The 57,671-nt window shown below is 37.5% G+C and carries 49 protein-coding genes (1 of these 49 running past the window's edge); 16 read left to right on the top strand and 33 right to left on the bottom strand.

Translation table 11 applies throughout. The annotated features are described in order from the left end of the window. The 7 genes from A3EM_RS0139685 to A3EM_RS0139655 form a co-directional block, all read right to left on the bottom strand. A protein-coding gene (locus A3EM_RS0139685) for a LytR/AlgR family response regulator transcription factor (RefSeq protein WP_020533803.1) crosses the window boundary here: on the bottom strand, positions 1–160 show its 5' portion. Its footprint begins 536 nt before the window's first position; 160 of the gene's 696 nt are visible here — the first part of the coding sequence; the start codon lies at positions 158–160; its stop codon lies off the left edge, out of view. Further along, positions 150–1,196 (bottom strand): sensor histidine kinase, encoded by a 1,047-nt coding sequence (locus A3EM_RS0139680; RefSeq protein WP_020533802.1) that lies wholly within the window; start codon positions 1,194–1,196, stop codon positions 150–152. The genes A3EM_RS0139685 and A3EM_RS0139680 overlap by 11 nt, the downstream gene beginning before the upstream one ends. Position 1,197: 1 nt before the next feature. Next, on the bottom strand, positions 1,198–1,836 hold the full coding sequence (locus A3EM_RS0139675; RefSeq protein ID WP_026210882.1) for a hypothetical protein: 639 nt from the start codon (positions 1,834–1,836) through the stop codon (positions 1,198–1,200). 116 nt (positions 1,837–1,952) lie between these two features. Beyond that, entirely contained in the window at positions 1,953–2,396 is a 444-nt protein-coding gene (gene msrB, locus A3EM_RS0139670; protein WP_026210881.1) for a peptide-methionine (R)-S-oxide reductase MsrB, read from the bottom strand. A 38-nt stretch (positions 2,397–2,434) separates the two neighbouring features. Further along, entirely contained in the window at positions 2,435–2,824 is a 390-nt protein-coding gene (locus tag A3EM_RS0139665; RefSeq protein WP_020533799.1) for a ribosomal maturation YjgA family protein, read from the bottom strand. A 12-nt stretch (positions 2,825–2,836) separates the two neighbouring features. After that, a complete protein-coding gene (locus A3EM_RS0139660) occupies positions 2,837–4,024 on the bottom strand; it encodes an amidohydrolase family protein (RefSeq protein WP_157638310.1) in 1,188 nt (395 codons plus the stop codon). Between the two features lie 57 nt (positions 4,025–4,081). Next, positions 4,082–4,837, bottom strand: a complete 756-nt coding sequence (locus A3EM_RS0139655) for an LOG family protein (protein WP_020533797.1) — start codon at positions 4,835–4,837, stop codon at positions 4,082–4,084. 187 nt (positions 4,838–5,024) lie between these two features. Here A3EM_RS0139655 and A3EM_RS0139650 point away from each other — a divergent pair, with 187 nt between their 5' ends. After that, a complete protein-coding gene (locus A3EM_RS0139650; protein ID WP_026210879.1) occupies positions 5,025–6,428 on the top strand; it encodes an MBL fold metallo-hydrolase RNA specificity domain-containing protein in 1,404 nt (467 codons plus the stop codon). 4 nt (positions 6,429–6,432) lie between these two features. On the opposite strand, the gene A3EM_RS0139645 is transcribed toward A3EM_RS0139650, so the two are convergent. The 3 genes from A3EM_RS0139645 to A3EM_RS0139630 all read right to left on the bottom strand — a co-directional run bounded on the left by A3EM_RS0139645 (position 6,433) and on the right by A3EM_RS0139630 (position 9,049). Continuing rightward, positions 6,433–7,101 carry a haloacid dehalogenase type II gene (locus A3EM_RS0139645; RefSeq protein WP_026210878.1) on the bottom strand — a complete coding sequence of 223 codons (669 nt, stop codon included), beginning with the start codon at positions 7,099–7,101 and terminating at the stop codon, positions 6,433–6,435. Positions 7,102–7,602: 501 nt separating this feature from the next. Continuing rightward, positions 7,603–8,013: a hypothetical protein gene (locus A3EM_RS0139640; RefSeq protein ID WP_020533794.1), complete on the bottom strand. Its 411-nt coding sequence runs from the start codon at positions 8,011–8,013 to the stop codon at positions 7,603–7,605. A 211-nt stretch (positions 8,014–8,224) separates the two neighbouring features. Further along, positions 8,225–9,049, bottom strand: a complete 825-nt coding sequence (locus A3EM_RS0139630; RefSeq protein WP_211212048.1) for a DUF2490 domain-containing protein — start codon at positions 9,047–9,049, stop codon at positions 8,225–8,227. Between the two features lie 62 nt (positions 9,050–9,111). Here A3EM_RS0139630 and menD point away from each other — a divergent pair, with 62 nt between their 5' ends. Continuing rightward, positions 9,112–10,812, top strand: coding sequence for a 2-succinyl-5-enolpyruvyl-6-hydroxy-3-cyclohexene-1-carboxylic-acid synthase (gene menD, locus A3EM_RS0139625; protein ID WP_020533791.1), 1,701 nt, complete (start codon positions 9,112–9,114; stop codon positions 10,810–10,812). A gap of 93 nt (positions 10,813–10,905) precedes the next feature. Beyond that, complete coding sequence (locus A3EM_RS0139620; RefSeq protein ID WP_020533790.1) at positions 10,906–11,499, top strand: DinB family protein; 594 nt, start codon at positions 10,906–10,908, stop codon at positions 11,497–11,499. A gap of 433 nt (positions 11,500–11,932) precedes the next feature. On the opposite strand, the gene A3EM_RS0139615 is transcribed toward A3EM_RS0139620, so the two are convergent. From A3EM_RS0139615 to A3EM_RS0139595, 4 genes are all read right to left on the bottom strand, one after another. Further along, the gene (locus tag A3EM_RS0139615) at positions 11,933–13,093 is read right to left on the bottom strand and encodes a glycoside hydrolase family 5 protein (RefSeq protein WP_020533789.1); all 1,161 of its coding nucleotides are present in this window, start codon (positions 13,091–13,093) and stop codon (positions 11,933–11,935) included. Between the two features lie 161 nt (positions 13,094–13,254). Continuing rightward, entirely contained in the window at positions 13,255–14,067 is an 813-nt protein-coding gene (gene murQ, locus A3EM_RS0139605; RefSeq protein ID WP_020533787.1) for an N-acetylmuramic acid 6-phosphate etherase, read from the bottom strand. Between the two features lie 74 nt (positions 14,068–14,141). Then, on the bottom strand, positions 14,142–14,981 hold the full coding sequence (locus A3EM_RS0139600) for a hypothetical protein (RefSeq protein ID WP_020533786.1): 840 nt from the start codon (positions 14,979–14,981) through the stop codon (positions 14,142–14,144). Between the two features lie 122 nt (positions 14,982–15,103). After that, positions 15,104–16,015, bottom strand: a complete 912-nt coding sequence (locus tag A3EM_RS0139595; protein ID WP_020533785.1) for an ROK family protein — start codon at positions 16,013–16,015, stop codon at positions 15,104–15,106. A gap of 297 nt (positions 16,016–16,312) precedes the next feature. Between A3EM_RS0139595 and A3EM_RS0139590 the strand changes: the two genes are divergently transcribed. After that, positions 16,313–17,074 (top strand): hypothetical protein, encoded by a 762-nt coding sequence (locus A3EM_RS0139590; protein WP_020533784.1) that lies wholly within the window; start codon positions 16,313–16,315, stop codon positions 17,072–17,074. A gap of 100 nt (positions 17,075–17,174) precedes the next feature. Here A3EM_RS0139590 and A3EM_RS0139585 read toward each other — a convergent pair whose 3' ends face one another. Beyond that, positions 17,175–17,747 (bottom strand): Maf family nucleotide pyrophosphatase, encoded by a 573-nt coding sequence (locus A3EM_RS0139585; RefSeq protein WP_020533783.1) that lies wholly within the window; start codon positions 17,745–17,747, stop codon positions 17,175–17,177. 12 nt (positions 17,748–17,759) lie between these two features. Beyond that, complete coding sequence (locus A3EM_RS0139580) at positions 17,760–19,094, bottom strand: MFS transporter (protein WP_020533782.1); 1,335 nt, start codon at positions 19,092–19,094, stop codon at positions 17,760–17,762. A gap of 349 nt (positions 19,095–19,443) precedes the next feature. On the opposite strand from A3EM_RS0139580, the gene sufB reads away from it, so the two are divergent. Further along, positions 19,444–20,895, top strand: a complete 1,452-nt coding sequence (gene sufB, locus A3EM_RS0139575) for a Fe-S cluster assembly protein SufB (protein ID WP_020533781.1) — start codon at positions 19,444–19,446, stop codon at positions 20,893–20,895. Positions 20,896–21,154: 259 nt separating this feature from the next. On the opposite strand, the gene A3EM_RS0139570 is transcribed toward sufB, so the two are convergent. Next, positions 21,155–21,742, bottom strand: a complete 588-nt coding sequence (locus A3EM_RS0139570) for a hypothetical protein (RefSeq protein ID WP_157638309.1) — start codon at positions 21,740–21,742, stop codon at positions 21,155–21,157. A gap of 37 nt (positions 21,743–21,779) precedes the next feature. Further along, complete coding sequence (locus A3EM_RS0139565; protein ID WP_020533779.1) at positions 21,780–22,685, bottom strand: DUF6588 family protein; 906 nt, start codon at positions 22,683–22,685, stop codon at positions 21,780–21,782. A 322-nt stretch (positions 22,686–23,007) separates the two neighbouring features. On the opposite strand from A3EM_RS0139565, the gene A3EM_RS47930 reads away from it, so the two are divergent. The 4 genes from A3EM_RS47930 to A3EM_RS0139545 all read left to right on the top strand — a co-directional run bounded on the left by A3EM_RS47930 (position 23,008) and on the right by A3EM_RS0139545 (position 28,728). Then, positions 23,008–23,244: a hypothetical protein gene (locus A3EM_RS47930; RefSeq protein WP_157638308.1), complete on the top strand. Its 237-nt coding sequence runs from the start codon at positions 23,008–23,010 to the stop codon at positions 23,242–23,244. A 69-nt stretch (positions 23,245–23,313) separates the two neighbouring features. Beyond that, positions 23,314–24,087: a porin family protein gene (locus A3EM_RS0139555; RefSeq protein ID WP_020533776.1), complete on the top strand. Its 774-nt coding sequence runs from the start codon at positions 23,314–23,316 to the stop codon at positions 24,085–24,087. A 295-nt stretch (positions 24,088–24,382) separates the two neighbouring features. After that, on the top strand, positions 24,383–27,628 hold the full coding sequence (locus A3EM_RS0139550) for a CHAT domain-containing protein (RefSeq protein ID WP_211212047.1): 3,246 nt from the start codon (positions 24,383–24,385) through the stop codon (positions 27,626–27,628). Positions 27,629–27,747: 119 nt separating this feature from the next. After that, positions 27,748–28,728, top strand: a complete 981-nt coding sequence (locus A3EM_RS0139545; RefSeq protein WP_020533774.1) for an isopenicillin N synthase family dioxygenase — start codon at positions 27,748–27,750, stop codon at positions 28,726–28,728. 94 nt (positions 28,729–28,822) lie between these two features. On the opposite strand, the gene A3EM_RS45175 is transcribed toward A3EM_RS0139545, so the two are convergent. Next, positions 28,823–29,326 carry a DinB family protein gene (locus tag A3EM_RS45175; RefSeq protein ID WP_020533773.1) on the bottom strand — a complete coding sequence of 168 codons (504 nt, stop codon included), beginning with the start codon at positions 29,324–29,326 and terminating at the stop codon, positions 28,823–28,825. Between the two features lie 233 nt (positions 29,327–29,559). Between A3EM_RS45175 and A3EM_RS0139530 the strand changes: the two genes are divergently transcribed. Further along, complete coding sequence (locus A3EM_RS0139530; protein ID WP_020533771.1) at positions 29,560–31,014, top strand: arylsulfatase; 1,455 nt, start codon at positions 29,560–29,562, stop codon at positions 31,012–31,014. A 75-nt stretch (positions 31,015–31,089) separates the two neighbouring features. Here A3EM_RS0139530 and A3EM_RS47925 read toward each other — a convergent pair whose 3' ends face one another. Then, positions 31,090–31,266, bottom strand: a complete 177-nt coding sequence (locus A3EM_RS47925; RefSeq protein ID WP_020533770.1) for a hypothetical protein — start codon at positions 31,264–31,266, stop codon at positions 31,090–31,092. Positions 31,267–31,812: 546 nt separating this feature from the next. On the opposite strand from A3EM_RS47925, the gene A3EM_RS45170 reads away from it, so the two are divergent. Further along, on the top strand, positions 31,813–33,192 hold the full coding sequence (locus tag A3EM_RS45170) for an ammonium transporter (RefSeq protein WP_020533769.1): 1,380 nt from the start codon (positions 31,813–31,815) through the stop codon (positions 33,190–33,192). A gap of 123 nt (positions 33,193–33,315) precedes the next feature. Beyond that, a complete protein-coding gene (locus A3EM_RS0139515) occupies positions 33,316–33,603 on the top strand; it encodes a hypothetical protein (RefSeq protein WP_020533768.1) in 288 nt (95 codons plus the stop codon). A gap of 64 nt (positions 33,604–33,667) precedes the next feature. Here A3EM_RS0139515 and A3EM_RS0139510 read toward each other — a convergent pair whose 3' ends face one another. The 3 genes from A3EM_RS0139510 to A3EM_RS0139500 all read right to left on the bottom strand — a co-directional run bounded on the left by A3EM_RS0139510 (position 33,668) and on the right by A3EM_RS0139500 (position 36,837). Then, positions 33,668–35,056, bottom strand: a complete 1,389-nt coding sequence (locus A3EM_RS0139510; protein ID WP_026210876.1) for an NAD(P)(+) transhydrogenase (Re/Si-specific) subunit beta — start codon at positions 35,054–35,056, stop codon at positions 33,668–33,670. A gap of 178 nt (positions 35,057–35,234) precedes the next feature. Beyond that, positions 35,235–35,537, bottom strand: a complete 303-nt coding sequence (locus tag A3EM_RS0139505; protein WP_020533766.1) for a proton-translocating transhydrogenase family protein — start codon at positions 35,535–35,537, stop codon at positions 35,235–35,237. 172 nt (positions 35,538–35,709) lie between these two features. Next, complete coding sequence (locus tag A3EM_RS0139500) at positions 35,710–36,837, bottom strand: Re/Si-specific NAD(P)(+) transhydrogenase subunit alpha (protein ID WP_020533765.1); 1,128 nt, start codon at positions 36,835–36,837, stop codon at positions 35,710–35,712. A 466-nt stretch (positions 36,838–37,303) separates the two neighbouring features. Here A3EM_RS0139500 and A3EM_RS0139495 point away from each other — a divergent pair, with 466 nt between their 5' ends. Further along, the gene (locus A3EM_RS0139495; RefSeq protein WP_020533764.1) at positions 37,304–37,918 is read left to right on the top strand and encodes an HAD family hydrolase; all 615 of its coding nucleotides are present in this window, start codon (positions 37,304–37,306) and stop codon (positions 37,916–37,918) included. 92 nt (positions 37,919–38,010) lie between these two features. Here A3EM_RS0139495 and A3EM_RS0139490 read toward each other — a convergent pair whose 3' ends face one another. From A3EM_RS0139490 to A3EM_RS0139475, 3 genes are all read right to left on the bottom strand, one after another. Further along, positions 38,011–39,753, bottom strand: a complete 1,743-nt coding sequence (locus A3EM_RS0139490) for an OmpL47-type beta-barrel domain-containing protein (RefSeq protein WP_157638306.1) — start codon at positions 39,751–39,753, stop codon at positions 38,011–38,013. A gap of 177 nt (positions 39,754–39,930) precedes the next feature. Continuing rightward, a complete protein-coding gene (locus A3EM_RS0139485) occupies positions 39,931–41,229 on the bottom strand; it encodes an MATE family efflux transporter (protein ID WP_020533762.1) in 1,299 nt (432 codons plus the stop codon). 126 nt (positions 41,230–41,355) lie between these two features. Then, positions 41,356–42,570 (bottom strand): nucleoside permease, encoded by a 1,215-nt coding sequence (locus A3EM_RS0139475; protein ID WP_026210875.1) that lies wholly within the window; start codon positions 42,568–42,570, stop codon positions 41,356–41,358. 325 nt (positions 42,571–42,895) lie between these two features. Between A3EM_RS0139475 and A3EM_RS0139470 the strand changes: the two genes are divergently transcribed. Both A3EM_RS0139470 and A3EM_RS0139465 read left to right on the top strand, forming a co-directional pair. Beyond that, positions 42,896–43,624 (top strand): DUF547 domain-containing protein, encoded by a 729-nt coding sequence (locus A3EM_RS0139470; protein WP_020533759.1) that lies wholly within the window; start codon positions 42,896–42,898, stop codon positions 43,622–43,624. A gap of 117 nt (positions 43,625–43,741) precedes the next feature. Further along, positions 43,742–45,061, top strand: a complete 1,320-nt coding sequence (locus A3EM_RS0139465; RefSeq protein WP_020533758.1) for an acetylxylan esterase — start codon at positions 43,742–43,744, stop codon at positions 45,059–45,061. Positions 45,062–45,154: 93 nt separating this feature from the next. Here A3EM_RS0139465 and rpsP read toward each other — a convergent pair whose 3' ends face one another. From rpsP to A3EM_RS0139445, 4 genes are all read right to left on the bottom strand, one after another. Next, positions 45,155–45,811, bottom strand: a complete 657-nt coding sequence (gene rpsP / locus A3EM_RS0139460) for a 30S ribosomal protein S16 (RefSeq protein ID WP_020533757.1) — start codon at positions 45,809–45,811, stop codon at positions 45,155–45,157. A gap of 147 nt (positions 45,812–45,958) precedes the next feature. Beyond that, a complete protein-coding gene (locus A3EM_RS46795) occupies positions 45,959–47,158 on the bottom strand; it encodes a WG repeat-containing protein (RefSeq protein WP_020533756.1) in 1,200 nt (399 codons plus the stop codon). A 38-nt stretch (positions 47,159–47,196) separates the two neighbouring features. Beyond that, positions 47,197–48,546: an NAD(P)/FAD-dependent oxidoreductase gene (locus A3EM_RS0139450; protein ID WP_020533755.1), complete on the bottom strand. Its 1,350-nt coding sequence runs from the start codon at positions 48,544–48,546 to the stop codon at positions 47,197–47,199. A 99-nt stretch (positions 48,547–48,645) separates the two neighbouring features. Further along, positions 48,646–49,827, bottom strand: coding sequence for a THUMP domain-containing class I SAM-dependent RNA methyltransferase (locus A3EM_RS0139445; RefSeq protein ID WP_020533754.1), 1,182 nt, complete (start codon positions 49,825–49,827; stop codon positions 48,646–48,648). Positions 49,828–50,020: 193 nt separating this feature from the next. Here A3EM_RS0139445 and A3EM_RS45160 point away from each other — a divergent pair, with 193 nt between their 5' ends. Next, positions 50,021–51,439 (top strand): putative collagen-binding domain-containing protein, encoded by a 1,419-nt coding sequence (locus tag A3EM_RS45160; protein WP_157638305.1) that lies wholly within the window; start codon positions 50,021–50,023, stop codon positions 51,437–51,439. Between the two features lie 60 nt (positions 51,440–51,499). Here the strand turns inward: A3EM_RS45160 and A3EM_RS0139435 are convergent, their stop codons facing one another. The 3 genes from A3EM_RS0139435 to A3EM_RS0139425 all read right to left on the bottom strand — a co-directional run. Then, a complete protein-coding gene (locus A3EM_RS0139435; RefSeq protein WP_020533752.1) occupies positions 51,500–55,021 on the bottom strand; it encodes an efflux RND transporter permease subunit in 3,522 nt (1,173 codons plus the stop codon). 153 nt (positions 55,022–55,174) lie between these two features. Further along, a complete protein-coding gene (locus tag A3EM_RS0139430; RefSeq protein ID WP_020533751.1) occupies positions 55,175–56,338 on the bottom strand; it encodes an efflux RND transporter periplasmic adaptor subunit in 1,164 nt (387 codons plus the stop codon). 66 nt (positions 56,339–56,404) lie between these two features. Then, a partial coding sequence (locus A3EM_RS0139425) for a TolC family protein (protein WP_020533750.1) occupies positions 56,405–57,671 on the bottom strand: 1,267 nt, incomplete at its 5' end.

Below are 57,671 nucleotides of genomic sequence, written 5' to 3'. Positions count from 1 at the left end.
GAAAAATCAAATGCACCTCCTTTGTATTGAGTACCATGGAGGCTTCTATGGCATTTTTGCAAACCTCCACCAAATGAAGCGAAGGGCAATTGGAAATGTATTGATGAAGGGTATCCCTTGACACAGGTTCGTCATCTACTACAATACAATTAATTTTCATGGTCTATAAATAGTTGCACTTTAAAAACTTCCGCTGTCTCATTCACTTCAAATCTATGCTTTCCTGGATAGATAAGCTTCAATCTCGCTCTAATATTCTGAATACCTATTCCCTTGTTTTCTGTATCATTTATTTCTTCGGCTTTGCCTTTATTATTTTCGATTTCAAATGAGGTACAAGTGCCATCCGATTTCAAATTAATTTTCACATAAGTCTGGTTCAAATCTCCTTTAATGCCATGCTTAAAACTATTTTCAATAAGGGGCAAAAAGAGCATAGGAGCTAATTCATTATCTTTTTCAACCTTTTCAGTAAATTCTATCCTGGAAGATTCCTCTATACGGTATTTTTGAAGACTAATATAGTCTTCGATTAATTTTACTTCCTGACTAACTTTTATTTTACTTCTATTTGAATCATAAATAACGTAGCGTAAAATATCCGCTAAATCAATTACAGCATCTGCAGATTTTTCTGATTTTTTCAATGCCAGCGAATGAAGTACATTCAGACTGTTAAAAAGGAAATGAGGATTAATCTGAGTCCTCAGTGCATCTAACTGGATCTGATACTTTTCTTTTTCGGCCCTTACCAACTGATGCTTTATTTCCTGCAACTTAAACCAGCCTCTTGAAATTTTTAAAAGTGAGGAAGTTAATAAATAGGCAGTTATGAAAATTAAGATATCAATTTGGTCAAAAAATGATATGATAAAATACCCGGGAAGAAGCCTGTCAATCAGTGAATTAAAAACATAATAATGAAGGAGGTTCATCCCAATGATGGTGAAAATAATAAAAACACCATACGCCAGATACTTCCCTTTCTGGAATATTTTCGGAATCAGAAATAAAAGATTGATATAGACTCCTAAGATTAAACTCACATGAAAAAATCCTGCAAAAATATAATCAATTTTTTGTACTGTGTCCCCAATTTTGAATAAGTGCGCAAATCCCAAAAAGGAGGTCATCCAAAACAAAATGTGCTGGCTTACCCTATAAACAAATGGCAAAACATTTCTTCCTAAAATCATCTTAATACCTGCTTAAATTGTAAGTCAAATCCTCACTGTAGGCATTTTTATCATTCCCATATTTGAGGATAAACTTTTGTAATTCTTCAGGTTTTGCCGTTAAAAGGATATTGGCTCCATTATTTTCATGACGAATTCTTACCCTGTTATTTGCAAATAACCCTTCCAACCATTCAGAATCAAACCATTTTATTTCCATGCCATTTTCATGAAATTCAACTTTGGAAAAGGTATGGACCCGCATCAGGTGGAAGGCAAGAATAGTGTTTTGCATAGCCCAATTTACCGGATAAAAATCCAAAAAAGTTTGATCGCCCAATTTCACTAAATGCACATGGAATTCAGCCTTTGCCTCTTCAGGAGCACCCTTCAGATATAAATTTAAAGTGTAAGTAAATCTGTTGGGAATCTCTTTACTGCCTAAATCAAAAGGGCTATTCATTTTTTCCATCCAAATGCTATCCTTAAAACTGATTTCCCAAATTACGGTATCGCCATTTATACTTTGCCATTTCCCTAACAGCTGATCATTTTTGACCAATTCATTTTCTGTGAATAAGGGATAAAATGAAAGTACGGTACAACCTGAAAAGATACAAAGACCAAGGAGTGTAATAAAAAAGGCTCTTTTTTTCATCATTAAATTTTTTATTTATTGTAAATAAAAGAGCCTTAGGAAGGCAAAGCAAATTATTTCGTTGAACTGGATTTACCTCATGCCAAACAAAAAAGTTGATTAGTTTTAACGGGTAAATCCTATTCCTCCACCAATTGAATAGAAGCAGAATTGATACAAAACCGCAAACCTGTTGGCGGTGGACCATCGGGGAATATGTGGCCTAAATGGGCATCGCAAACATTACACATGACCTCCACCCTTACCATGCCATGGCTGGTGTCTTTTTCGTATTTTATGGCGTTATCCTTTGCGGGTTCCGTAAAACTCGGCCAGCCACTTCCAGATTCAAATTTAAGGTCAGCATCGAATAATAAATTATCACAACAGATACAACTGTATTTTCCAGGATCGTGGGCTTCACAATAGGCCCCTGTAAAAGCCCTTTCAGTACCTTTTTGCCGGGTGATATAATATTGCTCGGCAGTGAGTTGTGCTTTCCATTCTGCTTCAGTTTTCTCCACTCTTCTATCAGGCTCAGGCGAACCATTATTGGCATACCTTATGACATCGTTCCAATTCATTTTTTTTATTTTATTTGTTTTCCTAACAACCCAAGCCACTAAATGGTTAGTTCCTTTTTTCTTGCAGTAATTTTTTCTACGATTACCACAAACAAAATCCCCAGAGTATATGCTAAAATATCACCCCACTGAAAAGTAGTTCCAATTACTACTCTGGCAATTGTATTGCCTTCCAAACCAAGTATTTCCACAATTTTTAAATATTGCAGAAATTCAATTAAGTAAGAAAACAGCAAAACGGCTATCCCCAATGGAATTACTTTAATTTTCATAAAAGATTTCCCAAAACAATACAGTAAAATCACCACCAGAAAGTCACCAAAAAAGGGACGAATAAACTGATCTCTCACATAAATCGCAATATAAACTTCCACTAAAAACAGAATTACTGTCAGAATGAAGTACTTAAGATTGAAGGTTAGTTTCAAAATAATTAAGATTTACTCCGGGAAAAGACTTGTGTCAATCCCCGGGATGATTTTAATTGCATTTTTATAATATAATTTCTTCAGGATCTCGTCTGGTAAACCCAGTCCGTACATCCTCCAAAAGGCATGGTATTTTTTGTAGTAGGGAAAGTACTCGTCCTCTGTTTCCAACACCCGGAAATAAGTAGGAAATTCCCCAGGCTGCCAACTGTCTTTGGCAAACAATACCCTGTCCTGATACTTTTGAAAGAATAAATTGGCATTTTTAGGCTGCCTGCCCAGTTCTGCAATCACTGCTCCTATTCCCACATACATGTTTGGCATTTCATCCAACAACTCTCCAAGTTTACCCAGATTGTTGGCAAACCAACCCATATGTGCATTGATAAATGTAGTTTTAGGATGTTTCATGAACACATGATGCTGTTCGGCAATTATCTGCTCCCAGGGAACAGGATTATCAGCCCCCCTTTTCCTTCCCGGTTTCAATTTTAGCTCCAGCCACCTTTCATTTTTTTCATCCTGAGGATCCCAGAAGGATTTCGGATCGGCCGAGTGGATAATTACCGGAATTCCCAGCTCAGCACATTTCGCCCAAATAGGATCAAGTCTTTCATCATCCACCGCAACACGGTTCCCTTCAATATCTTTCACATTAAACCCAAGACTTTTATAAATTTTCAAACCACTTGCTCCATTTTTTACATCCTCCTCCAATTCCAGGCAAGCTTTTTCTGCCCAGCCTTCCTTGCCCACCCCCGTGAATGATACATTGGTAAACACAATGAAGCGATTGGGATAGTTTTTCTTCACATTTGCCATTGCTTTTGCCAGATAGTCGGTTCCGTTTACATCAAATAAATCTCCTACCCTGTGGAATCCTCTTCCACTTAAATTCACCAACACCGCCAGGTTCAAAGAATCCATGGAATCAACCAATTTAGATAAATCCTGAGTAGGCATATTAAACTGGTGGGAATGCACATCTATAAATGGAAATTTGGCCTGGCTCACCGGATTTTCAGGAACTACCAGAGTGGAAGTGGGATTGTACTCCTCAAAACTCATGACCAATTCTTTCTCCTTTTTTTCCTCCATTTCCTTTTTCACCTTCACTTCCTTAGCGGATTGTGCTGACTGGCACATCACTAAATTTACAGATAAACTGGTTAAAAAAAGTGCTAATAATAAATGCTTCATTTCGATTTAATTAATTTTTGTTTTTTTATCCTGAAGTATTTTTTCAATTCAGGAAGCTTACTTACAAAGCTTCTGTTTCCAGTCTGCTCCATATCTGCTTACCATAGTTTCACAAATATAAGCATTGGCCTCTTCTGGAGAATCGGTGATATAAACCAGATCCAGATCTGACTCAGAAATGGTTTTATTTCCTAATAAACTCTTTTTATTAAATTCTCTCAAATGTTTCCAAAACTCTGTTCCCATAGCAACTACAGGGAATTCCTTAATTTTCTTAGTCTGAATTAAAGTGAGTGTTTCGAACACTTCATCCAAAGTACCAAATCCTCCCGGGCAAACCACAAAGGCATAAGAATACTTCATTAACATAAACTTTCTCACAAAAAAGTAATTGAAGTCAATCCATTTATCCAGATAGGGATTAGGCTCCTGTTCGTGAGGCAGCAAAATATTACAACCAATACTCAAACCACCTACATCCTTGGCGCCTCTGTTGGCGGCTTCCATAATTCCCGGCCCGCCTCCTGTCATGATATTAAATCCTGATTTAGACAACTCAGCCCCAACAGCCCTGGCCATTTGATAATATTCATTGTCTTCCTTAAACCGGGCCGAACCAAAAACAGTAGCACAGGCCCCCACATTGCGAAGCTTCCTGTAACCCATTATGACTTCCTTAAAAATCTTAAAAGCACTTAGGAATTCGTTATAAGAACGGTGCGGTCCTTCCAAAAACCTTCGTTCATCTTTCTTGGTTGAAATTTTCTTTTTAAGTTCTTCTCTATCCAAAGTTTCTGTTCTTCCTTCCGACATACTTTCTTATATTTAGGTTATCATTCCCGTTCAAAAATTTTAGGGTAAAGCGGGACATTTTAATTTTTTGAATTTTAGATTTTGATCAGGTATAAATATTTTTTTGCCGCAACTAATTGAAATTGAGAAGAAATTGCTCAACCTTATTCAGTGCCGGCAATTGAAAATCCTAAAATATAAATTTTTTATGGATATAAGAGTAAAATTCCTTGGAGGGGCAAAAACCGTTACAGGCTCAAAATATTTACTGGAAATAGACGACTACAAATTATTAATTGACTGTGGACTATTTCAGGGATTAAAAGAATTAAGAAAGCGAAACTGGGATAATTTTCCCATCGATCCGGCTGAGGTTGACGCGATTATCCTCACCCATGCCCACCTGGATCATAGCGGCTATTTACCCAAGCTTTTTAAAGAAGGCTATGACGGCCCTGTTTTTTGTACAACCGCTTCGGGTGAATTACTGGAAATATTGCTTAAAGATTCCGCAAAATTGCAGGAAGAAGAAGCAAACTATGCCAAGAAAAAGGGCTATTCCAAACACAAAGATCCTAAGCCGCTTTACGATACAAAAGATGTTTTAAAAGTGCTTCCGAAAGTAAAAGGACTTGATTTTAAAGAGGAGGTAAAAATTAATGAATTGATCACTTTTCGCTTCCAGAATGCCGGGCATATTTTGGGAGCAGCCATTGTAGAAGTATTTATTCAGGGAGAAAACCAGCGGAAAAAGATTGTGTTTTCAGGAGACCTTGGCAGGTTTAATGATCCGATTCTTTATGCTCCGGAAATTATTGAAGAAGCAGATATCCTTTTTGTGGAATCTACTTATGGAAACAGAAATAATCCGATGGTTAATCCCAAACAAAATCTGGCTGATGCCATCAATGCAGCTTGTGAAAGAAATGGATGTGTACTGATACCCGCATTTGCTATTGGCAGAACCCAAACTTTGCTCATGTACATAAAAGACTTGTATGCCAGTGGGGAAATTCCCGAAATTCCGGTTTTTATGGATAGTCCAATGGCCATAACCGCCACCAGTATTTACAGCCACCATACCAAATACCACAAAATTGAGGATGATGCCCTTGAAAATAATGAATCGTTCATAAAGCTTTCCAAACACCTGAATATAGTGCAATCCCATGAGGGCTCGGTGGCTTTAAATTATATTCAGAAAAATGCCATCATCATTTCTGCCAGTGGTATGATGACTGGTGGAAGAGTTTTACATCACCTTTACAATAGATTGCCCAGAAAAAATGACTCTTTGCTCTTAGTTGGTTACCAGGCAGAAGGTACCCGGGGAAGACGCATTGTGGATGGAGAGGAAGAGATTAAAATATTTGGGCAAATGGTGAAAGTAAATTGCAAAATAGAATTTATTGACGGTCTTTCTGCCCATGCCGATCAGGAAGAATTACTGCAATGGCTGAAAGGATTTAAAAAACATCCGAAACTGACTTTTGTAATCCATGGAGAGGAAAAAAGTGCCCAGACACTGGCCACCATTCTTCATCAGGAGTTTAACTGGAATACAAAAGTCCCTGATTATATGGAATCAGTGGTTTTGTTTAAGGGAATTTGATTAACTAGTCCAAAGCATTTTTCAACTCAGCAATTGAACTTATAATTTTTGTAGGTTCAATACCCCATGGATCGAAAATTTGATCGGGAGAACGCTTTACCCAGGCTGCCTTCATACCATAACTCAAGGCCCCAATTACATCAAATGAATTTCCGGAAATCAACCAGGACTTTGATATTTCAGTGTGCGTAACTTTGTTGAAATGGGCGTAACCTTTCGGGTTGGGTTTAAACGTCTTCAATTCTTCCATACTCACAATTCCTTCAAAAAAGTGAAGAATATCTGCCTTTACCAATAATTCGCTTACAGCATTTCTACTTCCAATGGAATAGGCAAACAACCGATGGCCCGTTCCATTCAATTCTGCCAAAGTTGCCTTCGCATCTGGAAAAGCGGGTAAAACTTTATAAACTTCCATTAATGAAGATTTCTGCTCCTTGCTAAGGTTAATTTTAAAAGCGAGACAACAATAGTCTAAAGCCTGGGCAGTGCAAACAGAAAAATCTATATAATGATTCATTAATCCCCGCCTGAAGGAATACTCCAACTGCTTATTTCGCCACATTTCCATAAATGCCTTAGCCTGCATTCCTACTCGTTTTTCCAAAGCATCGAACACCCCGGAGGTATCAATCAGGGTTCCATAAACATCAAAAGCCAGGGTGTATTTCATAGCATTAGGTAGTTTTTGGTTTAACCCCAAAAAGAAAGGGAGAGTTCTTCCTTTCCCTAAAATTCAAAAAAGAAACCATGTATCAGACTACTGGACAAAAATAATCTTAGAAAGATATGTTCTTTTAGAAATTCCTTTTGTATGGTTTTTAAAGGAGAGTTAAAAACCTCCCCCTAACCCCCTCGGTGAGGGGAAAAGCCACTTTGAGTCTGTTTTTTACCTTGAAAAATAAGCTGAGTTTTTTAATTAAACATATTAAAATTTTAAGTTGTAATCATTTTCCCCTTCTGGAAGTAGTTCGGCACTCCAAGGGTAGGGAAAGTTTTTTTTAAAAAATTTTCCATCACAAAACTATTTGGTCTGACCCCCTACCCCCTCCAAAGGGGAAAATACATTTCCCCCTTTAGAGGGGGTAGGGGGAGGAAGTAAAGTTGGTAAGTTTTAATAATTCAATTTGTATAAATGTCTAGTAGTATGACCATGCATTTTAAAATATCCCAATTACAGAGGATCTGTCAACCACTTAATAGCATTTTCCTTTTCTTCAAAAAATTGAGTGATTGTAATATTGGAAGAATCAGATTCTTGCATCAGTTGCTCCGCTGCCAGTTGTTGAATTAAATCAGAATTGACTACAATGGCAATTTTTTCCAATTTCCATTTCAATTCCTGCTTTACCATATCGGTTACCCATAATTGTAAGTCAGGGTTCACCGTAAATAACATTTGGCGTTCGTCAATCAATAACTTTGCAGGAGGGTTTTGATTCAAAACCACCAAATAATCAGTGAATACTTTTTGATATTGAATTTCAGTCATCCCGGCAGTTTCAGAGAGCCAAATTGCTTCGACTAATTTTTGAGGTTTATAATAACCAAGCCTTAAAAAAGGGCTCTCATATAAAGTCTTCATTTTTAATGAATTCAATTAAAATTCCATTTATAATTAAACATACAGTACAAGTAAAAGTTTTCAAAATTTTGTTTCAAGATGGCGGGGATTTATACCTAGGAGATTTTGGCAATTATCATGAAGTCTGCCAGTATTTTAATTTTTTTGAATGAAGTTGCAAGTACATTTAGAAGCAAAAATTACAATTTAAAATTCCCTTAAAGCACTTACATTAATCTGCCAGCTTTTCCCCCTCTCGCATTTTCTTGCCTGGCTTTTTATCATCCCTATAGTTCAAAGACCTGATTAACCTTCTTACCTTAATGGAGAAGAGCAAATCTGTGGTTTCCCTTTTGCCATCTGTTCCGCTTTTGGAGCTTTGAGTGGTGAACTGAAATTCTGAACTCCAATCCGGTGTGATTTTATATTTTAAACCCACCATCCCTCTGGCCCTGTCATTATTCTTAAAAATATTGATGGATTCTGTTTGCTTAAAATCCTGGAATAATTCAATTGAAAAAAGCAAAGAAAAATATTTTTCCTGCACGTTTCTTTTAAATGGGAGAGCAGTGGAAATCCGATATCTTCCTCTGTCTGAAAAAGAAACCTCTCCATCATCCAGTGAGCGGACCCACCTTTGTTCATAACGGAATAGGTGGTTGATTTTAAACCAGGAAATTACCGGCCAGGAAAAATTAGCACCCTGCCATGTTCTGGTCTCAAAAGTATTCGAATAATCCTTGTAATTAAAATAGAAAAATCTTAGTCCGGCTCTAAGGTCTACTGGAGAATTGAAATGATACCGCACAGAGTTGCCCACATTAAAATGGTACCAGGATAATTCATCTACTGTCCTGAAACCAGCATGAGCCTGCATTTCCCACCTTTTTGCAAAATAAAACCCAGGCAGGTAATCCAGCCAAAATTGATTAGTGACAGACCTTGCGGTATCCTGACCTAAGGATTGGAAGCACACAAAAAACAAAGAGAGGAAAAAAAGTTTTTTTAAGACAGATTGAAATTGAAAAACCAAAGGATTTTCAGATTGATTATACAAAAATTTAATTTTCAATAAATAAAGTTCAATTTTGCCTGAACTACAACAGATATGCTGATAATATGGAAGATTATTCTTACCAAACCATTTTAAACATTGCTGAAATTTTTGCACAACACGAAGTAAAAAATGTGGTGCTTTCCCCAGGCTCAAGGGTTGCTCCTCTCACCATTGCATTTACCCACCATCCGGAAATTAAAGCCATTACCATAAGCGATGAAAGATCAGCTGCTTTTGTGGGACTTGGCATGGCACAACAGCTCAGAAAACCAGTGGTTATATCCTGTACTTCAGGTACAGCGGCTTTAAATTATGGCCCCGCCATAGCGGAAGCATTTTATCAAAATATTCCTTTGATAGTGCTCACAGCTGACCGCCCACCTGAGTGGATTGATCAACAGGACGGACAGACTATCCGACAGCAAAATATCTTTGAAAACCATATCAAAGCCTCCTACCAATTGCCTGCAAATTATTCCCACCCGGATGCCAAATGGCATGTGAACCGAATAATAAATGAGGCCATCAATTTGAGTAAAAACGGAGTTCCCGGACCTGTGCATGTCAACCTGCCTTTTCGTGAGCCATTTTATCCAAAAGCAGATCAGGAAATCAAATTCACTTCGGGAAGAATTATCAGGGAGGAAAAAAATTCAGGTATACTCCTGCATAAACAATGGAAAACCAAAGCGGAAGTATGGAAAAGCTACCGCAAAATATTGGTAGTAGCTGGTCAGGGAAGAAAAGATAAATCGTTGAACGAAACTCTGGGAAAGCTCCATGTTCCTGTGGTTGCCGATATTATTTCCAATGCCTTTAATGCCAAAAATGCCATCAGGCATCAGGATGCTTTTCTGGCTAATTCCAACTCTAATTTAACCCAACTTCAACCAGAATTGCTTATCACTTTTGGGAACTCTGTCATTTCTAAAAACCTGAAGTTATTTTTGCGAAAAAATCCTCCCAAATATCATTGGCACATTCAGGAAGAGGGAAATGTGGCGGATACTTTTCAATGTCTTACAGATATTATCCGGGTGCAGGCTGATTATTTTTTCAGGGAACTTTTGAATCAAAACCTGGAAAAGGAAAGCCATCATTCATTTTTAGAAACCTGGAAAAAGGAGGATGAAAAAATTGAAAAATTCCACCAAAACTATTTCCAAAACCAGACTTTTTCAGAATTTGAATCGGTGAAATCAGTATTGGAAGACCTCCCAAAAAACAGTAACCTTCATTTGGCCAACAGCATGTCGGTGCGGTATGCGAATTTTATTAATTTAAAGGAAAATCAGGAAACAGAAGTTTTTGCTAACCGTGGAACCAGTGGCATTGATGGCAGTTCCAGCACCATGATAGGGCATTCGCTTGTTTCTGATAAGGTGCAATTTTTAATTACCGGAGACCTTGCCTTTTTTTATGACAGAAATGCTTTTTGGAATAATTACCTGAAAAAGAATATCAGGATTTTACTGCTTAACAATCATGGAGGAACAATTTTCCGAATGATTGAGGGGCCAAGAAAACTTAAGGAGTTAGAAGAATATTTTGTAACCCGGCAAAATCTGGATGGGGAAAGTTTGGCCAATGAATTTAATTTCGAGTATTCTATCGCTAATTCCAGAGCAGATTTTCAAAAACAATTACCAAAATTTTTATCTGGTGAAGAAGGACCAAAAATCCTCGAAATCCAAACAGATCAGGCAACCTGCCAGGAAGTATTCTTAAACTATAAAGCCGAAGTGGGGAAAATCATTTCTTAAGTAATCCTTAATAAGGATCGTGTAAAAACTTATCCTTTTTATATCTTTAGGGCGCTAAAAGATTTACCTATACCCTAAATCAACTACTCAAAAATGAACAAGCTCGCAGCAATTGCTTTATTGCTTTTTTTATCTTTTACCACTATGGCTCAGGAAAATGATTTACCCCTTAAAGAAATCCCTCCTTATCCGGAAAGCTATTCTCCGGGAAATGTGATGGCCAGAATGGTGGAAGGACTGGGCTACCGATATTATTGGGCAACAGAAGGATTAACCGAAAAGGACCTGAACTATAAGCCGGAAGGAGAAGCCACCAGAACCAGTCAGGAAACGCTAGACCATATTCTGGGACTTTCAAATACATTGGTGAACGCCACTAAAAAGCAACCTAATATTCGATCGGGAAAGGATGAAAAACTGACTTTTGAGGAGACCCGGGCCAGGACATTACAAAATTTAAAAGAAGCATCTGAAATTCTAAGGAACTGTAAGGAAAAAGATTTTGATGAATTTTTAGTGGTATTTCAAAGAGGTGATAATAAGTCTGAGTTTCCCTTCTGGAACATGATCAACGGACCAGTTGCCGATGCCATTTACCATGTAGGTCAGGTTGTTACTTTCCGAAGAAGTTCCGGAAATCCCATGCCAAAAGGAGTAAGTGTTTTTATGGGGAAAACAAAGGAGTAGGAAGGTTTCAAATGCATTTGGTAATTTTCAGCACTACTAGATGCTTTTGAAGCCTTATTTACCATTTACCCATATTTCCCCAACATATCCCAAGGGTTTTCACCCTTCAACCCAACTTACTTTTTTTTGTCATTGACAAAAAAAAGTAAGCAAAAAAAGTCTAGTCAGAAAGATGCTTCCTCCCGCAAACCCCAACACATCTCCCCTTCTTACTATTTCAGCAAGCCTCCATAGTTTAAATAAGCTATCTGATTCAAAATCATATTCCTTAAGCAGATTGCAAATAAATTTTTGCCTTTTTTATCGACTCCAAAAATTTCCCTAAACCAATCAAAATCTTTATCCTGCCAATAGTCTGATTGATTTAATCTTTGTATCAGTGCTTGAAATTGTTTTTCAGAATTTAATTAATCAGTTTTTATGATTTAAACATCTATTTACTCATCAACATATCCAACAATTTCCGATCTAGTTTGTGACCATACCAGTCTTCGTAATCTACATCTTCTCTTCCTGAATCCAGAATTCCAAAGCTTCCTTTAAATTCCCACAGGGCAAACCCAATTCCGTTTTCCGTTAAAACATCGGTTACATCACTGAACCAGGCCAAAAATACATCATGCGGGGTTTTATTATAGGCTCCACATTCTCCGCAATGCACGCCAACTCCTTTTTGCACCAATTCTATCCAGGGTTTATACATTTCTTCCAGCATGGCTTTACTTAAATATTGATCACCCACCTGGCCAGGCCATTTTGGTTCAGGTAAATTACTGGAATCTTTATACACCCAACTGGCTTTATAATGGGAAATAATGGCCGGATTATAACCCCTGCAACTCTGGCCAATATCCAAATCCATAATTTCGGGAATTACATCACGTCCTACATTGTTACCATCCGCTATAATTAAATGATCAGGATTTGCACTTCTTATGGCTTTGGAAGCCATGAGTGCCAATTTCCTGTATTGGTCTCCGGGTATGGCCGATCTTTTGGAATGTTGATCATTCATATCTTCCCGCACACAGGGTTCATTAAGCAAATCAAAGGAAATTTTTTCTCTGGAAACATTTTTAAACCGCTTCGCCCAAAACTTCCAGTGATAAGCAAAATCCTCCATGGCTTCCTCACTGGTCCATAAATTATAAGGTTCCTGAAATCCAGCATTTACACAAAACCCGGGAGCTCTGTGCAAATTTAGGCTCACATGTAAATTGTATTTATGAGCCAGATAAACCAGTTCCTCAATCTCCTCCACTCTTTTTTTATCAAATTTTCTTATCCTGGAAGTGGTAATAGGTTTTTCACGGTCAAATTTCACATAATAAGGATATGCCATGGGCAACCTCACAAAATCAAACCCCCAATCACTCATCCATTTAAAATATTCCTCTTTTGATTTTCCTCTGCCTTTATTAGGATCCGGGGAAAAGAAATCCAGAAAGTTAAATCCTTTCCATTTAGGAAGCTTGTTGGTAAGTTTTGGCTGTGATGCAGCCAATGACAACTGAGCGCCCATTACTATGCTGCCTGCAATTGCTCCAGTTTTCTTAATAAAATCTCTTCGGTTTTGCTTTTTTTCAATTTCCATGTTTTACTTTTTTTACCTTTTCCAATAAACAAAATAATATCCTTTGAGGAAATAACATTTGACAGATTTGGCAAAATAAATGGCTGAAACCCGGGATTATTTATCTCAAATAATTCACCTGATTTCAGCCAAAATAAAAGTAAAAATCTTAAAAAAAAGTCCTAGTTAGATTCCTGCATATAGTGATCCACTGCTTCACGCACAGAACCATATTCATCCAGCAATTCTTTTGCTTTTTCTTCCGAAACCGATGTAGCTTCCATCACCATATTAATGGCCCGGTTAACGAGTTTATGATTGCTCAGCTGCATATCCACCATTTTATTTCCCCTCACTTTCCCAAGCTGAATCATTACCGAAGTAGATACCATATTGAGCACTAATTTCTGTGCAGTTCCGGACTTCATTCTGGTGCTTCCGGTTACAAACTCAGGCCCCACTACAACCTCCACAGGAAACTCCGCAGCTGCAGCCACCTTCGACCCTTCATTACAAACAATACAGCCGGTTAGCATCCCAGCCTTCCTAGCATCATTCAATCCACCTATTACGTAAGGAGTTCTCCCTGAAGCGGCAATGCCTATTACCGTATCTTTTTCATTGATGTCAAATGCTTGCAGGTCTTTCCACGCCTGCTCAAAATCATCTTCAGCATATTCCACGGCCTTCCTGATGGCTTCATCTCCACCAGCCATTAGCCCGATAACCATTCCGTGTGGCACCCCATAAGTAGGAGGGCATTCTGAGGCATCCACTATGCCAAGCCTTCCGCTTGTTCCCGCCCCAATGTAAAATAATCTTCCGCCATTTTTCATTCGCTTCACGATTTCCTCAACCAGTTTCTGAATAGAAGGGATAGCTTTTTCCACTGCCAGGGGAACTGTCTGGTCTTCCTTGTTAATGTTCTTCAGCAGGTCAAATAATGGCATTTTTTCCAAATTATCATATTTGGAAGAAGACTCTGTTGTACTCATCTTTTATGTGCTTTTAATATTACAAAATTTGATCATGATAGTAATTATTTATGTAGTTAAGGTTCTCGTAATTGTCAGGCTGGTTGATGGTAATCAGCCAGTCCTGTAATAGGACTCTCCAAAATATTTCCCAAAATTATCTTTTTTTTCTGTGATTCACGAACCAGAATGTCTTTAAAATGAAAAGCTATACTTCCAACAAAGTGCACAGGCACTGTATTACAGCTTTCATATTTCATCACATTCCTGTCGAAAAAGCCTTGGAAACCCTCCTCCAACAACTTTATGATGTAGGGATGATTTTTATATCTGTGGGCAAACCTGGAAAATCCAGCCAGGTATCTGTTGGGGTATGGTTTTCTGTATACTGCTTCCAGAACAGTGTCTTTTTTAATCTGATAGGACTCCATGAAGGAGACTTTCAACAATTCGGGAAACTCTCCTTTCAAAAAATTGCTGAGCAATTTTATTCCGATATACGCTCCACTGCCTTCATCCCCTAAAATATAGCCCAGGGGTGGCACATTTTCCTGAATAGTAATTCCATCGAAATAACAAGAATTGGCACCAGTTCCCAAAATACAGGCAATTCCCTTTTCATGGCCACAAGTTGCCCTTGCCGCAGCAAGAAGGTCATTATTTACTGCAATTTCAATATTGGGAAATATTTTTTTCAAGGCCTGTTTCACCACCTCTCCCTTTTCATCGGTACAACCAGCGCCATAAAAATAAACCTTTTGAATAGTGAACGCAGTTAATTCAGGTTTGAGGTTGATTTTCAGGGCCTTAATAATACTATCAGCACCCTGGTAATAGGGATTTATTCCAGGTGTTTTAATGGTAGTAATTTTTCCTTTTTCACTTACTACCGCCCAATCAGTTTTGGTAGATCCGCTGTCTGCTATTAATATCATGAGAATGCAAAGAATAATAGGCTGGGTGCCAGAATAATTTTACCAAAACAATTATTTCAGCATTTGGTAAAATACAATACGTTAAAGCAAAGGTAATAGGCTAATAATCAATTTAAAAACCTTTAATCTTCAATAAAACACAGAGAGGCGGCCCCGATAATTCCGGCTTCATTTCCCAATGTAGCCAGTCTGATATCCAGTTTATCCGTATAATAGGGTGTGAGATAATGATTAATGGAATCGTACATGCTATGTCTTACATACTCGAAAGTATCGGAAACTCCACCTCCAATTAAAACAGTTTTTACATCCAGCAACCTGATAGCGCTTACTATGGCTTCTCCGAGATATTTTCCTACATCAGAGAAAATTTCAAGCGCCAGACTATCCTGTCCATGAGCGGCTTTCACTACCTTTTTAGGATTTAAAACGCCCATTTCCGAAAGGACTGATCGTCCTTCATAACCCTCCAAAGTAGTAAGGGCCATGCCCAAAATCCCCTTTTTCCCAATATTTTCTTCAATAGTTTTACCATTGCTGGAAACGATATGGCCAATTTCCATTCCGTTGCCATCACCCCCTTTAAAGATTTGTCCGTCAATCACGGCTCCTCCCCCAACTCCTGTTCCCAGAGTAATAAAGATAAAATTATCAGGAACTTTATTTTCGGCAAAGTAATATTCTCCAAGAGCAGCTGCATTGGCATCATTTTCCACATGAAAAACAATGTCTTTAAAATGATCTTTCAATTCTCCTAAAAACCGCTTTTTTTCCAGACCAGGGATATTTGGTAATTCCAGTGTCCAGAGCCTGTCTTTGGAAAGTGTTCCAGGCACACCAATTCCCACCTTTTTTACACTCGGATTTTTTTCGAGTTGTTTGGTCAGAATTTTTTTAAAATTCTTAATGAATTTTCCATCCTCTCCTACCTCAGCTGTTGGGTACTTTTTCTTATAGATTAAATTTCCTGTAGTTTCTACCAGACCAAATTTTACATTTGTTCCTCCAATATCAATTCCTAAGAATTTTTCCATTTGATATGTGTTATTTCGGTATTTAAGTACTTTTACTTATTTAATATTAAGAAAAAACGCTTCCCCATTTGAAACAGAAATTTAAAGGGAAGACTTTAGCCATGCAGGAGGATACTCTTTTTTTAAAGTAGCAAACACTTCCACATTCCAATCCAATATTAAAAGAATTAATTAACAGGTCAAAAATTTAAGGATGATTATTGAAAATATTCCTAACCTTTTTCTTTGTTTTGAGTTTTAATCTTTTGCTATTATTAAAACCGAGAGGCACTAAATTAAAATAAATCAGAAATCAAGATGCTAAAAAAAATATTAAAATTCACAGGCCTTGTCGTTTTGGCTATTTTAATAATCATTTTTCTCTGGGGATTTATCAGCCATGAGAAAGAGCCCTTGGGTAAGGAAGGCCCCGAAGCTGAGCAAGTGGCTCAAAACATGCTAAAATCAATAAATGAACCTGCATGGGATTCAACTAAACTTGTAGCCTGGACATTCAAGGGAATGCATACCTATTTGTGGGATAAGGAAAGAAATTTTGTAAAAGTAAGCTGGGGGGAAAAGGAAGTATTGGTGAATATGGATAGCATAAAGGGCAAAAGTTACGAAAATAGCACAGAGATCACCGGAGGGGAAAATCAGAAACTTGTAGATAAGGCCTGGGCCTACTTTTGTAATGATAGTTTTTGGCTAAATGCAGCTGCCAAACTTTATGATCCCGGTACTGAAAGGAGTCTGGTTACTCTTGAAGATGGAAGGAAAGGGCTAAAAATCTCCTATTCATCCGGAGGAGTAACACCTGGAGATGCCTATGTCTGGTTATATGATGAGAATTTCCAGCCAACCAGCTGGAAAATGTGGGTAAGTATTATTCCCATCGGTGGCCTGGAATTCACCTGGGAAGACTGGAAAACCTTAAGCACAGGAGCCAAAGTAGCTACTTTGCATCAAAATGACCTTTTAGACATTGAAATCACTGATTTAAAAGCAGGACAAGATTTTCAGCATTTTGAATTAAACCAGGATCCCTTCATTCCACTTTTGGAAATGATTAAAAAGTAAGAAAAATATTAAATCAAAACCTTCTCCTATCCCCTATTGGAAGGATTTAGGAGAAGGTTTTTAATTATTTAATTCCATAGGAAACTAAAAAAGAGTAACTCTAAAATCCTTTCAATTCCTGATAAAGCCTGGCCACAGGCAAGCCCACTACATTGTAAAAAGAACCTGAAATTCTGGAAATGCCTGCCATACCTATCCATTCCTGGATACCATAGGCACCGGCCTTGTCAAATGGTCGAAACTTTTGAATGTAATAGTTAATTTCTTCATCGGACAATTCATTGAAATAAACCTCTGTGGTGTCACTAAAGCTAATTTCCTGATCAACCGAAAGCAAACAAACTCCGGAAATCACTTCGTGTTTTTTCCCCGATAATGCTTTTATCATATATTCGGCTTCTGCTGCATCTGCCGGTTTTTCCAGTAGTTTATTCCCCATTACCACAGTAGTATCTGCAGTAATAATTAACTCATCTGGTTTCAACTCCAGTTTGAAGGCATTGGCTTTTCGTCTGGCAAGCAACTCTGCCACTTTTTGGGGAGGATAATCTTCAGGAAAATCTTCCGGAGTAGGTTTTACTTTCACCTCAAATTCAATTCCCAAATCACTCAAAAGCTGTTTTCGCCTGGGTGAATTCGAACCCAGTATAATTTTATTTTTTGTCTTTAACATATTTATTCCAAATTAAACCACCGTTTCTTTTTCAGGCATTCTAAACCGTAAAAGAAACAATAACCCTACAATAAAAAAGGCAACCAGAGCCAAAGCGCCATCCCGCATACTTTCTGTATAATGCTCCATGGCACCATATACAAATGTGCCTACTACAATTGAAAACTTTTCTGTGACATCATAAAAACTAAAAAAAGAAGTGGTATCTACCGTTTCCTGAGGAACAAGTTTTGAATAGGTAGAGCGGGACATGGACTGAATTCCGCCCATCACCATCCCTACAAAAAAAGCAAGGATATAAAATTCTGTAGATGTTTTCAGTAAATAGGCATCAATACAAATCCCTACCCAAATTACCAGCATTATGAGGATGGACATTTTATTTCCCTTCAACTCGGATATTCGAGCAAATAAATAGGCCCCGGCAATCGCCACCAGCTGAATAATCAAAACTGTCATGATCAACTGGCCGGTATCCAGGGCAATTTCCTTTTCTCCAAAAGTAGCAGCCAACAACATCACGGTTTGCACCCCGGCATTGTAAAAAAACAAAGCGGTGAGAAACCTTTTAATGGGTTTCATTTTCAAAACCTGTTTAAAAACCCCATACAATTCTTTGTAGCCTTTTTTAAACAAATGGCCTCTTGTAGGCTTTCGGTGGTGGATATTGGAAGGAAGATAATGAAAAGCAATTTGGGCAAAGGCAATCCACCAGACTCCAACTGTTAAAAATGATAATTGAGCGGGAAATTTACTTTCAGGATCTATCCCAAATACTTCGGGATTTAAGACAATGATTAAACTGAAAATTAACTGGATTACACTGCCCACATAGCCCATGGCAAAGCCTTTAGCGCTTATTTTATCGAAGCGATTGGGTGTGGTAATTTCCGGCAGATAGGAATTGTAAAAAACCAGGGAGCCAGCCCAGCCTATGCAGGCCAGTGTGCTGGCAATTATTCCAAATTCAATATTTTTCCCATTAAAAAAGGCCAAAGCGATACAGGCACCTCCACCCAGATAAACAAAAAACTTCATCATTCTTTTCTTCCAGCCACCGTAGTCGGCAATGCCCGAAAGAATAGGGGAAATAAGTACAATTACAGAAAAAGCAAAAGATAAAGAGTAAGTGTAGAGTACGGTATTTTCAATAGAAAATCCAAAAAACTGGACCTTATCCCCATCAAAAGCAGCCCTGGTTACCTGATTATAATAAACAGGAAATATGGCAGAGGAAATGGTGAGTGCATAAACAGAATTAGCCCAATCGTAGGAACACCATGCATTAATAATTTTTGGATTATCCTTAATTATTTCCTGGGGTTCACTTTTAGCCTGCAAGTTCAATTATTATTAATTTTAGTCAGAAACAAAATAAAAATTCAAATCAACAAAAAAATTTCAACCCTAAAAACTTATTTCCATGGTAAAATATGTTGAGCTACATAGGAAAAACCAATCCGGGATAGATATATTTAATTGGCAATTTGAACAGAAAAAGAACATAATTGTTTATCTATGTAGTTAGATAAATTTTAATTCAAAACCACTTCTAATATACAATTAAAAGGGGTTAGAAAATCACCTTGTTTCTTTAATGATAAATCATTTTCAAATTAATGAAGAAAAAGGTCTAAGATTAAAATTTTATTATATTTTTGTAATTTAGTTTGAATCTAAATAAAAACAAGCATAAATGAGTGTAGATAAAGACTCTGAGATTTTAGAAGAATTTACCTCCAAGGAATATGAGCATGGTTGGACTGCCAATCTTGAAGCTGATGAAATTCCTAAAGGTTTAAGTGAGGATGTGATAAGACTTATTTCTGCCAAAAAAGAAGAGCCTGAGTGGATGTTGGAATGGAGATTAAAGGCTTTCAATACCTGGTTGAAAATGGAGGAACCGAATTGGGCAAATGTCAAATTCCCCAAAATCGATTTCCAGGATATTATATATTATTCAGCACCCAAGCAAAAAACCAAACCCAAATCACTGGATGAGGTTGATCCTGAGTTGCTGAAGACATTCGAAAAATTAGGTATTTCCCTTACTGAGCAGAAAAGGTTGACTGGTGTGGCTGTAGATGCTGTTATTGACAGTGTATCCGTAGCCACTACTTTCAAGGAAACACTTAGTGAACTTGGTATTATCTTTTGTTCATTCAGTGAAGCGATTCAGGACCATCCTGAGTTGGTGAAAAAATATATTGGTTCGGTAGTTCCTGTGGCTGACAACTATTTTTCAGCACTGAATTCTGCTGTTTTCAGTGACGGATCATTCTGTTACATTCCAAAAGGTGTGAAATGCCCTATGGAATTATCCACTTATTTCAGGATTAATGCAGCTAATACAGGACAGTTTGAGCGAACTTTAATTGTAGCAGAAGAAGGATCTTATGTGAGTTACCTGGAAGGATGTACCGCACCAATGCGGGATGAAAATCAATTGCACGCTGCGGTAGTTGAAATTTACGCGTCCAAAGATTCTGAGGTAAAATATTCTACAGTACAAAACTGGTATCCTGGTGATGAGAATGGTAAAGGAGGTATTTACAACTTCGTAACCAAAAGGGGATTGTGTTTTGGAGATAATTCCAAAATTTCATGGACTCAGGTTGAAACTGGTTCTGCCATTACCTGGAAATACCCAAGTTGTATTTTGAAAGGAGATAATTCCATTGGAGAATTTTATTCTGTAGCGGTAACAAACAATTACCAGCAGGCTGATACCGGAACCAAAATGATTCACATTGGTAAAAACACCAAAAGTAGAATTGTGTCTAAAGGGGTTTCTGCCGGAAAGAGTCAAAACAGTTACAGAGGTTTGGTGAAGGTAATGAAAAGAGCAGAAGGGGCCAGAAACTTTTCTCAGTGTGATTCTTTGCTCATGGGCGATAAATGTGGGGCACATACTTTCCCTTATATTGAAGTAGATAATAAATCCGCTATGGTAGAGCACGAAGCGACTACCTCAAAAATCGGAGAAGATCAGATATTCTATTGCGGCCAAAGGGGAATTGATCCTGAGCAGGCAGTGGCTTTAATTGTAAATGGCTATGCTAAGGAGGTGCTAAAACAGTTGCCAATGGAATTTGCCGTAGAAGCTCAAAAATTATTAGCCATCAGCCTTGAGGGCAGTGTAGGATAATTTTTGCTCAGTAAAAAATTAATCAATCGTAATTTTTTAACCCTTATATGATTTTTCATGTAAGGGTTATTTATTTTAATACCTTGGCATTTTAATACAATGCTTGTTTCAGCTGGATTGCAATTGTTCTTGTGTGGATTTAATCAGGATTAAAAATGCTAGCATAGCATTTCGGAATTACAAATTCCGAATAGCATTAGATTGAAAAGATTACAAAGGGAGAAGTTTGCCACTTCTCCATTTGTAAAAATCCCGACTCCTACTGTTTCCCCATAAAGAAAGGAACTTCTACTTCATTTTCTAAAACAATATTGCCTTTTATTCTTACACTTATTTTTGAGGAGACAAAAGCATTTCCAGGTTCAGTGGTCCCTGAAAAATATACGGTAAAATCTTCGTCATCCGTATCGGTGATGAATCCCCAGAATTTGTCTGTTAACGCATCCACTCCGGCCTGATTCAGGCAACCTGAAACTTCCACCACTTCACCAGAAGTAGCAGGAATTTCCGCTTCACAATTTTCGAAAATATTAAATTTGCCATTCGAATCATCCTCATAGACGCCTGTTGAAATAATACTGGTGGCCTCATTTTGAGCATCAGGGGTAAAAGCCAATCCAATACTTTCAATGGAAACCTTTTTTATTTCGGCATCATCCGGAAGGTCCAGGTCAATTAGAAGTAAATCAAATTCGGCTTTGGTCACTTTTTGGGATTCCTCAAAATCCCCGGTTTGTTTAATATCATATTCATAATTACTCACCAGATTGACCACAAAATTGAAAGTTTGCGTATCACATCCCATAAGCATTATAGAGGAAATTATTATTGCTATTATTCTTTTCATTATCCAGTTCTGTTTTTTGAATTTGTAGGTTGAAAGTTTATTCCTGATCTGCTCCAAATGCAAATCCTAAACCGGCAGAAAACACATTTTCTACTCCCAGGTTATAATCCGCATTTAGCCTGAATACTCCAAGATTTAACCCGAGCCCCAGGGTAAATTTAGGTTTGTTCTTTGTTTCCAAAGCCAGGCTTATAGTTTCCTCTTCTCCAGTCTGATCGGTGGTATATTCCAAATCCATCTTAGAAGAACCCAAACCAAGGCCACTATAAACGGTAAGCACTCCGGTTTCATAACTTCCCTGTAGACTAATAAAATTAGATTTGGCATCTACTATATTTCCCACTGAAAAGGAATTCCAGTAATACCCAACTGCCAGATCGATTGGAAAAGTTTCAGTTAAATACTGGGAAATACTATGTCTAGCTCCAAGCCCGAGCATATTCAATTTACCTAAATCTTCACTCACATCAAAGGCATAAAACCTTACTGTAGCCTCCGTGCCCAAAATCGAACCAATGCTCAATTGAGGAAATGCAACTGGCATAATATCCATCCCTAAGCCGCCTGGAAAATAGGTTTCGGTACCTTCATCTCCTTTAGCCACCACCACATTTGTACTTCCAAAAATGGTTGGGGCTGTTACCGTTTGTGAAGGAGTAAAACCGTCTTCAGTTTCTGCACTAAATGTTTTACTATTATTTGAAATCAGGGCAGTAGTAGTGACCAGCCCCAGGTACATTTGAAATCCGCTCTTCTTTACTTTGGCATCCCGGAATAAACCACTGTTCATGTTGGCCCCAAAAGCATCGGAAAGGGGCTGCATATATCCAGTGCCATTTTTTCCTGAATATTTGGAAACAAAATCTTCCAGGTTTTGGCTGAACCCCCATTGCAAGGAGAAAGTAAAAAAGAGTAACAAATAAATAATTTTGTTTTTTATCATAGTTTGGTTTTCCTTAAAATAGTTTTTTGATTTAAAAAATTAATTCCCTTTAAGTGACTTTTTCTCCATAAAGGTCAACAGGAAAATGTACAAAAGTTTGTTAAGAAGTGTAAACAGGTAAAATAATTTTCTAATGCTAATTTGTTGGAATAAATGGTTCCTTCAAAATCCCTTAACTTACTTTAGGAAATCAAATGAAATTCCTTCATATGTTTAGTTTTTATCATTTCATCTAATTTTTTCCTCTGTACGTTTACCTTTTCCCTGCCCGGTATACCTCCCTTTACAAATACTTTCCAATAATTTCCAAAAAACTTGTACCATGGGAAAATTACCATTTACCAAAAAACTATTCACCTTTCTTGCAGTGATTTTTATTTCTATAATGTTACAAAGTTGTATCCACTGCATTATGTGTCCTTCCTGTTGCCAGGAAGCCAATACTTCACTGCATAAGCAAAAAGCCGGGGAAAAAGTATATGCCAAAAAAATCATAAAATCCCCTTTTGCCCATCCTCAGAAATTTTCTGGTAACAAGTACAAGCCACAAAAAGACTAAGGGCCATTCTTACAGATTTAGTCCTGTGGCATTGATATTACTTTTCCAACCATTCAAAAATTTGAAACTATGAAACCAGGAATAATTCACATTTGCTCCGTGCTGTTCTCTTTGATCCTACTTGCTCATCATGCACAAGGCCAACGGGAAATTTCAGAAAAAACCCAAAAAATGTATTGCTCTGCTCGTTTACAGGCTATTCTTGGCCCAGGATTGGGCTGGACCGGTTCGGATGAAGAAAGAGATTACATGGAAAGCAAAACAAAAATGCTTCCTGTGGTAACTCTTGGTTTCCTGGTTCCTGTCCAACTTTCTGAAAATACTGCCTTTAGGCCGGGTTTAGTCTTTGAAACAAAGGGAGGAAAAAGTGAATCCACCTATCAGGTCCCTGAATATGAAATACCTGGAGAAAGAAGAGCTGCAATTAGCAGTGCAAATGGCATCAATAGCCAATCAGTGAGGAAGTACATTTCTCTTCCCCTCCTTTTCAATATTGCCCCGTTTCCAGGCCTCAAAGAATTCAGTTTTATTCCGGGATTAACCCCCGGATTTCTATTGTCCGAGAAATCTAAAACCAATGCTTTTGGCCATGAAACTCAAGAGAAAGGAACTGAAAATATGAAAAAAGTAGATCTGGATTTGGTTCTTGGGGTAGGCTATGATCTTACAAAACGCATTGGTGTAAACCTGGTTTACAACCACGGCTTATTAGATACCTATAAAGGAGATTATACTTCCAAAAACAGATCAATTAGATTATTACTCTCCTATAAATTGAAGTTTAATCCGCTATTTAAGGAATCATATTCTTCTAAAAGAAAAAACCTCAGATTCTCTGAATAAATCACAAGAACAGTTTTGATGTAAAAAACTCCACTTGCAATCCAATAAAGCTAATTATTTCATACGAATATTCTACTTAAATTTTAGGTAGAATATTTTTTTGACTTCTGGAAAAATGGTCTTAAATTAAGAAAGGAAATTATCAAACTGACTTTCTGAGTAAAACAAAATCCAATCACATTTTTCTACAATTAATCAATCAGTTATTATGCTTTTTGTATATATCTGTAGTTTGTTTCTTCATCTTAATTTCCCCTTTAACAGCTACTTTAACCTACCCCAGGATAAATTTTCGTTGCGTCTGATTACCTTTCAGGATACAACTGCTGCTAAAGGTTATTTCCAAATGGGAATAAAGTTGATGGAAAATGAAAAACCGGATAGCAGTAATTTTTATTTGAATAAAGCCAAAATAGAATTCAGTCGGTTTGGCTTTGTAAAAAGGGAGATTGATTGCCTGAACCTCATTGGCCATAATTACAGGAAACTTAGTCAGTTTAATGCGGCTCAACAAGTATTTGGAGAAGCCTATTCCTTAAGTAAAATGAAGTTTGGCCTAAAAAACCTCACCACAGCCACCTGCTTGCACAATACTGGAATGATAGCCGATATCTTAGGGGATTATTCCACTGCTTCCAAAAACCTGCATCAGGCCCTAGAAATTAGACAAGCATTGATAAAAGGCGATCATCCCACTATCGCCCGAAATCTTTCCGAGTTGGCAATGGTAAATTTTGGGGAAGGAAATTTTGATTCTGCCATGAACTTTATAGATCAATCTCTTGAAATTCAGTTGAATATTCTGGGAGAGAAACATCAAGATGTTGCCGAGGGATATAACCTGAAAGGTGTCCTTTATGATAACCTTGGTGATTTAGATCAGGCTATCACCTTTTACAATAAATCACTGGAAATCAGGAAAGAAATTTCCGGGGAAAACGCTCCGGATGTGGCGCAAAGTTATAGTAATCTGGGTGTAGTTTATGGCCATAAAAATGCTTACCATAAAGCACTGGAATTCCATGAAAAATCATTAAAAATCAGGCTGAAATTATTTGGAAAAGACCATGCAGATGTAGCTACTTCCTATAATAACCTGGCCATTATCTTCAGAACCAGGGGAGATTTTTCAAAAGCTCTGGAGTATTATCAAAGGTCATTAGACATTAGGAGGAAAATTTTTGGTAAAACTCATCCAGCCATTGCCGCTTCTTATGTGAACATGGGCATCACTTATTCTGAGTTAGAGAATTATTACGAGGCAATTAATTATTATAAAAAGGCTTTGGAAATTGACCAGAAACTTTCCGGCCCCAACCATCCATATGTGGCTGGAGACTATTACAATATGGCCATTTCTTACAAAGAGATGGGGGAATATGCGCAATCCCTTACCACCCTAAAAAAGGCTTTGACAATAGATCAATCCAACTTTGGGAATGCCCATCCAAATATTGCCGAGAATTACACTACCACCGGAATGGTTTATGAAAAAATGGGGAAATATGACCTTGCCCTAAATGAATATCAAAAAGCCATCTCCATTTATGCAAAGACAATAGGCCAGGATAATGTCCGGATGGCTGTGGTATATCAGGAAACCGGAAGGGTGCTCCTGGCCCAAAAACAGTTTGAAAAAGCGCTGGATTCGCTCGATAAATCATTAGCTATTCTCACTTTTTCAGCATCTGTAGAAGACTGGCTATCCCAACCTACAATGGAAAATATAATGGATCAGAGAGCGCTTTTAATCTCTTTGTTTTTGCGGGCTCAGGTTTTCCAAAACAAAGGATGGGCACAAATGGACAGTACTTCAAAAGTTCAGGATTTCAATCGCGCTGCCGAAACTTTTACCCTGATTAGTCAATTGAGTGATCAGTTGCGCTGGGGAATTTCGGGAATGGGCTCTAAAATGGTGTTGGGGAAAAAGAACCATAAAATACTGGAAGCTTCTATTCAAAATTCCCTTGCTCTATTTGAATTGACAAATCATGAAAGTTATCTGGAAAAAGCGCTTTTTTATGCGGAGAAAAACAAAGCTGCCATACTACAAGATGCCCTGCAGGATTTAGAAGCTAAAAAGATTGCCGGAATTGATGAGTCGTTATTGGAAAAGGAAAGAGACCTCAAACAGGAGATTGCTTACCTTCAAAATTTAATCCGGAAAGAAAAAGAGCAAGAATCTGGTAATGAAAAGATTAAAGAATTCCAGGGTAAATATTTTAACCTGATAAACGAACTGGAAACCCTGGTGGAAGATCTGGAAGCCGATTATCCCTCCTATTTTCAGTTAAAATATCAGGCTCCGAAATTTGAAGTGCTTTCCCTCCAGGAAAAACTGGAACCGAAAACTTTATTCCTTGAATTCTTTATCGGGGAAAATGAGATTTACCTTTTTTATTTGGATAAGGAGAATTTAAGATATTTTAAAACCGAAAAACCTATTGATTTTGAAAGTAGTATTCAGCTTTTGGCAAAAAGTTTAAAATCACCTGATAAAAAAATTCTTTTTGAAGAAAGCTGCTATTTATACCAATTGCTTTTAGCCGAAGTATTGGGCCAATATAAAAAGGGGGAAATCAAAAAATTAATCGTTATTCCGGACGATTTACTCAATTATATTCCATTTGAAATCCTTATTCAGGATCAACACCCCAAAAAAGACAGCTATCAGGCCTATAATTACCTCATTAGAGATTTTGAAGTAGCTTATCATTATTCAGGCAGTTCACTTTTCCATCCTTTGCCTAGAGCTGAGGAAAATGACTCATTTATAGGGTTTGCGCCAATTTATTCTGAGGCAAACAATGAAAATCTTTTAGCGCTAAATACTTCCGAAAGGTCACTACTAACATCTTCTCCTCCCCTTCCATATGCTCAGGAAGAGGTAGAATCAATAGCCAAGCTGATGGAGGGCATTGCAGTTACAGGCCCAGAGGCCACCGAATTTCAGTTTAAGCAAAAAAGTCCGGACCATGGCATTATTCATATTGCCTCCCACACACTGATAAACGATGAAAACCCCATGTATTCTAAACTAATTTTTGATGCGGAACATGATACTATTGAGAATGGTTTATTAAATACATATGAATTGTATAACATGGAATTAAATGCCGATTTAGTCGCTTTGAGTGCCTGCAACACGGGAATTGGCAAATATTACCAAGGGGAAGGAGTGATGAGTCTGGCAAGGGGGTTTCTGTATGCCGGAGTGCCCAATATCTTGATGAGTATGTGGCCTGCTTCGGATCAGTCAACCAAAGACATAATGGGGAATTTTTATAAGGAAATTAAAAAGGGTAATTCGAAATCACGAGCCCTTCGAAATGCCAAACTTAGCTATTTGAAGAAAGCAGACAATATTACTGCAGCACCATATTATTGGGCCAATTTCATTTTTATGGGTTCCCCTGAAACCATTGTGAGGGAAGGTACCTCAATGGCATTGTTGATTTCAGGAGCATTTTTGTTTTTCATTGTGGCTGTTTTTTTATACTTTATAGTGAAGCGAAAAGGGAAAAAAAGTATTCCCCATTAAACATTTGTGCTTCGGCAACTGAGGATAAAAAAACAATATGCAATTGCCTTCTAGTTGTTCAAAAATTCATTTAATTTACGTTTTTTTAATCAGGACTATTCCTGCTTTTACCAAAAAATATGGAATCAAAACTTTACGACTCAATTCCTTCTCTTGATTTAGCCGACTTCACTTCAGGAGATGAAAATAAAAAAATGGCTTTTGTGAATGCCCTGGGGGAGGCTTACCAGAATATTGGATTTGTGGCCATTAAAAACCATGGACTGACCGATGAAATGACCACTCAGCTTTATGAAACTGTGAAGAAATTTTTTGCGCTGAGTGATGAAATAAAGAAGAAATATGAAAAGCCAGAAATATTTAATCAGCGGGGCTATATTTCCAAAGGAAAAGAGCATGCAAAAGGCAGAACCACAGGGGACTTAAAAGAATTTTACCACATCGGTCAGCCAGACCTGGATCGCAAAAATCATAATTTTGATGATTACCCGGATAATATCTGGCCAGACGAAATTCCTGAATTTAAAGAAATCGGGACCAAAGTATTTACCACTTTGGAAAAAACCGGATTAGAGATGCTTCGGGCAATTGCCATTTATTTGGATTTGGAAGAAAACTATTTTGCAGAAAGAGCTTCCAAAGGAAATAGTATCCTGAGACCTATACACTATTACCCTATTGAAAATCCGGAAGAAGTACCCGAAGATGCCGTGAGAGCAGCCGAACATGGGGATATTAACCTCATCACATTGCTAATGGGAGCAAGTGCCGATGGGTTACAGGTTTTGAGGAGAGATGGAGAGTGGATTCCAATTACCGCTCTTCCCAACCAGATTGTGGTAAATGTAGGTGATATGCTGGACAGACTGACCAACCATAAGTTAAAATCAACGATTCACCGTGTGGTAAATCCTCCAAAAGATAAAATGAATACATCAAGGTATTCTATTCCTTTCTTCATGCATCCAAAATCAGAAATGGACCTTACTTGTCTGGAAAGTTGTGTTGATGCAGAAAATCCCAAACGCTACTCAGATATTACTGCTGGGAAATTTTTAGCTGAAAGATTGGCGGAGATTGGATTAGGTGCTAAAAAATAAAAATGTATTTAATTTCAAAAAATATGTTTTTTGATTTCGATTTTACTTAGCGGAATTAAAAAGGGATTTGAGATGAATTTCAAATCCCATTTTTTTACGTTGATTTCTTTTCGTAATTGGCAAATATCTGTTGGATATGATGCTCCAAATGCCGGATATAATCCTGCATAAAATATTCTAACATCGCAGGTTTTTCTTTATCAATTTTAATATAAGCCATTTCATGTAGATTATGATTTTCAAATTCCCTGTAACGAATTTCATCGGGAACAGCATCCATCACCTGGGAAAGATGCCAATTGTAATAATACCACAGATTAACCAGATCTTTCCAGGTATGGCCCTGGTAATTTTGAACAGCCACCCAGGCATCCTGATCATAACCCTGAAAAATCATATTATCCTGAAACTGCGTCCTTACAAATCGCTGATGATTATTAGCAGCTGAATCAATTAAATGCCCAATCACTTCCTTTGGGGACCATTTTTCTGGTGCAGGCTTTACCTCACTCCTACTCTCAGATACGCCCAACAACCTTTCCCTAAGTTCTGAAATAATTGTCCTTAATAATTCTCCTGTATATGATTGATCTTCCATAAGCGCAAATATGCCAATTTAAATTAATGGTAAGTTAAGTGGAATTTGAAAAATGAAAAATATTTTATTTAAAAATTTCTTTTTGTAACATTTTGCCCTGATCCTAAAAACAGATCCAGAAAAATAAATATAAGTTTCAGAATTTCCTGACTTCATTTGTCTTATCCAAAAGCCAGCCCTAGATTTAAGGTTTTGAAATCAATCTATATTTCTATTTTTACTTTCTATTGAAAATGAAAAAATCTCATTTATTAGTTTTAATGGTTATAAGCGCCATTTGGGCTTGTAATAATCAATCTCAAAAGCAGGAAGAACCACCAGCTGAAGTTACAGTACATAAACCAAATATCATTTATATGATAGTGGATGATGCCGGATATGGGGACTTTGGTTGCTACGGGCAGGAAAAGTTTGCTACGCCCAATATTGATAAACTGGCGGCCGGAGGAATGAAATTCCTTTCCCACTATGCCGGAACAACTGTTTGTGCGCCATCAAGGTCATCCCTTATGACTGGCTACCACACTGGCCATACGTACATCAGAGGAAATAAAGAACTTAAACCGGAAGGCCAGGAGCCCATTCCGGATTCAATAGTGACTGTTGCGGAAATCATGCAAAATGCCGGTTATGTAACAGGAGGCTTTGGAAAGTGGGGATTAGGCGGTCCGGGAAGCGAAGGAGTTCCGGAAAATCAGGGTTTTGATGAATGGTTTGGTTATAACTGTCAGCGTTTAGCCCATAATTTCTATCCAGGGCATTTATGGAAAAATGATCAGAAAATAATAATGGAGGGAAATGAAAATGGCAAAACCGAGCAATATAGCCATGCCGTGATCCACGAACAAGCTTTGAAATTCATTGACGATAAAAAAGATCAGCCATTTTTCTTATTCTTACCTTACACCATTCCGCATGCCGAGCTTATAGTACCAGATGATTCCATTTTTGCCCGGTTTAAAGGAAAATATCCCGAAACGCCATATAAAGGAGTAGACAGTGGAGAAAGTTACAGAAAGGGTCCCTATGGTTCTCAGGAAATGCCCCATGCCGCATTTGCTACTATGATGACACATCTGGATAATGCAGTTGGGGACATCATGGAAAAGCTGGAGAAACACGGAATTGCTGAAAATACCATTATCATGTTCACCAGTGATAATGGTCCTCACCTGGAAGGTGGTGCTGATCCCGAGTTTTTTAATAGTAATGGTGTTTTCCAGGGTTACAAAAGAGATTTGTATGAAGGAGGTATCAGAGTGCCAATGATTGCTTCATGGAAAGGGAAAATAAAGCCTGGAACTGAAACTGCACATATATCTGCCTTCTGGGATGTTTTACCAACAGTAGCGGAAATTGGAGGAACTACCGCTCCGGAAGGAATTGATGGAATTTCCTTTTTGCCGACTCTTACCGGAGAAGGAGAACAAAAAGAACACGAATTTCTGTATTGGGAATTTCATGAGCAGGGAGGCAAACAAGCTGTAAGAATCAAAAACTGGAAAGGTGTAAGATTAGGCGTACTTAAAAATCCTGAAGCCCCTATTGCTTTGTATGATTTAGATAATGATCCGGGGGAAGAAAATAACATTGCCTACCAACATCCTGAAATTGTGGAGAAAATGAGTGAAATTATGGCTCAGGAACATGTAGAGTCTGAGGTATTTCCTTTCATCGCCCAACAGTAGATATACCTCGTTTGGAAAAATAAAAAGGAATTGAACCTAATCAATTCCTTTTTTTATGTATTAAAACCAATTTCTTTATTCTTCCTTTTTCTTAACATTGAATGCCAGGAACATATTAAATACAGAACCGCTGAGCAAAATCACCCACCAGTGGCTTTTATTTATTTCGAATAGAAAATAATAAATCCCCAGCCCCATCAATAATATGGCTGCTGACAGATATAGCCAATATGCATTTTTATCTTTAATCATTTTGATTGGATTTTAAGTACCAGAATTCCATTCACGGCACATTAATTATTAAGAAAAACTATCTCCTTTTTAGATAGTTTTAGAAAAATCAAATTTTAATATTACCTACCCGTTGCTCAATTTTTTAACCGAAAAACAATTACAAAAAATAGTGTTGGTGATTGAGTTTGTCTGAAAGGGTCAAAAAATTCTGTTTAAATTTTAAACGATTTAATCTGGCTATATTTCAATTTGTGAATTTTACAGAAATAACAAACCGCAAAAACCAATTTAAAGTTTTAAATCAAAACCCGAAAATCTCTCCCTGAATTTGATTTCCTTAACTCACCTAATACAAACTACTTACTAAAACTCTAATTCCCAACTATTTTCTAAGAAAAACCTCGTAGTTTTTCCAAACACTATACACTTCAATCCTTCCTATCGTTCTCAAACAGTTTTAAATCTCAACTAACAGACCTACGTATAATTACCTATTTTTTTAGTTTAAAAAAACTAACTATTTATCCACTTAACTATTTTTTACCCTAAATTTTAAAGCACTAAATGAAAAAATTACTGGTGTTATTTTCTGTAATCCTTTTCCCTTATCTCTGTTCTGCAGAAAGCTATTCTGTTACTACAAATGAAGTCCAATCTAATTTTGATGCCCTTTGGGTATTAGTGGCAGCAGGACTTGTATTTCTGATGCAAGCCGGATTCAAATGCCTTGAAGTCGGCCTGGTCCGAAAAAAACACATCGAAACGGTAGCCATGAAAAATCTGATCGACTGGATTGTGTGTAGCCTTGTATTTTTTATGGTAGGCTTCGGATTTATGTTTGGAAACAGTTCCCAGGGGATTGTGGGTACAAATATGTTTCTCCCGGAAAGTTTTGATATTGAGGGAGGGCTCTCATTGGGAAGTATATTTTTTATTTTCCAATTAGCTTTTGTAGGAACCGCTATTACAATCGTTTCGGGAGCCATGTCGGAAAGAACTGGTTTTATCCCTTATCTCACCGCCTCCTTTTTCATTGCCTTGGTTATTTACCCGGTATTCGGGCACTGGAGCTGGGGTAATTTATTCTTTGAAAACAATTCTGCCTGGTTGGCTGATTTAGGATTTATCGATTTTGCAGGTTCAACTGTTGTTCATTCGGTTGGCGCCTGGGTTTCTCTGGCTGGTTTGTATTTACTAGGCCCAAGACTTGGCAGATTTGATAGAAAAGGGAATCCCAAACCTATCAAGGCCTATAATTTACCCTATGGAGTATTGGGGTTAATATTGCTCTGGTTAGGCTGGTGGGGATTTAATGGAGGGAGTACACTGGCTTGGGGAAATGATGTAGGATCAATTATCTTAAACACGAATCTGGCCGGAGCTGCAGGAGGTCTGATAGGTTATTTCCATTGTTTCATTTTCCAAAAGAAAGATGGCATTTTCGAAAAATTAATTGGAAGTGTGCTGGGCGGACTGGTCGCTATTACGGCCTCCCCACATATTCAGTCTCCATTTGCATCCATCATCATTGGTGGATTGGCAGGCTTGGTCCACAATTATGGCTATGATTTTCTACTGAAAAAAATGAAAATAGATGATGCTGTCGGGGCCATCCCAATTCATGGGTTTTGCGGAGCGTTTGGTACAATCGCACTGGTATTTTTCGCCCCTGAAGAGCAGTTAGCACATAGCAGATGGGTGCAGTTAGGTGTACAATGCCTTGGTGTAGTGACCTGTTTTATCTGGGCCGGAGGATTAGGTTATTTAATGTTCATCATTTTAAAGAAAACCGTGGGGTTAAGAGTTTCTCCAGATGAAGAAAGAAATGGCATTAGCATTTTTCCACCTTCAGTTATACAGACTGAATCAAAAGATAAACCAGATGCCACTGAAGAGGAGCTTTCAGAGCAGGAGTTGAGAGAATTACTTCAGGAAATGGGTTAATTAAGAAAAATGCAGATGTTATGATTTGCCAGTATTTCACTACTCAACCTAAAAAAATCATCAATCCAAAAAAAATGGAGGTCTGAAAACTCAGGTGATCCAAAAAGCTAAAATTCAAAAAACATGGAATTAAATTGCACAAAAATAGCTCATGTTTCAATCAAAAAATCCCATACGGATTATGAAATTCTGGACCTTTTCCAATTTCTAAGAATTGATCTGGCCCAAAGAACAAAAATGATTTTGCAAAGACAGGCTGAATTTATTGACTACGATGGGGAAATGATCCCTCTTGGAGTCGCCATTAAGGAAATTACCCTATTGATTTCCAAACTGAAGGAAGAAGGCAGAATCGGGGAGCTTTTGGGAGAAAAAAGACCGGAAAAAAAAGAAGAATTAGAAGTAAGTTAAAAAAATGGGAATGGATTTTAAAATCCATTCCCATTTTTTTATTCTCAGCAAATGAGCCAATGACTTATGCATTACTCACTTCATCAATCAGTTTGGAAATAGATGCTTTTGCATCACCAAAAAGCATTTTGGTTTTATCTCCGAAGAACAATTGATTTTGAATACCGGCATACCCGGCACTCATTCCTCTTTTAAGCACTGTAATATTTTTGGCTAATTCTACATCCAGAATAGGCATACCATAAATTGGACTTGAAGGATCTTCTTTTGCGGCAGGGTTTACCACATCATTCGCTCCAATTACCAGTACCATATCTACTGAAGGCATTTCTTTATTCGCCTCTTCCAGCTCCAGCAATCTTTGATAATCGACATCAGCTTCCGCCAATAACACGTTCATATGGCCCGGCATTCTACCTGCAACTGGGTGAATGGCATATTTTACTTCTACTCCTTCACTTGCCAGGTTTTTCTCAAGTTCATGAATGGTATGTTGTGCCTGAGCCACAGCCAATCCGTAACCAGGAACCACCATTATTTTTTGTGAGTATTTCAATTGGATTGCCAAATCAGCATGGCTGGCTTCTTTCACCACTTCATCTCTGGAAGAACCTGAAGCCTGACCACCTCCACCAAATCCACCAATTACTACATTTAACAGTGATCGGTTCATAGCTTTACACATTAATACGGTAAGAATTGTTCCTGAAGCACCTACCAGGATTCCACCAATCACCATCACCTGATTTCCATAGATTAATCCGGCTCCTGCCGCCCCTAATCCTGTAAATGAGTTTAATAAGGAAATTACAACCGGCATATCTCCCCCCCCAATTGGCGTAACGAAAGTTACTCCGTAAAGCAGAGAAACACCTGTTAATATTAATATCCAGGTTATGTCAATTCCGGGAAGGGTCATGGCATAACCATTCAGCCCTAAAATTACAATTAACAATCCCATATTGATGAATTGCGGTGCAGGCAAAACCAATGAATCTCTTAAAAAGCCATCTAGTTTTCCATAGGCAATTAAACTACCAGTAAAGGAAATACTGCCAATAAACAGGGCAAATAAGGTAGTTAATCCCTGTCCATCACCTAAAGACGTTCCCGGCTCCAGGTTATATAATTCAACGAAGGCGATCAACATTGAACAGGCACCTCCAAGACCATTGAAAAGGGAAACCATTTCAGGCATTTTGGTCATGAGCACTTTTTGGGCTACAAATAGCCCTATACCTCCACCCACTATCATTCCACCAGCAATCCAGGCATAGTTATTTGGAGCGCCTTCCATTGGAAAAATCAGGGTTATGAGTATACCCAGACCCATCCCTGCAGCTGCAAGTAAATTTCCATTTCTGGCAGTCTCAGGGTGACTTAATTTTTTCAATCCCATGATAAACAGGATGATACTAATTAGATATGTGTATTCTGTAATTATATTCCACACGGTAGTATATTTTTATATTTCTGATGACAGGACTTGTGCCACAGGCATTTACAAGTTTTTAATTTCACTGTTAATAAACAGGATTTACACGCACTGCAAATCCTCACTTATTTCTTGCTGGTGGTACCCGCCCCTTATTTAAATTTGATTTCTTAAAAGAAATAATGATCCAGGATCCTTACTTCTTTTTCTTTTTGAACATATCAAACATTCTGTTGGTCACGGCAAAACCACCTGCCACATTGATCATGGCCAGAGCGATTCCCAGAAAACCCAAAATTAACACCAGATAATTGTCTGGCTGAGCTTGTCTGATAAGTAGGATGGCTCCAATTACCACAACCCCACTAATGGCATTTGCGCCTGACATAAGTGGTGTATGAAGCACGGTTGGAACTTTTGAAATCACCTCCATGCCAAGGAAAACGGCAAATGTGAGGAGATAAAACATCATCAAATTCTCCTGTAAAAATTCAAACATCATTATAAAATTATTTTTGTAAGTACCAATACTCTTTTAGTCTTGAGCTTTTCAGGCTCTTTTCGGAATATGAAGTAATTGGATTTTATCAATCCAATTTACCCTTACCCCCCGAAAAGGGAATTAAAATGGAGCTTTATAATAGCAACTTCAGCAACATATTAAAGCTGATCTATTGCTTTTCTACCTCCTTCTTAGGAATAGGGTTTTGATAAAGAATATTTCCATCGTGCGTAATACAAGATGAAGAAACAATTTCATTTTCAAAATCCAGCTCTAATTTTCCTTCCTTAATAAAAGTCTTGATGTAATTATGGATATTTTTACTATATAGCTGGCTGGCATGCATGGGCATATTGGCGGCTAATTCAGAATTTCCAATCACATAAATATGATTGTAAACCACCGTTTTATTATCTTCAGTCACTTCACAGTTTCCACCGGTAGAAGAAGCCAAATCTACCACCACTGAACCCGGCTTCATTTTATCCAGCATTTCCTTTGTTACGAGTTTCGGTGCTGGCTTTCCTCTAAGCTGGGCAGTTGTAATTACTACATCAGCTTTAGTAATTTTTTCAAATATTAATGCTTTCTGTTTCTGCTTGTATTCTTCAGATTGCTCTACGGCATATCCACCAGCTCCTTTGTCATCAGTTGCTCCTTCTACTTCCACAAACTTTGCCCCCAAACTCTGCACTTCTTCTTTAGAGGCTGCTCTGGTGTCAAATGCTTCAACTACAGCTCCTAATCTTTTTGCAGTGGCAATTGCCTGCAAGCCTGCTACCCCTGCTCCAATAATTAAAATTTTGGATGGAGGAATACTTCCTGCTGCTGTAGTAAGCATGGGGAAATACCTGGGCAAACGTTTAGCCGCTTCAATCACAGCTAAATATCCGGATATTGATGCCATAGATGAAAGTACATCCATCGCCTGTGCTATAGTGATCCTTGGGATCATGTCAAGGCTCATGGCACTCACTTTTGCTGCATTCAATTTATCCAGAATCTGAGCATCTGCAAATGGTTGGAAGGACGAAATTACCATTTTCCCGGAAGCTTTTGCCAAAGCCTCTTCACTCAGGGGGTGTATGGAAATAATTACTTCACTTTCCTTTAGGATTTCGTCCTGACTAAGAATTGTAGCTCCGGCTGTTTCATAATCCTGATCGGTGTAAAATGATAAGGCTCCAGCATCTTTTTCTACTAATATATCATTGCCTTCCTCTTTAATTTTTTTGGCAACTTCAGGGATAATTGCCACTCTCGCGTCTTGCTCCTCTTTAATTATTCCAATTCGCATGGGAAATTGTTTGATTTGAGTAAATAAAAACTGTCAATTGCCCTCCCGTTCCGGAGAAATTGGATGCAAATAAGAAAAAATATTACATAAAGAACAAAACCAAGATTTTAAAAATATAACTATTTTAATATTTTGTTAGATTATTTAAATATTAAAAATAGGGAATTTTAGACTAAAATACTTAGACTAGTGATATTTTCTCAAAGTCACTAAGAGATAGGGCACTTTAATTATGAAATCATCAATAAATTTATGATTTTATTAGTGATCATCAAAAAATAATTGAATTCTTTATTAAATTAAAAAATATTACCTCCAGATATTCATAAATTATTAATTTCTCGAATTTAAGTATAATTCGTTGAAAAAGTATCTTTGTTTCAATTAAGATTCTGTTCCGGTTTTCTTAAATTATTACCCTTAATTTTAACGCAAAATTTAACTACAGTTTTACCAAATTTAATTTATGAAAAACATTGATAACATCATATTTGACCTGGGTGGAGTAATCATGAATCTCGATTTTCACAAAACCATAAGTAGCTTTAATGAGCTAATGGAAATCGATTTCTTTGAAGTTTTTAATGGCAAGCAGCAACAACCTGTAATCGATGCCATTGAAACAGGCCAGGTAACCCCTGAAGAATTTAGGGCGGAACTGCGGAAATTATTCAATATCACTGCAGACGATGCCACCATTGACGCGGCCTGGAATGCCATGTTATTGGACTTTCCCAAAGAAAAAATTGAATTGGTAAAGACTCTAAAAGAAAGGAAAAGAACTTTTTTGCTGAGTAATACCAATGCTATACATTTGATAGAAGCAGGGAAAAGATTAAGCGAAAATTATAACGGTCTTACTCTGGAAGATATGTTTGAAAAAACCTATTACAGCCATATTGTAAAAGACAGGAAACCAAACACCAGTATTTATCAATTAATTATTGATGAAAACCAACTGGACCCGGAGAGAACAGTTTTCATTGATGATAATTTTGATAACATTGAAGGGGCAAAAAAAACAGGTTTGAAAACCATTCACATCACAGGGAATGTAGATATCTTAAATCTGGAATTTTAGAAAATTCTTTAGTTTCTTTTCTTAAAGAAAAATAAAAAGAGGCTGCTTGTAAAGGGCAGCCTCTTTAATATTTTAAATAATATTATTCAGTCCTATTGAATTACAATTTCAATTAATTCGCTTTTAGTTTCATTACCTAATTGGTCTACAGCTCTTACAGTAAGTGTCCTTAAACCTTTTTTGGTAGTTTTTAAAGGTTGTGTGTATAGCCTTTCAGGTTCTCCGTCCAGAGAGTAAAAAATTTTATCAGTGCCTACGGCTCTATCAGTCGCAGCCAGGTACAACATGGTGTGTGCGGCATAAACAGGAAGTGGACTGGAATGATCTTTAAGCTGCATACTTCCTATAGCATCCATACTTAAGTGATAAAATATTTCAGGGCCTTTATTATCTACAATAAGGAAAAAATTGTCTTTCCTTCTGTTAGCTACGTGATCAGCACCAAAATATTCAATATCATGGTAGCCATCTTTTTCGATTTTAAAAGGCTCATTATAAACTAATTCTGACCCTTTATTAATGGAATAACCTATTTTTTCAACTCCCGATTCATAATCTGTGGCTTTAAGAATGATTTCTGTCTCGCTGGTAATAAACATAGTATCCCTGTTAAAAAACTGTGGTCCTGAATAGGAATTACTCACTTTTGGTGCGGTTAAATCCAGGTATAAATTACCCATTTCAGAATTGGTTTGAGACTTTCCTTTGTTTTTTACTTTATCAATCGCGTAAAACCTGACAATAGAGCTTCCTTGTTTTTTGTCCAGAATAAATGGTTTATTGTAAACTAAAAACTCTCCGCCATCAACTGAATAATAAATATTTTCAACACCAGCCTTATTGTCTCTTGCCGTAAGTTTCAATTTAGTCTGACCAGCCACAAAAGTTTTCCCACCATTCTGGTATCTGGCCCCTATCATTTCCGACATTACATCCGGAGCTGTTTTATCCAAATAAAATGCATATGAATTGGCGCCTTCTTCATTTTCCACATTATCGGTTGAATAATATTTCAGTACGTGCTCCCCATCAGCCAGGCTGGACATTTTAAGAGGAGTACCATATACCTGCTTTCCTTTACCTTCAAATTCATAATAAGTATGTTTAACCTGTGAAGCAGCATCAGTGGAAGAAAGTGCAATGGTTGTTCTGGGAGATAATATATTATCCGACCTGTCCCCATGAAGAATATAATTCGTAATTGGAGCAGTCGCGTCAACCGTGAATATTTTACTTCTTGGTTCTTCAGGATTTCCAACTATATCAACTGAATAATAATTCAGTGAATAATCCCCTTCTTTAGAAAAATCCAACTGATTCTGATAGGCTGAATAAGCTGCACCATTTATTGCGTGATAAACCGTTTTCACTCCTGATATTTCATCTTCTGCTTTCAATACTCCTTTTAGGGATTTCCCATAAAATAACTTTCCTTCTGCCACGAATTTTGGAGCTCCTTCAAGAGATAGAGAACTTTTGGGCGCAGTTAAATCTCTTTCCACCTCAAATTCCACTTCCAATGCCGGAACAACAGGTTTTTTAGTTGCAGGATCAATTGCCCACCTGGTTCTTACAAAATTGACCCCTTCAGTATCGAAAAAATAAGGGTTGGTATACTTTTCTGCATTTCCTTTTTCCAGAAGTATAGGATTGCTTCCATCTTTATTGGTTGAAATAAAGAAATATACGGGTAAATCTCCATGCCAGTAAATTGTTCCGTTTTCTTTTTTTATCACCGTTTTTTCATGTTCTAATGGCTGTTGAGCCATCAGCGGTGCATTAAGGATTAACATAAAGCCAAAGGCCATTAATAGTAGTATTATTCTATTCAGCATACTTGTTTGGTTTAAGAAGATAATTTCTGTTTTTAGGTAAACTCTCCTTAACACGTGACTTTTCTAATTTTATTTCCAAAAAAATCGATAAGAGGCAATAGCGCACTAAATAGACAAGAATTTAAAGCGGATATTCAAAAAAAAACGTGCAGGGATTTTTTAATAAAATCCAACAATTTAAGTCCATTTAGGAATTTGTTTCCAGGCAATAAAGGAGAGGGTAATTCCTCTGGAAATCATAAAAACAAACATGGCAATCCACAAACTATTATTACCAAGATCGGATGCTGTGAAATGATAAATGGGAAGAAATACTAAAAAGGTACAGATGAGCATAGAATTTCTAAGTGATTTTGTGTCAGTTGCTCCTAAAAAAATACCATCCCAAATAAAACAAAAACCATTGACTAAGGGCGCTAAAATAGTCCAAATAATAAACTGACCAGCCAATACAATGATACCTGTTTTGTCGGTAAATAAAGAAAGTAAAGCCTCATCGAACTGCCAATAAACCAGGGCAATGGCCAATCCCAACCCAATAGTCCAGAGAAATAAGAGTTTAATTACCTGCCGCATATTAGCTTGTTCCTTTTTTCCAATGTATAGCCCCACAAGACTTTCTGCGGCAAAGGCAAAGCCATCTATTCCATAGGCCAGAATAGTCCAGAACTGCATGAGAATGGTATTTACCGCTAATATTTCATCTCCAAATTTTGCAGATTCTGCTGTGAAATAAGTAAACACGAAGACCAGGCACAAGGTACGGATAAAAATATCGGAATTGAGACTTAAAAACCGCTTTAGTTCATCACCCTTTACAATCTGGCTGAAAATCAGTTTTTTAAAACTAGCCCTATATTTTTTCAATAATAAGAAAAAGCCAAGAACCAACCCCATATATTGTGCACAAACTGTCCCCAGAGCCACCCCATCAGAATTGAGGTGTAAAACTTTCACAAAAAACACACTAAACCCAATATTACCCAAATTTACAGCTATCGCCAGGATTAAAGGGTATTTGGCATTTTGCATACCTAAAAACCAGCCATGAATCGCATAAAGCATCAAAGTTGCGGGAGCCGCCCATATCCGAATGTTGTAATAGCTTTGGGCAAAAACTTCCACCTCAGGAGAAGCCTTTATCAGGTAAAAAGCCAGTAAGCTTATTGGTTTTTGGAGCACTATTAAAATAAAGCTGATGAGCATGGCTAAAAGAATTGCCCTGGTAAAAACCAACGAAATATTTGCTTTATCATCATTGCCAAATGCCTGAGCTGTCAGTCCGGTGGTACCCATTCTCAGAAACCCAAATCCCCAATAAATGAAATTAAAAATCATTCCACCCACTGCAATCGCACCCAAATAATGTAATCCGTCCAGGTGCCCCACCAAAGCAGTATCTACTGAACTGAGCAACGGAATAGTCAGGTTACTCAGGATATTGGGAATGGCTAGTTTTAGAATTTTTTTATTCATCCGAAAAGGGAATTTCAGGTTGAGCAGTTTAAAAGTAATTAAATTTTCAATAGTCCCTAAAAAGAAAAACTTTGCCCCCCATTTGAGGCAAAGTTTTTTTCCCGGGATAAATATTTCAGGGAATGGCTAGGCATTCACTTCTACCTTTTCATCCTGTTTTTTCTCCTTAAAGAATAACACAAATAACAGAAGTACTCCCATGGCTCCCAGTGCAGGCACCATCCAGATTTCCTTCCAGTTATGGGTCAGGCCGTCAGCCGACAGGTAATAATCTACAATCCAACCGGAAATATAAGAGCCAATTAACATTCCCAGCCCATAGGTAGCAAAAGTAATCAGCCCCTGCGCAGCACCTTTCACTTCTTCTCCAGCTTTATTATCCACATAAATTTGCCCGGTTACAAAGAAGAAATCATAACAAATTCCGTGAAGGATTATTCCACCATAAAGCATCCATTCCAAAGCTCCCAGGTCGCCATAGGCAAAAAGGAAATACCTTAAACCCCAGGATATCATAGCCACCACAAGCATCCATTTCACCCCAAGTCTCCTGAAGAAAAATGGCATTACCAATAAAAAGACCGTTTCGGAAACCTGACCTAAAGTCATTTTGGCTCCGGCATTTTCCATTCCCAACTCATTTAGAAAAGGATTGGCCCAGGCATAATAAAAAGCCAAAGGAATACAGATTAAAACAGAGGCAATAAAAAACACCAAAAAGGAACGCCCTTTGAGCAAATTCAGGGCTTTCAATCCTAAAACATCAGATACGGTAACTTTTTGTCCTTTATCTTTTGGAGGTGTTTTTGGCAGCACTAATGAAAATCCACCTAAAACAAAAGATGAGGCTGCCGCCAAATAAAACATCATCTCACTTGCCTCTAACTTGGAAAAACTTATAATATTTACTGCCACAATAAAACCTATGGTACCTAATACCCTGATTCCGGGAAACTCTCCGTTGGGATCACTCAGGTTTCTAAAAGACAGGGAGTTAGTCAGTGCAATGGTTGGCATAAAGCAGAGCATGTATATCTGGAAAAAGAGATAAAACCAGCTAAATTCAGTGGACTGGGCAATGAGAATAAACAAAATGCCTCCCACAAAATGGAGGAATGAAAGAATTTTTTCTGTGGCAAAAAAACGGTCGGCAATCATCCCTACAAAAAATGGTGAAACCAAAGCTGCTACTGAAACGGCTCCATATAATACTCCTATTTCTGCTCCACTAAATGAAAGCGTAGTTCCAAGATAGGTCCCCATTGTTACATACCAGGCCCCCCAAATGAAATAATTCAGGAACATCATGGTAGATAGCTGAAACCGTAATTTAAGATCCATATTTAATTGTGTTTTTATTATTGGAAATTGTACAAAAAGCTTTCTGGCTTTTTGGGTAAAAATTATTTGATTTTTAACTACTGGCTCTAAAAGTAATGAATTCACATTTTTGATCAAACCTTCATGATATTCAAATTTTATTATTTTATATGAGAATAATTAAATAAACCCTACTACAAAGAGCTTTTAATACCTCATTGATTCCCTCCCGGAGTATGGCTTTGAATTTTTTCTTACGAACCCCTGTTGTGTCATTATCCTGACAGATTAAATGAAAAATAGCCGATATTTTTAAACCTGAAAATTAATTTAAACCCAGAATATTATGTCCAAATTTTTGATCTTTTGTTACCTGATTATAGGAATTGCTTATGCCTCTTCAGCCCAGTCTATAAATGATTTTTTCAATAAAACCGATGAGTTTTTAAATAGAAATATCCTCAACAATGCGGTGGATTACTCCAGAATTTCAGAAAATAAAGGTGAAATTAATGCTTTAATAAACACTATAAATTCTATTTCCCTTTCCGGAAAATCTGATGATGAAAAAAAGGCTTTTTATATTAATGCCTACAATTTACTGGTAATCAAAAGCATTGTGGAAAATTATCCCGTTAGTTCCCCTATGGATATTCCCGGATTTTTTGATAAGAAAAAACACCAGGTAGCAGGGGAAGCATTGACACTGAACGAACTGGAAAATGACAAAATAAGAAAGGAGTTCAAGGATTCAAGGATACATTTTGCACTGGTTTGTGCGGCTAAAGGATGCCCAGTAATTGTTAATTATGCTTACGTGCCAGATAAATTGGACCAGCAACTAAACAACAAAACTAAAAAAGCGATTAATGATCCGGAATTTACCAAAATTAATAAGGGGGCAAATAAAATATTGTTATCAGAAATATTCAATTGGTATAAAGAAGACTTCACCAGAGAAACAGGTTCACTAATGGAGTACGTCAGAAAATATTATGGCAAAGACCTGGATGGAAATTTTGAAATTGATTTTTATGAATATAATTGGCAACTCAATGATTTGAAATCTCATTGAGGTTTTTATATTTGGGTAAATAATCTTAATACTTAGATTCTAATCTATATTGAAGTTAAATTGGATATAGGTTAGGATTTTTATTTTAAGCTTGAGGTATTTTTTAACAATGTAAATATGAAAGAACTAATCAAACAAACCACTCTATTTACCTTTTTTTGCTTTTTTTCAGTGCTGTCAGTAGTTGCTCAGCCTAAGCAACAACTTATCACTGTAAATGTGGCCCCAACCCAGCAAAACTGGACTTACGCACTAGGAGAAAGGGCCGATTTTGAGGTAAAAATTATTAAAAACGGGCAGCTACTTCCTCAATCCAAAATCAGGTATTCCATTGGTTTGGAAAAAATGGAGGAACAGGAAAATGGTGAACTGCTTTTGAAAGATGGTAGCACAACCATTAAAGGCATAAAAATTAATAAACCAGGGTTTCTACGGTGTAAAGTTTCTATGGAATATGAGGGAAAGGAATATACTGGTTGGGGAACGGCTGGCTTTGCTCCTGAAAAAATAGAACCTACGGTTCCCAACCCCGATGACTTCGATGAATTCTGGGAAAAAGCCAGAAAGGAATTAAGTGAGATTCCCATGGATGCCAATGTCACCCTTGTGCCCGAGCAATGCACTCCCGATGTCAATGTTTACCATGTGAGTTTACAAAGCTTTAAAATGCCCAATTCCTGGAGGGGAATCAGCCGGTTTTACGGTATGCTTTCAGTACCTAAGCAACCAGGAAAGTATCCTGCTATCTTGGGCGTACCTGGGGCGGGAATCCGGCCTTATGGCAGAGATGATCGGGCTGCAAAAGGCGTTATTGTTTTTAAAGTCGGGATTCATGGTATTCCAGTCAATCTTCCTGAAGAAACATACCTTGCATTAGGAACCGGGGCGCTTTCTGGTTATCAGAATTATGGTCTGGAAAACAGAGACAAATACTACTACAAGCGGGTATATATGGGTTGTGTAAGAGCCATTGATTTTATTTATTCTCTACCAGAATTTGATGGAGAAAACCTGGCCGTAACCGGAGGAAGTCAGGGAGGTGCCTTATCTATTATTACAGCAGGGTTAGATAAAAGAATAAAATATCTGGCAGCATTCTATCCTGCCCTTTCTGATGTGACTGGTTATCTGCATGAAAGAGCCGGAGGATGGCCTCATATGTTCACAAACTATGATGAGGAGAGCTATCCTAACTGGGTAGAAACTGTATCCTATTATGATGTTGTCAATTTTGCAAGACGCTTAACCATTCCTGGTTGGTATTCCTGGGGTTATAATGACAATGTTTGCCCACCAACTTCCATGCATGCCGCCTATAATGTCATATCGTCTCCGAAGGAGTTACATAAGTTTTTGGATACCGGACACTGGACGTATCCCGAGCAGGGAGAACTGGCCAACAAGTGGCTTTTTGAAAAATTGGGAGTTTCTAAATAAGCAGGTGAACTGGTAAAGAAAAAAGCATAAAAAAAGCGTTGAATTTAGCATTCAACGCTTTTATATTTTAGAAGAATAACTTGCTTAAAGAAATTACTCTGCTTTCTTTTCTTCTTCTTTAGCTGGAGCTTCCTCTGCTTTAGCTTCCGGAGCAGGAGTCTCTTCAGCCGGAGCTTCCTCTGCCTTAGCTTCTTCAGCTGGTGCAGCTTCTTCCTCCTTGGCTTTTTCCAATTCAGCTTTTGCTTCTTTTGCAGCCTGAGCCTCTGCTTCAGCTTTTGCCTGAGCTTCTGCAACAGCAGCAGCTTTAGCTTCTTCCTCAGCTTTTCTCTCCGCCTCTCTCAATTTCTTCATTTCAGCTTCATCGGCAGCCTTCTTATCTGCAATAGCTTTAGCTTTTGCAGCTTCTTCAGCTTCTTTTTGAGATAATTTTGAAGTTTTCCACTCTTCAAATCGCTGATCAGCAACTTCCTGAGTGATTGCTCCTTTATTTACCCCAACTTGTAAGTGTTTTTTCAACATTACACCTTCTTTCGAAAGTAAGCTTCTTGCAGTATCAGTAGGCTGAGCTCCAACCATTACCCAATACAAAGCTCTTTCAAAGTTTAGGTTATTTTCATCCGTATGAGGATTAAATAATCCTAATTTTTCAATAAATCTACCATCTCGTGGTGACTTAGAATCGGCAACTACTATATCAAATAATGCCTTTTTACTTCGCCCTCTTCGGGCAAATCTAATTTTAACTGCCATATTACTTTTGACTTGTTTAGTGAATGGATCCCGTCCATCTTAAATTGGCTGCAAAGCTAAGAAAATCAGATTTATAAAACCAGGCTTGAATGTATTTTTTCTAATTTATTTAAAAAGGACATTATCTGAATCAAAGAAACTTATTTTTTAATTTAAGTACGGGTCCATAAAGTTTGTTGGAGTATAGCTCTTTTTTCTCCAAAACTGTCCAGGATTTACATACCCTTCAAATACATTACTGTAAAAAATTTTTGAATTGTCTCCATAGGAAGTACTCAACACTAATCTTAATAAAGTTTTAAATTCTCCATTATAGATTGGCATTTTGAACTCCCAATATTTTTGGGGAGCTAAATCCAGTGTATGATAACTGTTCCCACACCAACTATCCATAAGGAATTCTATGTCTTGCCACTTACCATCCTTATTTAAGGCCTGAGTTTTTAAATTAATCCTGCTATCCTGAGCCGTAAAATGAATAGTATCTTTGGTTGTATTATACAAAAAGACTTTCCTTCCTAAATAATTATGCGCAAATGTAGCAACTACTGAATCATTCACTTCCAAACCAATTCTATTAGGCTGGAAACATGAAGTTTCCTCAATCTTCTTAAGATAGTTTACTGAGCGAGCACATCCATTACAAATTCCTTCTGGTGAGTTAAAGGCAAAAAAATATCCACTCATCATAAAATCGATATTCAAAGTATCGAGCCGTTCATCAGTCTCTTTATACCTCCATACAAATACTTTCCTTTCGTCTTGATACCCACACAAACTGTCTTCACAAATGAAATTCAAACCGTTAGTAAATTTCATTTTTTTATTTTCATTAGGATACAACCTTCTTAAAAGCTGTTTTAGGAGCCTCTTTTTATTAATAACTTCTCCCTGCTTATTAATTACACTTCTTCTGATATTATTATTCTCTTTAATTGATACCAAGGCATATCCTTCAGAAAACTTAGACCTAATATTAAATCCATTTTCCCTAATCACAATTCCCCCACTTTTATCAATAAAATAACATTGACTATTCTTCCAGACTCTTGCAAAACCTTCGGAAAATTGTTCGGCAAAATCATACCTGAAATTTATGATATATTTTCCTTCATTATTGATAAACCCATAAAAACCATTTTTCCTGACTGGAGCTAAACCCTCAGAGAACACACCTGCACCATAAAATTGAGGCTTAATGACTACTTGTCCCTTACCATTTATATATCCCCACCTTCTATTTTCCAAAACAGGGTATAATTCTTTACTATTAATGGTCTGTGCCTGCAACTGAAGGCCAACCATTAAAGAAAAAACTATTGTTAGGAATGAAGGAAATTTGAACATTTAAATTTCACTTAATCGTTTTTAGGTTTAGTATCCGCTCAACCAACCTCCTCAGAAATTGTAGTGGCTGCAGATTCTTCCTCTACCCCATTTTCCTTTAGTTCTGCTTTTTGTCTGTTATAAGGCCTGATAATCAGACGGATTCCTCTGTCATAATTAATATAATTCCACAACCAGTTCACCAAAACAATAGCTTTATTCCTAAATCCAACCAAGGACATTAAGTGCACAAACATCCAGATAAACCAGGCAAAAGGCCCCTGAGATTTAAATTTACTAAGTTCCACCACTGCCTTATTTCTTCCCACAGTTGCCATAGAACCTAAGTCATTATACTTAAATGGTTTAGGCGCTTTTCCTTTTATCTGATTCAAAATGTTTTTCCCCAGGTTTTCACCCTGCTGAATAGCGACCTGAGCCACCATAGGATGCCCTTTTGGGTTTTCATCATTAATCATGGCTGCCACATCTCCTATGGCATAGAATTGCTCAAATCCTTTCACCTTGTTAAATTCATCCACCAGAATTCTGTTTCCCTGAGTTATACTTTCTTTCGGGATTCCATCAATCATATTCCCCATCACTCCAGCCGACCAAACCAGGTTTTTGGTATATAAATTTTTTCCAGAACTCATTTTCACAATTGTTCCGTCATAACCTTTTACCATAGTATTGAGCCAGACATTCACGCCCAGTTTTTTCAGGTAGGCCAATGATTTTTCAGATGACACATTAGACAATCCTGGTAATAACCTAGGCCCGGCTTCCACCAGATGAATTTGCATTCTTCTTACATCGAGTTCCGGATAATCTTTAGGCAACACATGTCCTTTCAGTTCTCCAAGGGCACCGGCAAGCTCCACCCCGGTTGGTCCACCACCTACAATCACAAAATTCATCCTGCTTTCTCTGGTATTCACATCAGAGGAAAGAATAGCTTTCTCAAAATTCTGAAGCATTAAACTTCTTAAATCCAGTGCCTGAACAACTGTTTTTAAGGGCATCCCAAGTTTTTGAATTTGCTGATTACCAAAATAATTGGTTTTTGAACCAGTAGCCAGAACCAGAAAATCATAGCTCAGTTCCCCAATATTGGTAATAATTTTATTGGTTTCTCTATCAATTCCTTCCACCTCTGCCAGCCTGAAAAAGAAATTTTTATAGGTTTTGAAAATCTTACGGATGGGAAAAGCAATTGCATCTGGTTCCAAACCTGCTGTAGCCACCTGATATAACAAGGGCTGGAAAGTATGATAATTATTTTTATCGATCAGAACTACCTGAATGTCCTTATTTCTAAGTGTTTTGGCCAATTTCAAGCCACCAAAACCACCTCCTATTATTACTACCCTGGGAATATTTGATTCCGGAACATCTATTTTATACATTTCTTTTGTTGTTAAATGTTTAAAATGCTGATTTGTAAAGGTTTGTTAATAAACATATTTTGGTAATAGAGATGATTGAAAATTATATAGTATTTTAACTTAATGCGGTCTTCTTTCTTTTTTAGAGAACGATTTTTTAGTTCCTCTATACATTTCATATTTCAGAAATCTGCATTCAAGAGACCCATTGTATAAAGTAAGCCTTTTAGAATGTCTTAATCCAATTTTTTTAACGGCATCGGCATTGGAGGTAATGATCCAGGCATCATAACCCGAATAATTTTCCTTCAGCCTATCTCCCATTTTTTTATAAAAAGCCATAATTCTTTCGGGCACAATCCTTTCTCCATAGGGCGGATTTACAATTAATAATCCCGGAGCAGGAGGAGCATCCCTTTCAAAAAAAGACTTTTTACTTAATCTGATTACTTCATCTAACCCTGCAGCCTCTATATTTGTTCCGGCCATATCCATAGTATCATCGGAAACATCTGAAGCCAGGATTTTACAATGTATTTCCTTTTCCCCTGCTTTTGCCTCTGCGATCACTTCTTCCCAAAGATTTTCATCAAAATCATCCCACAATTGAAAACCAAAATACTTTCTGTGGATATTTGGAGGAATATTTCCAGCTATCAATCCGGCTTCTATTGGAATAGTCCCCGAACCACACATAGGGTCGATAAAGGTCGTTTTCCCATCCCAGCCGGAAAGCAGAATCAGTCCGGCTGCCAAAACCTCATTCAAAGGGGCTTTATTAGTTTGTGTTCTGTATCCTCTTTTAAATAAAGGATATCCTGAACTATCGTGCAAAATTGTGCATTCCTGTTGAGAGATGTGAATGTGCAACTTTAAATAAGGCTTTTCACGATCCACTGAGGGCCGTTCTCCAAACTTTTCCTTAAACTGGTCAACTATGGCATCCTTGGCTTTTAAAGCCACATATTTAGTATGGTTGAAATACTCTGACTGCACTGTACTTTCTATAGAAAATGTTTTATCCAGATCAAGCCATTTGGTCCAGTCAATGGCTTTTACCTGATCGTAAAGCGTATGTTCATTTCTGGTAATAAACTCATGAATAGGCTTCAGAATACTAATTGCGGTTCGAAGGCATAAATTAGCTTTATACATGAGCCTTTTATCTCCTTTAAAACTTACCGCTCGGTTCAGGACTTTTACATCTTTCCCTCCCAATTGTTTAATTTCCTTTGCCAAAACCTCCTCCAATCCAAAGAGGGTTTTTGCGACCATGTTAAAATTATTATTATCCTGCTCCATCGTATTTTAAATTAAATTGGGGAAATGATTATTGACTGGTTGCTTTAAGGTGAGTAATTTTAGTTGAGAAAAGAAAAACTGTTTTTACATCTTTATTTGAAACCATAACTTATTCATAGTGAATAAAATAGCTGGATCATTTATTAGAAATAATATTTTTTCTATCCTTATTTTAGTTCAAAACTCCAAAAGAATGCAGAAACTAACAAGCTTATTTCCTATTCTCTTATCATTTTTTATTTTAAATTCATGTCATCATCCCTCTCCAAATGCGCAGCAGGAAGGCACCATAAACTCAAAATCGGGTTATATTCAGCCCTCCACAGATTTTCCTGCCTATTGGCAATACAAAGGTGAGCCATTGCTATTACTAGGTGGTTCTGTTGAAGATAATTTATTTCAGTATCCTGATCTTGAAAAACACCTGGAATTGTTGCAATCGGTTGGAGGGAATTACGTCAGGAATACCATGTCTAGCAGAGATAGCGGTAATGTTTGGCCATTTCATTTAAGTGCAGATGGCAAATATGACTTAAACCAGTGGAATGAAGAGTACTGGCACAGGTTATCCAATTTTCTGGAAGAAACCTCACAAAGAGAAATCATTGTGCAACTGGAAGTATGGGCAACTTTCGACTTTTACAGGGAAAATTGGAATGTTAATCCTTTTAATCCAAAAAATAATAAAAACTATTCTGAGGAGGCTACTCATTTACCCACAAAAGTAAGCACCCATCCTACTTTTGTAGAAAACAATTTTTTCTGGTCGGTTCCTGCTCAGGAAAGTAATTTGAGGCTGCTTGGGTATCAGCAAAAATTTGTGGATAAACTACTTTCCATTTCACTAAAATTTGATCATGTACTTTATTGCATGGACAATGAAACCTCAGTGACTTCAGAATGGGGAAAATTTTGGTCTCTTTATATGAAAAAAGTAGCTTCAGAAAATGGAAAAAAGATTTTTACCACAGAAATGTGGGATCCCTGGGATTTGTCGCATGTGGCCCATAGGGAAACCATAGATCACCCTGAAATTTATGATTTTGCAGATATCTCCCAAAACAATCATAATACTGGAGAGAAGCATTGGGAGATTGGGATGAAACAACTTCAAAAAATTAAAAATTCCGGAACGGTAAGGCCTGCCAACAATGTGAAAATTTATGGAAATGATGGAGGAAGACATCAAACCACTAAAAATGCTATTGAATCATTTTGTCGAAATGTATTTATGGGCACGGCAAGTGCCAGATTCCACCGGCCCACTTCAGGGCAGGGCTTAAATGAAACAGCCCTGGCAGTCATCAAAAGTATGCGTTTGTTAACTGACAAGATGGATTTTTTTAATGGTCGGCCCATTACAGAAATTCTTGAAGACCGATCTGAAAATGAAGCTTATGTAAGAGGAATTCCAGGAAAAGAATATGCCATTTATTTCACCAATGGCGGAGAAGTAAAAATTGACCTGTCTAATTTTGAAGGAGAATTTAACTTGATATGGCTGAATATCTCCACTAGTGAATGGTCTCCAGAAAGTAAGATATCCGGAGGTAGGGAAACAACTTTGGAATGCCCCGGAAAGGGGAATTGGGTAGCCCTCATTCTGCAATAAAAAAATCCCCAATCAAATCAATATCCGATTGGGGATTCTCCTAATTATCTATGTTTCAAATTAATGGGCTTTGCCAGTCAATTTTTTCATTCTGAAGATAATTCTATCAGAAATCAAATACATCACAGGCACAATCACCAAGGTAAGGAAAGTGGCAAACACTAACCCGTAAATTACTGTCCAGGCCATTGGTCCCCAGAAATCTGCGTTTTCTCCTCCTACAAATATTTGTGGTTCAAAATAGGCAAACATACCGTAGAAATCGATATTGAATCCGGTAGCCAGTGGTACTAAACCAAGTACGGTGGTAATCGCAGTTAAAAGCACAGGTCTTAACCTGGTGTAGCCGCCTTCCACCAGACATTCAATAAAGTTTTGTTTATCCAGGTGAACATCCTCTGCTATTCCAAGATCCTTTCGTTTTCTTTCTCTGGTCAGGTCAATATAATCAATTAATACAATGGCATTATTCACCACCACACCGGCCAGAGAGATAATTCCAATACCAGTCATGATAATTACAAAATCGTCACCGAAGGCAGTCATTCCCAAAAACACCCCAATTAAACTGAATACAACAGACCCAATGATTATAAATGGTTTCACGGTGGAATTAAACTGGGAAACCAAAATCATGAAAATAGAACATACTGCAATGAGAAGTGCTTTCACCAGGAAGGCAAAAGACTCAGCCTGTTCTTCCTGTTGCCCTGTAAATTTAAACTGATATCCATCGGGTAATTCATGGTCAGCCAGTAAAGTTTTCATTTCCGCAACCACCTCATTGGCATTATAACCTTCAATCACATTGGAACTCAATGTAACCATTCTGTCCAAATCCTTTCTTTTCACCGAACCATAAGTAGAACTGTATTCCAAATCGGCTACAGCAGAAACCGGAATCTGGTGAAATTTGCCTTTATTGTCTCTATAAGTCAACCGCTGATCATGCAATACAGAAATGTTGTACCTATACTTATCAGCTAATCTCAACTGAATGGGATAATCATCATCCCCATCTTTAAACTTGGAAACCTCTTTACCATAAATGGCCGTCCTCATGGTTCCGGCAAGCATTGCCGTAGATAATCCAAATCTTCTGGCTTTTGTTCTGTCAATGTTCACCAGTAATTCGGGTTTTCCCGTTTCGATGTCAAGCTCAAGATTTTCAATCCCTTCAATCCCTGAATTATCAATTTTATTTTTAAGGATTTCGGCCTCACGAATCAGGGTAATATAATCATCACCATTAATTTCCAAATTAATAGGCGCCCCTACAGGAGGACCTGAATTTTCCTTTCCGGTAGAAACTTTTAATCCGGGAATTGTTTTAGCTGCTTCTCCTACAAGTTTCAAGAGGTCTCTGGTATTTACTCCGCCTCTTTCTTCATACTTTACAAAACCAATAGATATTTTACTCTTGTGGGGAGTAACATCACCTGAGCCTCCGGTAATGGCTTCCTGAGGGTCTGCAGTATTTCGTCCCACATTTGTAACAATCGATTTTACTACCTTGCTGTATGGTTTTAAAACTTCAAAAACCTTATCTTCCAATTCGTTTGTAATTCTATTGGTAGTTTCCACATCTGTTCCCAATGGAGCTTCAGCATATACATAAATGTAATTTGGCTGGTTATCCGGGAAAAACAAGACTTTTGGAGCATTGGCCGAAAACATCATTAGCGATAAAAATAAAAATATCACCGTTCCACCAAAGAAGAAATAAGGTCTGAATCCGCTTAAGGCAAACTTAAGTGTATTGAGGTAAATGTTTTCCAGTTTTACAAGTAATGTATTTTGAAACCAAAAAGCCGCAGGTCTGAAGGCAAATGCATTCAAAAGCGTAAAAATCCCTGAAATCATCAGAAGGTTGCCTAAAATATAATTTCCCCCCAAAGCAAAATAACAAGGGAAAGCCACTGTAATCAAAGCCAGACCAAAAATCATTAACTTCTTCTTTTTTGAAGGAGTTTGGCTTTGACTTTTATCCACTTTCATATACTGACCAGCTACCACAGGGTTAATCACTAAACCTACAAAAAGTGAGGAGGCTAAAACAATGATCAAAGTAATCGGAAGAAATTTCATAAATTCTCCAACCAGGCCTCCCCAGAAAGCCAAAGGTAAGAAAGCTGCCAAGGTGGTTAAAGTAGAACTTATAATCGCCACGGCAACTTCTCCAACTCCCTCTTTTGCAGCCCTGATAGGCGTGTATCCCTGCTCCATTAATCGGTAAATATTCTCGATAACCACAATGGCATTATCCACCAGCATTCCCAGGGCGAGAATTAAGGAAAACAATACCATGGTATTGATAGTATTTCCTGTACTTCCCAAAAGAATAAAGGCTATAAGCATGGAAAGCGGGATGGCAATACCCACAAAAATCGCATTCCTTAAACCCATAAAAAACAAAAGCACCAACACTACCAGGATAATCCCCGAAATGATACTGTTAATCAGGTTATCCAACTGCAGGTTCATTCTATCTGCCTGATTATCAGTAATGGCAATATTTAAATTTGAGGGTAATTTCGTGCCCACTGCATCTTCCAGTAATTTATTGATTTTTTCATCGGCATTAATCAGGTTTTCCCCACTTCTTTTCACCACCTGGAGCGAAATTACAGGATAATTACCCTCCTCAGGAAAAGAAGTTACCCCAAGCCTTGCATAACTATCTCTCTCTACATAAGTATCTTTCACCTCAGCGATATCCTTCAAATAGATGGTATTCTGATCCTCAGATTTTACAATGATATTTCTGATATCCTCAATATTGTTGAACTCTGCAGAAACCCTTAGAGCTCTTCTATATCCCTCCGTTAGGACATCCCCACCAGACATGGATAAATTTTCATTCCGAATAGCTGTTTCAATGTCGTTAAAGGTAATTTTACGGGCATCCATTTTAAACAAATCCACATTAATCTGGATTTCCCGATCAACCGAACCACTTATATTCACTTTAGAAACTTCCTTCAGCTCTTCCAGTTCATCTTCCAGCCACTCTGCGTAATCCTTCAATTTTTCAATTTCAAAATCACCGGAAATATTAATCACCATAATAGGCAATTCTGACACATCAATTTCCTGCACCAAAGGATCGTCATCCAGATCAGTGGGCAGGTCTTTTTTAGACTTATCCACCGCATCTTTCACATCCGTGAGTGCTTTGGTAATGTCCACATCTTCATTAAACTCCATTACGATAATGGAAACATCCTGAGCAGATGTAGAATTAATTTTCTTGACCCCGGAAATCGATTTCAATTGCTTCTCAATCTGTCGGGTAATCAGGTTTTCAATATCCACAGGGGAGTTTCCAGGATATGGCGTATTAATATAAACCGTTGGGAAAGCCACCTCTGGAAATAACTCTTTGGGCATAGAATAAAAGGAAATGAACCCAAAAAGCACTATAATCATAGTAAGGATGAAAACACTCGTAGAATTATTCAGGGAGAAACTACTGATCCCAAATTCCCGGGTAATATTCTTTTTTTCATCCGTAACCTGATTTAAAGCTGCCCCCTCCTGCTCCTCATTATTATCAGTATTATTTTCTTGATTTTCAGCCATTATTTTTCTGATATTTTAAGTAGTAAATCAAAATTAACCGTGTGATTTCATCTTTTATAAAGTATTGGGAAACAGATTTTTACCCTAAAAAACCACACGGATGCTTAATAAAAATTTATAGTCTGGCAATTCAATTTTTAGTGGCAGAGGGTATTAGATTTTCCTTTCCTCCACTATATTTACTTCATCTCCTGCCACTACTTCATTATATCCCTTTCCAACTACATAATCTCCTGGTTTTAAACCTTCTTCAACAAGAGATTTCCCATTAAATGACTTCGAACTTTTGATTACCACCTTTTTCACTTTTCCGGTCTTATCCTTCTTGTCAATGGCAAACACAAAAGTATCGCCATTGGTAGCCTTCTGGATTATGTTGGAAGGCACAACAACTGCATCTTCCTTCGAAAAATCATTAATTTTCACCACTGCCAGGGTATTTGGTTTTAAAAACCCATCCTTATTAGATGCTTTCATTTCAATTCGGAAAGTTCTGTTTTGTGCGTTTATAAATTGTCCTACGTGTCTGATCGGCACTTTAATGCTCTCACCGATAGCTGGGAAATTTACCGTAACTGAATCTCCTTTTTTCACATACTTGGTATAAGCTTCTGAAACATCTGCAGAAATTTTCACCTGAGCCACATTCACAACTCTGGCCAATGGAGCAGAGGGAGTGGCCATTTCCCCTTTATTCATAAAAAACTCGTCCAGCACTCCACTGATCGGTGATTTTACATTAGCATTTGCCAGTTGTGCTTTTTGTGCCTCAAGGTTCTTCTCTAAAGACTCCTTGGTATTTTTTGCCTGTAAGTATTGCACCTCCGAACCAATTTGCTGTTCCCACAGGTTCTTTTGTCTTTCATACATGGTATTGGCCAATTCCAGTTTGGTTTCGATTTCGGCTATTGTTCTTTTCAGTACTTCTGCATCCAAAACCACAATTACCTGACCTGCTTTCACAAAATCACCTTCCTGCGCCAGTCTCTTTAAAATTACACCATTCATTTCCGGAGTTACCATCACGTTTTGATCGGACTGTACTTCCCCCTGAACTTCAATAAAATGATTAAAAGGTTGAGCGGTGAGCTGAATAGCCTCAATTCTTCTCAAATCCTTTTGCTTATTTTCTCCCGAAATTGAGGCAATTTCCTCTTGGAGGGCCACAATTTTTTCTTTTATTTCAACCTGCTCTTTTTTCAGTTCAGCAAGTTCCTGCTTCTTTTCTTCAAGACTTTCTGGAGCCTGAGGCTGGTTACAAGCCGCCATCCAGATAGTTACTAAAGCGATTATTAATTTACTGCTGTAAATCTTCATTGTATTTATTTTTATTATGCTTTTAGAAATTCTTTAAAGTTTGAGTTTTTCTGTTGGAATACCCTGTTATTCATCAGCCCATAATCTGCCAATTGACCTCAGGTATTCTACTTCAGAAATCATTGCTTCATACAAAGCCTGGTAATAATTGGTCTGTGCATCAGTTAAGGAAGTTTCTGCATTTACAATATCCAAACTTTGACCAATACCTTCCTGAAATTTTATTTTTGTAGTATTATAAATATTTTGAGCTAAGCCCATATTTTCCTCCTCCGCTTGCAGTGTACTCAAACTGCTTTCCCAGTCGATTTTAGCCTGTGCCTGCTCCCAGTCAATGGTATTAAACATATTAAATGCAAGGTTTTCAGTTTGCTGGGCTTTAATTTTGGCCTGCTGAATCTGATACTTTTTTCGCATCCCATCGAATATGGGCATTTGCAATGTCAGACCGTAATAACCATAACTAAACCACCCGTCTCTCGGATCAAATAACATCCCTCTTTTACTTTCCCCGGCATTAGCCCCAAAAGCAGCATCCAAATACAGATTAGGATAATATTTCACTTTATATTGTTTAATATTCATCTGATCCAGTTCCCTTTGGGTTTGCAAAATCGAATATTCAATTCGCTGGCTATAATCAAAATTGCCTTTATCAAAAACAATTGAACCTGGCGTAAAATCGTCAAGACTCTCTTTTAGAGCCAAAGAATTCTTCACATTCATTCCTATTTGAAACTTCAAAAGATTTTCCTGAACAATAAGCATACGGCTGAAATTAGCCACCTGTGTTTTCGAAACATTATAGTTTACCCTAATCCTGTCTACATCAAGTTTTTCGGAAAAGCCATTTTCGTACATGGCTGTGGTTTGTCTTAGGAGAGAATCCAACCTGCCTAAATTCTCTGTGGCCAGCTCCAGCCTTTCTTTTGTGACAAGTACTCCATAATACGCTTTAGAAACCGCCTCAGCTGTTTCAATTTTAGTTCTGGCATATTGTTTTTGAGAAAGTTCTGTATACGTTTTTGCCGCTTTCACCCCAAGAAAAAAAGAACCATCAAAAATCAGTTGCCTTGCAGAAATACCCGCATTTCCCGAATACCTAACCCCAAACTTCACCGGTACTGGAGGAGCATCATCCGGCACTTCTGAAGGATCATCAGCAAAAAACTCAGCTGGAAGAAAAGTGGTTTGCAGGTTAAAATTATCAGTTAGAGCCAATGACCCATTTATTTGAGGATAACCGTCAGCCAATAATTCCCTAACCCTGCCTTCTGCCGATTCCATATCCAGAAAAGCATTTTTAGTGGTCGCGGAATTGGCGATAGCATAT

This window comes from Flexithrix dorotheae DSM 6795, assembly GCF_000379765.1.
GTDB classification, from domain to species: Bacteria; Bacteroidota; Bacteroidia; order Cytophagales; family Flammeovirgaceae; genus Flexithrix; species Flexithrix dorotheae.
This window is presented reverse-complemented; position numbering and strand designations above follow the sequence as displayed.

Excerpts from the sequence above, each read along its gene's own strand:
- A3EM_RS0139680 (WP_020533802.1), bottom strand. The coding sequence starts at position 1,196 with ATGATTTTAGGAAGAAATGTTTTGCCATTTGTTTATAGGGTAAGCCAG.
- A3EM_RS0139675 (WP_026210882.1), bottom strand. The coding sequence starts at position 1,836 with ATGATGAAAAAAAGAGCCTTTTTTATTACACTCCTTGGTCTTTGTATC.
- msrB (WP_026210881.1), bottom strand. The coding sequence starts at position 2,396 with ATGAATTGGAACGATGTCATAAGGTATGCCAATAATGGTTCGCCTGAG.
- A3EM_RS0139660 (WP_157638310.1), bottom strand. The coding sequence starts at position 4,024 with ATGAAGCATTTATTATTAGCACTTTTTTTAACCAGTTTATCTGTAAAT.
- A3EM_RS0139655 (WP_020533797.1), bottom strand. The coding sequence starts at position 4,837 with ATGTCGGAAGGAAGAACAGAAACTTTGGATAGAGAAGAACTTAAAAAG.
- A3EM_RS0139650 (WP_026210879.1), top strand. The coding sequence starts at position 5,025 with ATGGATATAAGAGTAAAATTCCTTGGAGGGGCAAAAACCGTTACAGGC.
- A3EM_RS0139645 (WP_026210878.1), bottom strand. The coding sequence starts at position 7,101 with ATGAAATACACCCTGGCTTTTGATGTTTATGGAACCCTGATTGATACC.
- A3EM_RS0139640 (WP_020533794.1), bottom strand. The coding sequence starts at position 8,013 with ATGAAGACTTTATATGAGAGCCCTTTTTTAAGGCTTGGTTATTATAAA.
- menD (WP_020533791.1), top strand. The coding sequence starts at position 9,112 with ATGGAAGATTATTCTTACCAAACCATTTTAAACATTGCTGAAATTTTT.
- A3EM_RS0139620 (WP_020533790.1), top strand. The coding sequence starts at position 10,906 with ATGAACAAGCTCGCAGCAATTGCTTTATTGCTTTTTTTATCTTTTACC.
- A3EM_RS0139615 (WP_020533789.1), bottom strand. The coding sequence starts at position 13,093 with ATGGAAATTGAAAAAAAGCAAAACCGAAGAGATTTTATTAAGAAAACT.
- murQ (WP_020533787.1), bottom strand. The coding sequence starts at position 14,067 with ATGAGTACAACAGAGTCTTCTTCCAAATATGATAATTTGGAAAAAATG.
- A3EM_RS0139600 (WP_020533786.1), bottom strand. The coding sequence starts at position 14,981 with ATGATATTAATAGCAGACAGCGGATCTACCAAAACTGATTGGGCGGTA.
- A3EM_RS0139595 (WP_020533785.1), bottom strand. The coding sequence starts at position 16,015 with ATGGAAAAATTCTTAGGAATTGATATTGGAGGAACAAATGTAAAATTT.
- A3EM_RS0139590 (WP_020533784.1), top strand. The coding sequence starts at position 16,313 with ATGCTAAAAAAAATATTAAAATTCACAGGCCTTGTCGTTTTGGCTATT.
- A3EM_RS0139585 (WP_020533783.1), bottom strand. The coding sequence starts at position 17,747 with ATGTTAAAGACAAAAAATAAAATTATACTGGGTTCGAATTCACCCAGG.
- sufB (WP_020533781.1), top strand. The coding sequence starts at position 19,444 with ATGAGTGTAGATAAAGACTCTGAGATTTTAGAAGAATTTACCTCCAAG.
- A3EM_RS0139570 (WP_157638309.1), bottom strand. The coding sequence starts at position 21,742 with ATGAAAAGAATAATAGCAATAATAATTTCCTCTATAATGCTTATGGGA.
- A3EM_RS0139565 (WP_020533779.1), bottom strand. The coding sequence starts at position 22,685 with ATGATAAAAAACAAAATTATTTATTTGTTACTCTTTTTTACTTTCTCC.
- A3EM_RS47930 (WP_157638308.1), top strand. The coding sequence starts at position 23,008 with ATGGGAAAATTACCATTTACCAAAAAACTATTCACCTTTCTTGCAGTG.
- A3EM_RS0139555 (WP_020533776.1), top strand. The coding sequence starts at position 23,314 with ATGAAACCAGGAATAATTCACATTTGCTCCGTGCTGTTCTCTTTGATC.
- A3EM_RS0139545 (WP_020533774.1), top strand. The coding sequence starts at position 27,748 with ATGGAATCAAAACTTTACGACTCAATTCCTTCTCTTGATTTAGCCGAC.
- A3EM_RS45175 (WP_020533773.1), bottom strand. The coding sequence starts at position 29,326 with ATGGAAGATCAATCATATACAGGAGAATTATTAAGGACAATTATTTCA.
- A3EM_RS0139530 (WP_020533771.1), top strand. The coding sequence starts at position 29,560 with ATGAAAAAATCTCATTTATTAGTTTTAATGGTTATAAGCGCCATTTGG.
- A3EM_RS47925 (WP_020533770.1), bottom strand. The coding sequence starts at position 31,266 with ATGATTAAAGATAAAAATGCATATTGGCTATATCTGTCAGCAGCCATA.
- A3EM_RS45170 (WP_020533769.1), top strand. The coding sequence starts at position 31,813 with ATGAAAAAATTACTGGTGTTATTTTCTGTAATCCTTTTCCCTTATCTC.
- A3EM_RS0139515 (WP_020533768.1), top strand. The coding sequence starts at position 33,316 with ATGGAATTAAATTGCACAAAAATAGCTCATGTTTCAATCAAAAAATCC.
- A3EM_RS0139505 (WP_020533766.1), bottom strand. The coding sequence starts at position 35,537 with ATGTTTGAATTTTTACAGGAGAATTTGATGATGTTTTATCTCCTCACA.
- A3EM_RS0139500 (WP_020533765.1), bottom strand. The coding sequence starts at position 36,837 with ATGCGAATTGGAATAATTAAAGAGGAGCAAGACGCGAGAGTGGCAATT.
- A3EM_RS0139495 (WP_020533764.1), top strand. The coding sequence starts at position 37,304 with ATGAAAAACATTGATAACATCATATTTGACCTGGGTGGAGTAATCATG.
- A3EM_RS0139490 (WP_157638306.1), bottom strand. The coding sequence starts at position 39,753 with ATGCTGAATAGAATAATACTACTATTAATGGCCTTTGGCTTTATGTTA.
- A3EM_RS0139485 (WP_020533762.1), bottom strand. The coding sequence starts at position 41,229 with ATGAATAAAAAAATTCTAAAACTAGCCATTCCCAATATCCTGAGTAAC.
- A3EM_RS0139475 (WP_026210875.1), bottom strand. The coding sequence starts at position 42,570 with ATGGATCTTAAATTACGGTTTCAGCTATCTACCATGATGTTCCTGAAT.
- A3EM_RS0139470 (WP_020533759.1), top strand. The coding sequence starts at position 42,896 with ATGTCCAAATTTTTGATCTTTTGTTACCTGATTATAGGAATTGCTTAT.
- A3EM_RS0139465 (WP_020533758.1), top strand. The coding sequence starts at position 43,742 with ATGAAAGAACTAATCAAACAAACCACTCTATTTACCTTTTTTTGCTTT.
- rpsP (WP_020533757.1), bottom strand. The coding sequence starts at position 45,811 with ATGGCAGTTAAAATTAGATTTGCCCGAAGAGGGCGAAGTAAAAAGGCA.
- A3EM_RS46795 (WP_020533756.1), bottom strand. The coding sequence starts at position 47,158 with ATGTTCAAATTTCCTTCATTCCTAACAATAGTTTTTTCTTTAATGGTT.
- A3EM_RS0139450 (WP_020533755.1), bottom strand. The coding sequence starts at position 48,546 with ATGTATAAAATAGATGTTCCGGAATCAAATATTCCCAGGGTAGTAATA.
- A3EM_RS0139445 (WP_020533754.1), bottom strand. The coding sequence starts at position 49,827 with ATGGAGCAGGATAATAATAATTTTAACATGGTCGCAAAAACCCTCTTT.
- A3EM_RS45160 (WP_157638305.1), top strand. The coding sequence starts at position 50,021 with ATGCAGAAACTAACAAGCTTATTTCCTATTCTCTTATCATTTTTTATT.
- A3EM_RS0139435 (WP_020533752.1), bottom strand. The coding sequence starts at position 55,021 with ATGGCTGAAAATCAAGAAAATAATACTGATAATAATGAGGAGCAGGAG.
- A3EM_RS0139430 (WP_020533751.1), bottom strand. The coding sequence starts at position 56,338 with ATGAAGATTTACAGCAGTAAATTAATAATCGCTTTAGTAACTATCTGG.